Raw genomic sequence first — 53871 nt, forward strand, 5'->3', positions numbered from 1 at the left:
GTTCCTGATCTTTTTCCGAAACCTCTTTCACCGGGGCAGGGGCCGGTTTCGCGTCAGCCAGCGCCTTTGCCGTGTCCCTGGCTTGCTCTGCAGCCAGATCGAGGTGTGTGCCTCTGATCTTCGGACTATCACCACCCAAGAACTGCATGAAATACGGATCTTCGAAGTATCGGATCTTGTTTGCAATCACCGGCATCTTGCCTTCACGGATCAGCACAACCTCAGTCTCCGGCAATCGGCCAACGTGTTCGGGCCGAAGCAGGCGAATGCCTTCCTCGCGTTCCGATATGCTGCCCATTTCCATTTTGCCGAGCGCCCGAGACTTCGATTTGCTCATGACTGTTTTGTCACCGATGGACCTGGACACGTGTTCGCGTACCTCTGAATCCTCAGAGGCAGCAAACATTTGCGTCCCGGCGTTTGCCAGCATCGCCCGCACACCTTCATGCCCATAAATGTCCTGCAGGCGCGACAGCGTTTGCGAAATCACGATGATCCGGCCACCGAACGATCGCATGGTGTCATAGGCTTCCACAACGCGCTCAAGGTGGCCGAGGCGCTGAAACTCATCGAGCAGGATCAGCACTTTGAACGGCTCATCTTCACCCGGCTCAACGGTTTCGATTGTGTTCACCAGATCGAGGAAGAACAGGCGAATGAGTGTCCGGAACTCTTTGACCTTTTTCCCCGGCACAGAAAAGTAGATCGAGGTGGGGCGCCGACGCAGATCCTCAAAGTTGATGTCATTGCCCTGCGTAGCTCTTGCTACAGATGGGTTGCGCCAGAGCTGAAGGCCGGAGTTGTTCATAACCGAAATCGTTGACCGCAGGATTTTGGATTCTTCGGCTGCAAGATTCAGGAACTCATCTGCTGCCCGGGCATAGCCAACTTCTTCGGCCATTTTCTCGTAATCCTTTTGTTTGGTCGTTTTGACCAGGCGCAGGATCTCGGAAATGTATGGCCGCTTTCTTTTGATCGCCAACATCGCCATTGCGCAGAACATGCCTTCAACACCACCCATAAAGCCCTGGGCGGACGAGCTGGGCGTGTCGAACATCTGGGTTGCAACCTGAATCACTTCTTCCCATCGCCGGTCCAGATTGTCGGCACGTGCTGCGCGGCGCAGCGGGTTATAGCTGTGGCTTTTGTCGGGGTTCTCGGGATCGAACACGAAAACCTCGTCGCCCATTGCTGCCCGACGCGCGCCGGTTGTCTGGAAAATCTCACCCTTGATGTCCAGGACGACGCAAGAACCATTGAAACGCAGGACATTCGGGATCACAAAGCCGCTGGTTTTGCCCGAACCAGACGGGGCAATGAACATCGCGTGCGGTTTTTGGACACCGGGGCCGGGCTTATAGTAGATCGCGTTTTTGTCCTTTGGCTCACCAAATTTGGCAAACACGATTTCACTATCCAATTGGTCTTTGAGCTTCAGCACCGAAGCATAGCCCTCCTGGACGAGCTGAGGGGCCTTTGCAAAACTCGCATCACCGTATTTCGTTGAGGGACCACGCAGCGCAGCCGCCACAAATGCAAAGGTCAAAACACCCACTGCGACCACCGCCACCAGACCCATGATCTGCTGCGTCTCTGCAGGCTGTGCCATGAACTTCTCTGGGATCGCCCAGATGTCCAGCCCGCGAAAGCCTCTGGTGTTTATGTATTCGAGAGCCAGCCCGACCACCAACACCGCGCAAGCCGAGGTAGCGATAAAGCCCATTGTACCGGCTATCGCTACCTTCTTGCTTTTGGGTAGATCCTGAAATTCAGCCATCGGTCAGCTCGCGTTTGAAGAAGCACACGATGCCAAACTCGGCAGGTACGACGCCGACCATTTCCCAACCGTCTTGCCCGAGCTTCGCAAACTTCTCGCCTGCATTTTCCTCTACCCGCATCAAGACATTACGATACTCAAATTTTTTCATTCTATTTCTCCTTCAGATAAGTTGATCAGCGGCCATCAGGGGTGGGAAGATCACTCCGTTGACCTTCCGTTCGTCCCCGATTTTCTTCATGTGAACGATCATGTGAATGGTGGCCCGGATGTCATCGACCACTTCTGACTTTTGAACGGTCGGAGATCCGCGACGCACCATCTTGCTCATACGTCCAATGGCATCAACGGGCGAGTTGGCGTGCATGGTACAGACAGAACCATCGTGGCCGGTGTTCACCAGTTCCAGGAACATATTTGCGTCGTCGCCCCGAATTTCACCGCAGACGAGGCGGTCAGGCCGTAACCTCAGCGCCGATTCCAGCAGCTTTGTTGGTGATCGAGGGCCATCTTCTTCTGAACGGTCAGCAAGCAGATCGACAGAATTGGGTTGCTCGATGTCCAGTTCGGCCACTTCTTCAATCGTCACGATCCGTTCGCCAGGATCGACGCGCTTCAGCATTGCATTGAGAACAGTGGTTTTGCCAGACGAGGTGCCACCGGCAATGATCACGTTCCATTTGCTTAGCATCGCAAGGTCGGCCAGCTCGTCAAAGTTCATTGTTCCGGCAGCGAGAGCAGCCCGAGCCTTTTCAAGCGCGCTGTGATCGTTGCTTTCTGCCAATGCGGCCTCTTTGCTGGCAAAGCTGAACGCGCCCAGATCGACGGTTTTCACGCGGAGCAAGCGGATCGCCACGGACCCGACGCCGGTTGTTGCTGGCGGAATCACCACCTGAACCCGCGCTTTGCCCTCTTTTGTGGGGACATTTGCCGTCGCAATGGGCTTCTTTTCTCCAAACGTCACGTCGCTGAACCCAGCCACACAACGCCCGATATTTTCTACATCGTCTCTGTTCAGAGTGATGTCTGTCCTGGTCATGTGGGTTGTGCCCATTTCTTCGACCCAGACCAATCCGTCAGGATTTACAGAAATCTCACTCAGGCTTTCATCGTGCAACAGATGCTCGATCTTGCCCGTGTAGTATTCCAGAAGGCCGTTACCGTTTCGCCCGCTCATATTTTTATCCTTGTTATTCCGAAAAAAAGGCCGCTGCCGCACTCAATTGTGCGGGGAACGGCCGAAAGGGCCGACGATACGGCCGCATCAATAGTTCTGTCTCAGAAGTTGTCGAACACCACGTCACGCTGCAGGATGGCGTTGATGCGGCTTCCCTGATCCACATAGATGGTTGGCGTGATCCGCAAGTAGTCCTCCAACGCCGCTGCGGTAGCATTCTGCAAGTTTGAACCGACCTGCGTTGCCAGATCCGTTTGCACCGAGTTGCTGCTATCGTTGTCGGCCACCAGCGCGACCGGCGCGATCCCGATGATCGAGAGCAACGCGGCAGTCCCAAACCGTTCACCGAAATGCGTATCAACCCGTCCGGTTGCGCCAGACCGCCCCTGACCATCCGTCCCGGCCGACCCGATTTGCGCAGACAAACCATCCGGCGTGATAACCCGGCTCCAAACGACAGCGATCCTTGTTTGCGCTAGCTTTGTATCAGCGCGGTATTCGCCATAGAGTTTAGACCCGCGTGGCAAAAGCAGTCTCGTTCCGTCCATCGAATAGACGCCGCGCGTGATTGTCGCCACCACACTACCCGGCAGCTCCGAGCTTACTGCCCCACCAAACACGGCTGTCAAAACCGTGCCCTGTGTCAGCGTGCGCGACGGATCGTCAATGATCGAGGCCCCGACGATGGGGGGATATTCTTCGACCAAATTGTTCTGCCATGTCGTGTTCGGGTTTTCCTGATAGCCGCGCTGTTCTTCAGGCAGGCGAGTGCTTTCCGGCTGAACCTGCACGGGCTGCTGTGCCGGTTGCAAGGGCTGGAAAATGATCGGCTGCGACCCACTGTTAATGGGCTGGTAATTCTGTTCATGAGCCATTGCGCTTGAGGCCAACGTGACCAGGACGAGGGTAAGTGCTGTTCTGTTCATCGTCAGCTCCATCAGTTTCTGCCGTATGGGTTTTCATCAAACACGATGCCGTCTGACTGGTTTTGGCGTTCGCGCATCCGCTTGAGTTCTTCAAGCCTGCGCCGCTCATCATCGGTCAGACCCGTAGTCTGCAAGTGGCTCATGCTGGCAAGTGCCCGTGCCTCAGCGTCAGCAACGGCCTGGGCAAGCTCTGTCTGAAACTTTTTCTCGCGCTCGTCGTACCTGACCTGAAGGCGTTCATTGGCCAGAGTGAGCGAAGCGATTTCACTGTCCTTCTCAGAAAGCGAAACTTTTACGTCTGTCAGTTCACCTTGCAGCCCCGCAATACGATCGTTGAGCTGTTCGATAGTTTTCATGGCTTTATCAAACCCGATGAATTCAACCGGCTGTGGAGCTGAGGCGGGCGTTGCGACGGCGATTTCCTCCGGCAACGCGTCTGGTTCGGGTTCGTCTACGTCCGGCCCCCGTGCCGTAAGCAGGCCATAGCGTTCGCCACCGCTTTGCTGCAGGGCATCGACGCGGACACCTGCGCGGCTGTTCTTGGCGTCATCGCCCAGCACAAACCACGCGAAACCAACGAACACGGCACCCGCGAGGGCAACGCCCATGAGCTTCTTGGGTTCAAGCCTTTTCCGGGAACGCAGGGGCGGCTGTTCCGCCGCCGCCCGTGCCGCAATTGTTTGTTCACGGTTCATTACTTGCTGCCCCCCGGTTTAACTGTCTGTGAAGTGACGGGCCTGCCCGTTGCGCTCGCCTGCTGAAACGCGTCGCCATCGTTTCGAACGCAGATCGAAGTGTCCTCGATGCGCAGTGTCCAAAGATCGGATAGGCCCTGTACTTGGATAATGCCGCGCTCTTTGACTGTGGTGTTCACCATCAGCTCACGTCCATCAGGCAGGACACGGAAGATACCCGGCAGCTCCGCATCCTGTGGGATCTGCATATAGGTGTGAACGCCATCGTCCCAAACGGCCGTCGGCGCAAAGTCCGCTTTGCCCGAGCGCGAATAGTTTTGGTTCACAAACCGGCCAGTTGGCTTCGGCTCGCTCCGAGCAACTGTGCCACGGCGCGTTGTTGCCCCGCCGCTGTTGTTTTTGTTGTAGAACGTGACCCGGAATGGGACACGTTTGCGTTCGGCGGCGCTCTCGGCCGGAACCAGATAGAAGTTGTATGTCCCGCGATTGGTCAGGACGGTCAGGTTTGAATCCGAGTTCAGGATTTCCGGCTTGAACGCAATAACGCGACCTTCCTGCAGGCGGGTGATCTGAAAACTTTCAGTGTCGCCCGCACCAATGCTGCGGACGGTTTCACCCTGCGGAAAGTGAACATAGGTAATCAGGCGTTCACCCACAGGGATGCGGTACACTTGGTTCTCGACGTAATGAAAATGCGTGATGCGGTGATCCGCGTTCTTTCCGTCTGGCGTCGGTGTGATTTCCGCCAGAACAGGCATAGAAAGAGCCAGGACTGCGGCAGTGACGGTTGTGAGTGTCTTAATGGTTCGCTGCATCAGATGTCTCCCATGGAGTCGACGCGGTAGTTGGTGACGACAAAACCGAATGGATTTTCAAGAAGCTCATCCATCGACGTCACGATTTTTTCCTCAAACCCGTAGGTCACTGTGACCACGTAGCGGGCTGAGACCGTTGCTTGGTTTGGCACGATCAGGGACTTGCGGATCTCGACCTGCACCGTCTCATCGTTGACCGGCGAGACGCCCAGAATTTCGGTCTGCACCTTTGTCTTGGGCGTATAGATTTCGTCCGGATGGTTGTCGTTCGAGCCGTCCCACAGTTCGCGGTAGGACGTTTCGGCCAGCTCATCAGAACGTCGCAGCACCGATTTCAGGCGCTCGTTGTTGTCCTGGACATCATAGGTTTCCCGGTCCTGCACATAGTTTGCCACCTCGCGGAAGGCCATCGCCTCGGATGGTTCCAGTTCTTCGACCTTTTCAGTCAGCAGCACCGGCAGCTTTGTGTCGGGATCGATGGAGAATGGCACCGCGCGGATTTCCTTCAGGGGAAGGAGCATCGCCCAGCCAATCATAGAGGCCACGCCCATTGCCATGCCGACCATGCCGAATACCTGCCATTTGAAGGCATCACGGCGTGCGCCCAGAAAGAGTTCTTTTTCGTGATCTGTCACGTGTGACATTTGCTCTGTACCTCGGATTACGACGATTTTTGTTGTGGTTTTTCGCGAGCAGCTCGAATGCTCTGCCGATAGCGGTCAGCGGCGTAGCTCTGACGAGCCGCCCCATCCTGATTGCGGGCTCTGTGCGCTATGTCCCGACGCGCTTGCATTGCGCGAGACGCGCTGTCACGAACGCCGGTCCCGTCGCGGGCTGCAGAAGCCATCGCAGCGGCGGTTTTGCCACCGGCCACCGCGCCACGCCCGCCATTAACTGCTGTTCCCAGCGCGCCTCTGGCGGCTGCTGCAGCACCGGTTGCAACGGCAAGGCCCGATGACGCTGACACAATAGCTCCTGACATTCCCCCAGCGAGGGATGGGATCTGTGTAAGCATGACGATAGCGACGATACAGATTGCAAGAAAACGCCCGCTCGCTTCCATGTCATTAACATCAGACAAGGAACCAAGTTCCGAAGCGAAAAGCGCCTGAATAAGAGAAACGATGCCTGTCAGAACAACGATGACCATGATCAGGCCAACGGTCGTTTTCGCCCAGGCTGCGAAGATATTGGCTGTTGCCGAGCTGAGTAGCGTTGCGATGAAAACGGGCGCTAGACCCAGCAACACCGCCAGACCGCCTTTTGCGATGAGTGCCATGCCAGTGCCAAAGGCAACGATGACGGCCCCAACAACCCAGAGAATAGCCCCGGTGATGCTCAGGCCCCAAGTCGCGTTTTCAATGGCCTGCTGGCCCATCAAGAAACACTGAAGCGCAATCTCATCCAACGCTTGCCATACATTAGTGGTTCCAGTGAGTGCCCCGGCAATACTGTCCGGCAAGGTTTGGACGCCTTGATAGATTGGTTGGAAAAAGGACCAGCTCGACGCCATTCCAATGATTATCGTCGCCCGAATGATCCAGCCTACATAACCACCAAACCCAATTTCTCTGATCTGAAGTACGCCGTTGATCAGCATCGCCACAAAGATCAGCGCAGCAATTGCCCAGAGGGCGGATGCGAGATCCGCCGCAAGGCTGGTGTATGCTTGCTGAGAAAAGTTGCTGATTGCTGTTTCAATCGAGCTGACGAAATCCTGAATCACGGCCCACAAGCCTCCTCAATTACAGGGCGCAGCGCTTCCAAGCGTGCTTGCTGCGCTTCTTTGAGCGATTTGAGTTCGCTGGATGGCTTCGACCAAAAATCGTCCTGGTCCGCGCCAGCCAACTCGATTGCAGCTTCGCGGCTAAGGTTGCCGAGCGGGCATTCTGCGCTGAATGCTTCATCGGCTTTGCGCAGGCGGCATTGCTCAATGGCAAATTCATGAGCAGCTATGACTTGCTCATTCAGGATGGCATCGGTCCAGTTGCCGACGACATACTGTTGATCCGCGCCCTGACCAGCGTTAGCGAGCTGTTCAACCCCGTATTCTTTCAGGGGCTTCTTGAACGCTCGGACGCCCGAGTAGCCAAGACAGGTCCGATATTCGCCAAATGTCCATTTAACATTTGGGGGAAACGGCAGTCTGGCCTCAGCACTGGCCGACGACGCAAAAAGCGCCGCCGTGAGTGTGGTCAGGGCGAAAGCGGTACGGATGTTCATTGTGTTTCTCCTCTTGCGTAATTGCTAAGCGTCTTTAGATCCGCTGCGTTTGCTGCCAGATCCGTGCCCGTCGCTACAGCATTAGCCGAGGTTGCACGCAAGATTTCAATTTCAACTTGAAGGAGTTTCAGGAGAACCGCCGTGTTGTAGTCGATTGCATCCTTCAGATCTTCTTGCTGGCCGATTTCACCGCGCAGCTTTTCAGCATCTTCGGCGAGCTGACCGGCCATGTCATAGCCATTCTCACCCAAGGCCGACGCCATCAGGCCAGCACCACCACGTTCTGAGAGGATGCGACGAGCTGGTACGTCCGAGCCGTTAAACTCAGACAGGATGCCGTCGCCCAAACCGAGATTGATGGAGCGGCGTTCCATTGCTTGTGCAGCGACATCGGGCAGGCCGGAGATACCACCCTCTGCCGCATCAAGGGCATAACCGAAGGTGTCGGCTGCGGTTGCCAGTTTCAAAAAGCTGCGGCTGTTGAACTCGTCCAGGTCAGTCAAGCCAGTAATGGCTTTAAAGGAGTTTTCCAGCATGGCGCGCTGCTGTTCGAGCTTTTCATACTGTTGCATCAGCTGTTCGTATTGGCGGACCATTTCCGCGACTTCGCGAGCCGAGTTGGCAGCGTCCTGTGCAATGGCTGTGGCGTCGATGGTCGGAACACCCTGTGCAGCCGTCATGACGGGCAGGGCGGCCAGAACGGTGACGGTTGCAGTGGTGCGAAGGGTTTTCAGGACGTTCATTAGACAAGTTCCAAGTTTTCAGGGGGGGTCATGCGCTCAAAGTCGCAGGCGCATTTGCTGCGATAGCCCGAATAGGTGCTGGTGCAGGCCGAGACAGCGGCCAGAACTACAAGGGCGATTACAAGGCGGGTTTTCATGTGATTTCCTTCCAGAAGTTGGGGTTTTTTCGCCAATCAGGATCAGGGAACGATTTTCCGTCTGATCCGCTCAGAACACGAAGAAGCGGGCCGAGTGCGCCGACATCGACATCGAGCCAAACACTCTCATCACCTTTCTTCATGAGCATTACGCGGTCGCCAAAGTGCGCCCTCAGCGCGCCCAACTCTGCAGCGTTCAAACCGATTGCCCGGTAATCCGCTTCATTGCCGGATCGGGACGGGAACAAGAGCTGCGTGCTGGTGTTTTCCAGGATCGACTTACTGGCCGCTGACGACAGGATGTGATCGGGGATCTGCGTCATCATCATCATCATGACGTTCAGCTTCCGATACGTGGTGTAGGCGTTTTTGAGGATTTCCGCGCCGTAAGGATTGCCTGCGATCACCCAGGCTTCATCAATCACAAAGACAGTCGGCTCCTTCGCGGCACACCGGCGCTCGATCTGGCGCATGACGTAGCTGATCCAGGCAAGCCGGACCAATTCGTCATCCAGAACCTCGGAAATGTCGAACACAAGATGCCGATCGTCAGAGGCAAAAGGATCTGTGCCACCCTCGCCAAACATCCACGACAACCGCCCGTCGCCCGCCCATTCACTCGCGCGCTTGAAGAGGTCTTTGCCATCATCAAAGGCTCTGAACCGCTCCACCAGTGAATCGAAGTTCTGCAGTTGTGGCGGCAACGTCGCGTTTGCCTGACACGCCTGTTTAATCTCGTCTTTCTGTTCGGCTGTCAGTTTATCGTCGTAACTCATCAGAGCTGTGGCCCAATTTGCCAGCCAGCTTTGACCGGCCTCATCCGTTTCCGTTTGAAACGGGTTCATGCCAGTGGGTTCACCAACCCGAACGCGAGTGTATTGTGCCCCAAGCGCACGCATGGGGGCTTCCATTGCCCGGTCTTTGTCAAACGCAATGATACGCGCGCCCTGCGCAACCGTCATTGTTGCCAGCAGCATTGCAATCACGGTCTTACCTGAGCCGTTCGGTCCAAGAACGATTGTGTGGCCGGATGGCAGGTTTTCCGCATCCGAGCTTGTCTTGGGCAAGTGCAGCGAAACATCGTAGCTGTCGCCATGCGTGGTCGGGAACGTCGCCAGTGGTCCAGGCCACGGCAGTCTGTTGACAGGCAGACCCTTTGGCCGCATGTGAAACGCTACCATGTCTGCAAAGTTCTGATCTGTGATCAGTTCTTCACGGGCGCGGAACGCGAAATTGCCGGGGTGCTGGGCGAAATACACCGCCCGCGCCGACATCGCTTCGCGCTTCACCGTGCCACCCGAAATCTGGATTTCACCGATAATGTGTTTTTCTGCGGTTTTCAGATCTTCCTCTGTCCCGAACACGCAGATCGACAGGTGGTGCTTGCCGAGAGACATGGTGCCCGAAGCAATGCCATCGGCCAGGATGGACAAGTCCTCTTCCAGCGACTTCGCTTTGTCACCAGCCGAGCGCATCTGACCCGATTTGCGGCGTTCCATTTCTTGCGCCTGCGAACGGCTGATCGGCAGGAAAGTTTGCGAAATCACTACATCAACCGGCAGGTCCAGCCCGTCGAAAATACCGGGGAAAGACGCCATCGGGTAATTCTTCAGGGAATAGACGCGAATTGACCGCTCTTGGTCATCGCCAGACAGGAGCTTGGCAGTCTTGCCCTGAAACAACACGTCCTCTTGCGGCATGTTGAAGGCAATCGGCTCTGCAATGTTGGTGTGAATGATTGGCTGATAGCGCCCGTTCAGCAGCATGCCATAGTAACCCAGCCAACGCCCATCGCTGAGCTTCAGCCGGCTAACTCGGCTTTCGCCCAGCGTGCCCGCCAATGTGGTGAACACACCGTCGAGCTGTTCCATCATATCGCGGCGTTCCTCGTCGATCGTTCCTGACGACATGCCGAAAATTTGCTTGGCGCGTTCATCCTGACGCTTCTGCAGAATGGCGCTGATGATGATCTTGCGTTCTTTCAGTTCCGCAGCGATGGACGCTGAGCGCATCGCCCGCGCCGCTGCACCGGCAAAGCCGGTTGGATCTGTGATGACATGACCCGTCTCAGCCGGGACGGTCAGTCGATGAACATAGAATGCCACCTCATTGGGTGTTGTGCGCAAAACACGCTCAAACCGTTCGGCCAGGAACTCGAACTCGTTTTCGTCCAGCGTGTTTGCGTTGATTCCGGTGATTTCTGCAGCGGCGATCAGACCACCGTTGCGTGTGGAAATGACCTCATCGTCCACGACATAGCCATACGGCAACATCTGAAAGAGGCTCATTTCATCCTTGCGCCAGCTCGGCTCGATCAACGAGCGGGCGAGGGTAAAAAGATCCTTTGAAGCAGGCTTAGGCACTATAGAAGTCTCCCCCGTGGTGCTGACGGTTTTTGGTGCGTGGTGTCTTGGAGAGCGTCACGGACAGGATGCGGAAGAATGCCGGTTCCCATTCGTAAAAGAGGCGCAGCCCGGTATAGAAAACAAAGCCCGCAATGATTGCTGGCGCTACTCCGAACGAGAAGAACGCAAGCATGGGCATACTCGCGATCACCAAGAGATAGATCACGGGCAGGCCGCCCCATTCTGCGGGGCGGCTCAGGCCGCGAAAGACCGTATTGCGGCGCGGCATCGATCAGGCTCCGATGAACGTATCAGCGAGGCCGATAACGGCGCCAACAACAATTGCGACGACCGGGCCTTTCAACGAACCCCAGCCGAATACGTAGGCGAGACAGCCCCAGATAAAGCCGACAGCGGCAAGGCTCACACCAACGACCTTCGAGTCGGCCAGCGTCTCGTTGATGAAATCGCCAATGGCATCTTGCAGCCAGCCCGCGGAGGCGGGCGCTGCGGTGATGATGAACGCAGTGATCGCGAAAAACGCAATCTGTTGGTAGAAGTGGGTTCTTTTCATGAGGAGGTGCTCACTTTGCTGAGGATGGTCCGCACGTAGTCGCGGGTTTCGGTGAAGGGGGGGACGCCGCCGTATTCGACGACGCGGTGAGGCCCGGCGTTGTAGGCGGCAAGCGCCAGCTTCCAGGTTCCGAACTCGCGGTACTGCGCCGCCAAATAGCGGGCACCACCGTCGAGATTTTCTGCAGGGTTCTTTGGGTTCACGCCCAGGTCTTTCGCCGTTCCCGGCATGAGCTGTGCGAAGCCATAGGCACCCTTGGGCGACAGAGCATCAGCGCGATACCGGCTTTCCTGCCAGACCAGTGCCATGAACAACTCGGCCGGAATGTCATGGCGTTCCGCCGCTGCATGGATTTCTTTGACGATCCGCTCTTGCGACCAGCCGCCCGAGGATTTGCGAGGCCGCGGTGCCTTGCCTGCAATCTCGATCTTTTCCTGTGGCTTGGCCTTCGGCGCTTCCGGTTTTTCGTCAAGCGTGTACTCACGCATCCGGATTGGGCGAACGACGCCATTGACGATTTCTGCCCGCGCACCGTTCAGGAACACGCTGCCATCCGGCTCGTATTCGATGACCTGGGCGCTTGCGCCGGTCGCCACAAATGCCGTGGAGACGAGCAGAAGGGGCCGCATTGCTGCGATCATTCGGATTTCTCCTTTGCTTGAGTTGGCGAGGAATTGGAGGGGTTCTGTTCGTCGCCGGTCGCGGCCACGTACTCATCAGTCCAAGACGGCGGAATGCTGATAGCATCCACCAACCAGCCTGCGAGACTTGCGTATTCTTCGCCACCAAGGGCCGAAGTCTTACGAGCGATAGAGCGCGACAGAAACGAAGCCGCTACGCCGTGCTGCAGCAACAGCGAAATCAGGACGCACAGATCATGCAGATGGTATTCGAGGTCACTGCCAGAGCGAAAACCACCGCTATAGAACACTTCACGGGGTTTGATTGGCGACGCCGGATCATACCCGATGGTGACAAAGGCAGTGTGCCCTTGCGGAGTTTCAACGCGGCGTGTTTCAGCCAGCCGACGATCAGGAAGAACTTTGCGCGCAGGCTTGTTCATGACAAAGCTCCCTGCGCATCAAGTTCCGCTTGTCGGATTTGCATTGCGAAATCCACGTCAAGGCGCAGCTCATCGACCACTTCAAGCGGCATAACGATGTCCAGCCAGACACCTTCGCGGATCAGGTGAACGTGATAGGTGGCGTTTGGGTAAACGAACCACAGGGCTTCATGCCGGTTCAGAACGTCGCGCGCTGTGTCGGCGTCGATTGTGCCTGACAGGTCGCAACCGAATTTCAGGGTTGCGTATGAGCTGGCATAGTCCGCTCGGCTGCTGCTTTGGATGAGCGCAGCGGCCTTTTCCGGTGAAGCGAAGCGGAACAGCTCTTTCGGACCCAACGCCTTGTTAACGTCCGCGTGCAGCTTCAAGGCTTTGTAGAGCCGATTTGCACGGACATACCCAAGATCATTGAGGACATGGAACATTTCGAGCGCGATCCCGAAAGCCGTGGCGCGGGCATCGCTTTCCAGCCAGTATTCGCGCATTGCGCGCTTGATGGTTGACCGTTCTCCGGCAAGGTGGCGGATTACAGTGAGAATGTCCTTACGGGCTTGCTCGAAGCTCTGGGCGGCAGGCACCCAGCGCCGATCAATCTTGCTTTCGATAGTGTCGAAGGCCACTGTGACCACCTTTCCGCCTTTCAAAAAAATAGGTCAGTAGTTTTTACATAATTACTATTATGAGGTTGAGGTTCCGATCATCTGAGCAGCAGGAAATTGGATGCCGGGACACAGCACTGAGCCCTTCGCGGGCTTCGTAGAAAGCCAGCATTCAGCTTGGATCAATCAGCCGGAAGGTCTGACCAAAGTGTCGGGGATGTCCTGTTCGGCGCTGTCGCTGGTCAGTGCTGCGCCGTCGCAAGCGCAGACACGTTGTTCAGGGTCGCACCCATTGACTCTGGCGCGGTGCTGTCCGATCTAAGATCGGCATCTAGGGTTACTGTTTTTACCATAGTACAGTTCTCTCTTGATGTTTGAGGAATGCCCGGATGGATTTGGGGCGTTTCTTGTCCTGTCGGTTGTTGGCGCAATCGACAGGACCGCTCACTGCTCGGTGGTTTTGTTCTGTTGTCACTAAATCGTTGTTTGATCCTTTCCTTCAGCCGCACCAGGACCGGCGTTTGCCGCCATAGTATGGGCGCGCGAGACCCTCGGAAATCAGAATGGCCCCGACCTCCTGCCCAGCGACACGCCCAACCGCTAGGAAGCGGTCATGCACGTCCAGATCTGGTTGGATGACCAGCTCTATCTGGTCCGCCGACTGGATGAGCTCTGTCAGCCTTGCTTTCGCTTTCAATCCCAGAGTTTTTTCCGCACGGCATTGCGGCCGATAGGTCTCCGGCGCATCAAACCCAACAAGCCGATATCGGTGTTCGCCATGATCGAGCGTATCGCCGTCAACGGCAGTCACTTCGGACGCGCTAAGGGTCTTTGTTTGTTTTGATGGTTCAATCCAGACCGCAACAAAGAACAAAGACGCGAGTGTAGCGCTGAGAAACAAGAGCCGTTTCATGTGCCCTGCCCCAGTAATTTGATGAGCCAGGTTCTCGAACGTGCCAGATCAGGTTTTGGATTTCGCGTCCAGAGCCTGCGCCGCTTCCAGACCCTCTGGAGTGATCGACTCGATTGTGTAGTCCGATTTGACGCAAAGAATGCGCCCGTCGCCAAATTCCTGGTGATGCTTAAAAAGCCCCGGCCAAAGATCGAACTCTCTGGGCTCAGCGCCCGCGCGAGAGATCTTCGACTTGCACAAGGCCCCGACATAGTTCGGAGAGCTATAAATGCAGTGGTACTTTGGTCGTCCAAGGGAAGCGAGTCCGATAAATTCGTAGCGGCATGTAAAGGGAACCTGATCTTCTTTCAGGCCCCGGACCATCTCGATGGTTACCACAGTGTATTGTCTCTTGTTGTCCGCCATGACGACCCCCTATGGGCCGTCTTCTACATCCAAAAGTTGTGGACTAAAACACAATCTACGTCAATATAAGAAAGTCAGCCGATTTACGATATTGGATTGTCAGAAATATATTGGCCGGATATTGCTTAAGCGATTCGCAAGCAGGAGAGACCATCTTGAAACACTCAAAATCCAGGAATAGAACTCGCGCGAAGGTCCTTGCAGTTGCACTCGCTGCACTGCCGGCCACGCAGGCCAGTGCCTATCCAATTGACTGTGCCATATTCCTTTGCCTCGCCGGAGGTTGGCCAAGTTCGGCTGATTGCGTCGCAGCCAAGGCGGAGTTCATTCGGCGCATCACGCCCTACCCGGTCGAACCTCCGCTTCAACTCTGGCGCTGTCCGATGAATACGTCACACAGCCCCTCGGACTTGGGTCCTATGGAACGGTTGGAAGCCATCAAGCGCACCAGTGCTAGCCCAGTTCCAGAACTTCCATCGGATGACACCGCTAAGCCATTACTGGTAGACGCATCGATCTCGATAGAAGAGATCCAGTCACATCACGGCCAATACGGTGACGGTTTCCAAGCCACCCCGATCAGCGTCGATCTTTCCTCTTCCGATTTCGACGTTGTGAGGTCCATCAGGGTTTGGGATGTGCGCCACTACAGCTATCGCCGTCGGTCGCGAGAGGACGACTGCGAGCGTTCGCTTGATCTGGTCGTTGGCAGCTATGACGACAACGTAAGCTTTCAATGGTCCGATCACGCCCCCGCGCCAATCCCAGCCTGGCTGCCCCTTGGCAATCGTTGTGAACCTCCCAGCTTCTTCCGCGGCGTTGGTGTTGAGTGGACCGACATTTTCGGGTTCAGCGATTACGAGCTCATCCGATACTGACATTGTTTGTCTAGTGGGTGAATGCGTTGCCCCTGCTGATGCCAATAAGCTTGCCAGCCGGATTGGCACCGAGGTCGTCTGGGCCAGAGGAACACCCTAGTCCCAAAAACAAAAAACCCCAGCAAGGCGGGGCCTCAGCGGGGATCTTCCTAAGTCACGTTTGATCACCTGATTTATAGGAAACTCCCAATTTACTGACAAGGATAAACGCATCTGTGCGAACGGTTTTTCTGTGTCTTTTCGCTGAGGTTCAACCCGCTTTGCTTCCCCGATGAGAAGTAGAACATGAGACCGTTGAACCATTCCGAATTCCATGCCCCGCAAAGACGCGATGCCAATACTGACCTTTTCCAAGGGAAGCCAAAACAATGAGCTTTCGGCAGATCGCATCCACACATCACCACGAAAACATACCTTTTCACAACGGCCTTCCCGAGGGTTGGAACCGAGACAGGTTTCGACAGCTCTGTGTGTGCTATGCGCAAATCAGGGGCGCTTCGGCCCAGTGTATTCGCACCTTTGAGATCATCATCGACATGATCTCGCCATGCGTGTTTCGAGACCCGTCTCAGGAACCCTTTTGCTACGCGCGCCAGGAAACACTGATTGCCGGGCGTGGCGTGACAGATCGGACAATCCACAATCACGAACGAGAACTGGAATTGATTGGCCTGCTCCAACGCAGGCTTGGTGCAAATGGGGCGCGCTGTAAGCGCAAGGGGCTCGGCCTCTTTCTGACCCCTGCTCTGAACCTCATTTCAGAGATGCGCGACGCAGACGAGCAAAGCAAAGCCGAGAAGAAAGAACATGACGAGCTGCGCGGGGATCGATCACGGCTGTATCGATATGTGAAACACAGCCTGGCCGTGCTTGCCTCACTCCCCTGCCCTCCTGAAGGTTTCGACGCGAAGATGGACGCGTTTCGGTCCTGGCCGCGCGCAGACAAGCTGAAATACATGTCGCTGGAGGCGCTCAAGCTACACGTTCAAGCGGCTCATGACCTTTGGAAATGGATCGAAGATCATGTCGCAAAACCCGGTGAAATTTCGGGTGAACCCGAAGCCCGTTTCGGGTCCCATATACAAGACCAAATTGAAGAAACAATTCTGTCCTGTAACGCCGATGGCGAGAGTTCAATGTCCTCGGCAAAAGCCTCGGAACCAGATTGTTCCGGCTTCGGGCCTGACGGCCCTCCGAATTGCTTAGAAAGCAATCATCCGACAGATACGGCATCACGCAAGGCCCAAAAACTACCGCGGGTGAACAATCGCATCCTTTATGAACTGGCCTCACCCGAGTTGCGCATGCATATCGATATCGCCGGTGGTGGAGATCAGAATTCCAAGCCAAGCCTCTTTGCGATTGAGACCGGTGTTTGGTCCCGACTTTCGGAGATTGGCACCAATGTCTCCGCCTGGCACGCGGCGATTGATCGGTTGACCATCATGGGAGCGATCCTGGCTGGAGTAATCACGGATGCGAGGCTGAGTGATCCGCGGTTGCCGCCCGTGGTTAATTCGGGTGGATACCTTCGCGGCATGGTGCAAGCTGAAGAACGGGGTAAATTGAACCTGATTTCCAGTTTCATGGGGCTTTTGGCGCGTAGAGCCCGAGAGGAGGAAGACGGGCTTCCGCAAGACCACTAGAGCGGGTTTTAGCTGTGTCGGATTATGCCCGCCAGCTGCTCAAATTGACGTGTCTCATCGGCAGGATATCGCTCTGTTTCCGCCTCCAGAACAGAACCGTATTCAAATCTGTGATTGGCTACGGGAATTCCCGAGTAGTTTGTTCAGCTTTAGGTTGCTAATCGGCCCCAACGGCAACGCGGAACAGAAAGACAGCTTATGAAAATCGCGGATATTGGCAATTCTGAACTGGATTTCAGGCAAACAGGCGAAGCGCGCCTCCAGGAGATTTGCTCCAGGTTTGGACTGGAAAATGCGTCCTACGCCCATATCGACAAGTATCACAACGTTGTCCACGGCTGCACCACGTTCCCGGCCGAATGGGTCAGGCATTACGTCGACAACGATCTGGTTCTGGCCGATCCCCTCATTCGCTTTGGCGCTGCAATGATTGCACCAATTGATTGGGCTGTGTTTGATGACCAGCGTGAACATGCACCGCTATTCGAGGCTGCAAGGGAATTTGGTGTGGGTCAGAACGGCCTTTCCATTCCGGCTATCAATCCGTTTGGTGAGCGTGGTGTTTTTACGGTTACGTCCAATCTGCCGCGGTCTGAGTGGGACGCCTTGGTCGCTACAATGCTCCCTGCCCTTCGCCATGAGGCACAGGTCCTGCATCTGCTTGCGCTAGATGTCATTGAAACCGTATTCAACTTTCCCTCGGATTCCCTGTCTGGCGATGAACTGGATGTGTTGAAGATGCTCGCGTCGGGTTTGATACCGTCTGTCATTGCCAGGCAGACGGGGCATTCTTCGCGAATGGTAGAGGCACTGACTGCTTCGATCACCACCAAGCTCAAAAGCCGGACGATTGAACAGGCAGTGGCGCGGGCAGTCAGTACTGGATTTCTTAAGTGGAGCGATTTCTTTGCCGACCCTGTGGCCGAACTGGTCAATATGGAAAGTCAGCGACTATGCGGTGGGATCGTCCGTTGGGGTGGCAGGTCTCACGAGTTTATCGCTTTTGAAGACGGCAGACTGGTTCGGAACGCTGATAGCTTTCAGCCGGTCCAGATCACGGATCTCGTGAGAGAGTTTAACTTGAGTGCAAACGAGGTGGTCGAGGAACTTGCGCGTAACATTGATCAAAGATTGCGGATTAGGTATCTCTGAATTCGGCTAAAACGCACTGCTTTGTCTTTGAAAAGACCGCAGGCGCAAGTTTCACGTAATTTCGCTTACGCCGCTGTGCCACCGTAGTAGAGCCCACTCTAACTCTGGTTTCTAAATCTCCTATTCTGCTGAAAACGCGTCACGTTCAAAGCTTGGCTACAGAGCCCTTAGACGCGAGGGCAGCAGATGCTGTCACCTTCGTTCGAACAGCCAAAAATTGGAGATTGAGGCCTTATCTCTGCAATGCCCTGGTATACTGGAGGATCTTGCCCAGCGTGGTTTCACAGGAGGTGCTGACCCGTTCGCCGAAACAGCGAGTCTGGCGTTGGCCGTGAAAGCTCCAGTAATAGCTTCTGACGCCGTCAACGTAGCGCTAAGGCAAATCCGCAATCGTTGTCTATTTGGAACCTGTCCCTCTATGAATAGATTTCAATTGGCGTTCCGTCTTTGACCATAGCGTAGATCTCTTCAATCTCCTGATCTGTGACAGCGACGCACCCTGCGGTCCAGTCACGCTTGTTCGTGGGATCAATTCCAGGGCGAGGGCCGCCATGGATAAAAATATCACCGCCCGGAGAACGACCCCGAGCTCGGGCAAACGCAGAATCCGCCTCGTTCGGATAAGAGATTCCGATTGAAAGATGGAAAAGGCTTTCGGGATTGCGACGGTCAATTACATAGGAGCCTTCAGGTGTTCGCCCGTCTCCTTCGAATTGCTTGTGACCTTCGGGGGCAAATCCGAGTCCAATCGGAAAAGTCCGCAAGACACGCTCACTACCATCGAGGATAAGTAGGCGCTGCCCTTTGTATAGCCGAAGCCGAGTCACAACCGGCCCATTGTAAGTACGGAACTTGTTTGCACAGCCAGACAAAAAGGCGGCTATGAAGCCAGAGAGAAACAAACGTCTTTTCATAGGAACTGCCCGGCTCATTTTGATTTTTTCAAAAGAATATCACTAAAGGCCAGTTGAACAAAGGTGTATTGGATCTCACTAGGACAGGAACCGAAAACCAAGTGATCAGTTGTGGCCACCTCGTCAGCAGTGCAATGAGTGACACTTTGATTTCGACATTTGTTATTCTTACGCAACCTTTCAGTTTTCGCCTATTCAGTATCGAGATCGCTGCTGTAGTCAGGTTTTTTGCCGCTGGAAATCTTGACGCCGATTATTAAGCGAGCCAGATCGTCTACCGAATTGGATTCTTGTTCTAAGGGTTCGTTCACTACGCTGCACCTGTATCGATTTTCAGGTACCACGTAGTTTCGCGCCGGGCCACCCACCCTCAGATAGCGTCACTGTCTAGCTGCAACTTAGGACAATCTCTGTCTATCTGAAATTAGATCTACCAAATTTCGCAAACATATTTGAGGCTCTATTTGTTTCTACTTTGCTTCATCGGCCCGCCCAACGAACCGTTCAAACACTGCAAGAGTTTCGTCACTTACATGATGCTCAATACCTTCAGCGTCATGCTCTGCCACTTCCGGTGAAACGCCCAAGGCGATCAGGAACTCCACGACAATCCGGTGACGCCTTCTACAAGCTTCCGCCAATTGACGCCCGGCATCGGTCAACTGAAGTGAGCGGTAAGGTATTTGCTCAATGAAACCCTCTCGTTTCAAACGAGTCAAATTTTTGGAAACCGTAGGTTGGGTCACGCCCAATCGCTCGGCTATTTCGACCGGGCGCGCTGCACCATTCTGATGGATCAGCTCCGCGATAAGTTCAACGTAGTCTTCAACCATTTCGCTTTGGTGAGCCTGTCGCACAGCCTCAAACCCGCTCGCCTGGGTATCAATACTACGATCTGAATTTACCGGTTTTGTTTCGGTCATCGGCTCATGATTACGTCGCTGGTCTAGTCTCCAGTGTATGCACCTGAAAGCCGAGCTTGACAATGAGCATGCCTTCATCCTTAAATTAGACAAGGCTAACTTAAATAGACAGTGCTATGAAACATCTGATAGCGTCCACACTTCTTTGCGCACTGCCAGTGATCGCGGATGCCACGGCGATTGAAGAATCTCCTTGGGCCCCGCGCGCTGCCGCGTATCGACTGACCTTGTTCATGGGAAATCTAACCCCGGTTCCCTGGGATGAAATTGAGAGGAGTTGGACTTCGCCCGCACCTGGCAGTGACATTCAGGTCGCTCCCCTATCACGCGTCTCCGACAACGAAGCGCTTGCGATCAACCAAGCTATGCAAGCCGAAGATCGGCAGGCGCTGTTCGAAGCAAGCACAACTGCCATTGCGGAGGGAATCCTGCGCCATCTGGATGTCGCAAAGACCGCGCTGGGTCAGCCTGAGGCGGCCCGCGAGGTCGCGCAAGCGGCTGCTCTGTTCCGCGCATTCGAAGATGGTATCAAGGCTGCGGACACGTCGGCGGCTCGCGACCTGGGCCGGGCATGGCTGGTTCTGAACTCCACCCTTGGCAGCGCAGGAGTACTGGGCAACGGCGCCCAAACGGTGGATGCCGACCAATTTGCAGAAGCTCAGGCCATTGTCGCTGCCTATATTCGTGCCAACTATCTGCCATCCGAGTATGCCCAACGCGACAAGTTAACACCGCTGCCTGAAACAGTTGTGCTTTCCGGCGAACAAATCACAATGCCCGCCACGCTGCCGCCAGGGTCAAACATCGGAGATCAGGCGCAGCTGCCGCGGCTGGTTCTTCAGTTTGAGGAGGCGGGTGAGGATGAAGCTAATCTACCGCTGGTGGCCTACGGTGACATGCTGTTCGACAGCCCCGAAATCTTCGGCGGCCCGGCGCGTGAGTTGGGCATCGCCTGCTCGACCTGCCACAACCGCTCCGACGTGAACCGGGATTTCTTCATTCCGGGCCTTTCATCCCATCCGGGTGGGATGGATGTGGACGGATCGTTTTTCAATCCAATGTTCAATGACCGGACCGATGATCACTTGGACACGCCTTCTATGCGTGGCATCCGCTTTACCGCACCTTATGGCCGCGACGGGCGCGAACCCAGCCTGCGCCGGTTCATCCGAAATGTGATTGTGACCGAATTCGCGGGAAAGGAACCAACGCCGTTCCAACTGGACGCGCTGGAAGCCTATGTCAAACAGTTCGACTTTCTTCCCAACCCAAAGATCGACCGGTCCGGCAAGCTGACCGATCTGGCGTCAGATGCCGCCAAGCGCGGGGAGTTGCTGTTCAACACCAAATTTGCCGGACTTGGTGACAAATCCTGCGCTTCGTGTCACACGCCTGACCGTCAGTTCCGCGATGGTCTGACCTACGACATCGGCAGCGCTGAACCACCATTCCCCGGCGGCACGGCTTCTGCGTTCGAAACCCCGACGCTGCGCAACGTCAATTTCACTGCACCTTACATGCATGACGGATCGCTGCCGACGCTGGCCAGCGTTGTTGACTGGTTCAATGATACCAAAAATTTGGGTTTGGACGAAGCACAGCGCGCAGATCTGACGGCCTACGTCGAAGCTGTTGGAGACGGTGAAGACCCCTATCAAGTATTCGAAGGTCGCAACAGCGTATTCCGCTTGTCCTGGGAAGAGCTGACGACATTCGCCAGTACGCTCGATACCCTGCTGCCGATGCAGGATGCCGAAAACATAGCGGTTCTGATCGACACGGTAGCTCCTGATCTGGCCGCGGATGCCAGTGTCATGGTCAATCAGAACGCCAAGCCCGAAATCTACGAATTCGCCGCGATCCTGCGAGCGGTTGGCGATGCCAGCGCCGAAGGAAACTGGACCGAAGCCATCCGCCAGTGGGAACTGTTCAAGTCCATGCAGGCCGAAATTGACGAGAGGATGTTCTGATGTTGTCGCGCCGCAATTTTCTGGTCGCTGCAGCCGCATCTGCAGCCATGCCCGTAATGGCTGCAACTGACCAGGGGCTGAAGCTGGCCTTCATCCCGCAGGAGAACCCCGAAAAGCTGTTGGGTGACATCAACGTCATCACCGGCTGGCTTTCAGAGCAGATGGGCGTCCCGGTCACGGGGTTTGTCACGTTCGACCACGCTGCTGCCGTTGAGGCGCTGCGCAACGGTGATGCCGATATCTCGTTCATGGGAGCGTTGCCCTTTGTGTTGGCCGAAGACCAGATCGGCGCCGTACCGCTATTGTCCGAGGTTTATCGCGGGCAACCCAGCTATTCGGGCCGGGTCTTCGTGCGGCGTGACAGCGGAATCGAAGCGCTGGCCGATCTCCGGGGACGTGACATCGCCTTTTCCGATCCGGTCTCGGAATCCGGTTACATCTATCCGCTTGATCTGTTTGTGCGCGCCGGGCTGTTCGCGGGCACGGGCGATGCCGACAGCTTTTTCGGGCAGAAATTCTTTGCTGGCGGATATCAGCAAGCGATGCAGGCCATGGCCAACGGACTGGTCGATGCGGCAGGCGCAAGCCAGTATGCCGATCTCTATCTGACCCCGGATCAGCAGGCCGAGGTCAAGGTGCTGGCGGAATCAGAACAAATTCCCAGCCACGCAATCATTGCCCGCCCTGATCTGGACGCCGGGCTGCAGGCAAAGTTCATTGAAACCATGCTGCGCCTCAACGAGAGTGAGAACCGTCATCTGTTGGCCTACCTCTATGGCCCGGATGGCTATCTTCCTGCTGATCCATCGGTTTACGAGGGCGTGCGCGAGACTGCGCGGCGGTATGGGTTTCTGAAATGAATCCTGTAGTTTCACTCAACGCGATATCGCAACACTTTGCCAGTGCAGCGGCGCTTACAGAAGTTTCACTATCAGTGCAGCCCGGTGAAAGCGTCGCGCTACTCGGTCCTTCGGGTGCGGGCAAATCAACGATGCTGGCTTTGTTGGACGGTCGTTTGCGTGGTTGGCACGGCGAAGCCCAGGTGCTTGGCAAGCCACTTTTGGCAACTGGGGTTCCATCCCGCGAGGACCGTGCCAATACCGGCTTTATCTTTCAGGAATTCGCACTGGTTGATCGGCAGAGTGTTTATCAGAATGTAATGAACGGTCGGATGGGCCGGATGAATATCTGGTCTTCGCTTTGGGGGCGGTTCCGGGAAGAGGACCACATGTGCGTGACACGGGCGCTTCAGGATACGGGGCTGTCAGACCTGGCAAGCCGCCGTGCCGATCAGTTGTCGGGTGGGCAACGGCAGCGCGTTGCGATTGCCAGATGTCTGGCACAAGAACCCGAGTTGATCCTTGCGGATGAGCCCGTCAGCAATTTGGACCCTGCTCACGCCGAACGAATTCTGAGCCTGATCACAAGCTCTGCACGTAGCCGTGGTATCGGCGTCATTTTCAGCTCGCATCAGCCGGATCTGTCGCGCCGCTTTGCCGAGCGCATCATAGGCCTGCGAGATGGCGTGGTATTGTTCGACAAACCGTCGGCTCAATTTACCAGCGGGGACATCGACGAGCTGTATCACGGCGCCAGTGTCACATCGGGGCTGCGTGTAGTCAGTTGATGGGCCGATCTGTCATTTGGGTCATGCTGGCTCTGGCGATCCTGTGGTCGCTGACCAGCGGGGATATGGGATTGGGCAAGCTGCCAGGCGCAGGGCCCCGTCTGGCAGAGTTTATGGGGCGCATGATCCCACCTGACCTGTCCGTTTGGCGCGAGGTTCTGACAGGGCTGGCGGAGACACTGAGGATCGCCATTCTGGGAACATTGTTCGCTGTAATCCTGTCCTCGGGACTGGCCCTTCTGGCCTCTGAAACTATGGTGTCACCAACAATTTGGCGCCCCGTCCGCGCCTTGCTGGCGGTTATCCGGTCGATCCCGCTGATCCTGGTCGCCATGCTAATGGTGGGCGCTGTTGGGTTGGGACCACTTCCCGGTATTCTGGCAATCACATTTCACGCGACTGGCATGTTGGCAAAGTTCTATGCGGAAGCCATCGACAACGTTGCTACCGCTCCTGTGGCGGCGCTTGAAAGCGCGGGAGCCAACAGAATTCAACAGTTGCGTTGGGCGATCTGGCCGCAGATGGCGCCTGTGATCATGCGCGATACCGTATTTCGGTTTGAACTAAATCTGCGCGAAAGCCTGATACTGGGCATTGTCGGTGCCGGTGGCATCGGGCTGTATGTGCAAACCTATGTACGGTCGTTTCAGTATGAAAAGGCTGCGACCGTGACGTTGGCAATCATTGTTCTGGTTTTATTGTCAGAGGCGCTGAATACGGCCTTGCAAAAACGGTTCAACTAAGCCGGAATCTCCCAATTCTCCAAGGAAAAGGCTCGTGTCTTTCCTTTCTTCCATCGCGGTTGAAGGTTGGATGCTTCGCTTGAAACCGGGCCGGTGTAGTCTGCTACACACCCCCTCACGCTGGTTTGTTAAGGCCTCAAGCTTGCTAGATTGAAAGTCGCCTGCGTTGAGGAAAATTCTTGGTGCCAATCTAGCGTTCAAACGGATTCACCGCTGTTTCCATGGGAATGTGTTGCCGAAACATTTGCTACCAGCCTGCCAGTGCGTAGTGCTCTGACACGTGCGTTCATCCAATGCCTCACGACGACTCGGTACATCAGTTCACGGAAAAAGCCAAAGTTCTGCCTGTGACGGACATAGAAGGAGTCAGGGGAGTCAAAGACCCCAAAATCCTGCACGATGCCGTTTCTTTGAATGTATGTGTCACGGCCTTCCCATTCGACCTGGGGATCGCTCAGGCAATCCGTCCCCACACCATACCCACACAGGCTTTCTGTTTTGGGAAATGTCTGCTGCAACACGCGTAAGAAAAGCTCATCCAGAATAAAGCCTTCCAGCTTTAGCCACGTACCCTCTGCTTCGACTTCGACCCATGAATGCACAATCTCCATCGGCGCCATCGGATAGAAAAGCTCGGGAACCACACCCCTCTGCAATTCTTTGTGGATCGTAAAGCCATGCAAACGGCATCGGATACCGCTGCCGCGAAACAGTGCCATCAGAAGAGTGCCCTTGGTATTGCATTGCCCATAGCCATTGGCGAGTACCTCTGACGCCGGGATATCGTCTGCACGGTTGTAACCAAAGGCAATCTCGTTACGCACGAAATCATAAATAGCGCCAATTCGATCCAATACAGGCAGATCGGGCCAGCTCCGTTCCGTTATGAGCCCCAAAATTGCGGGTGTTTCAAAATCAAGCAGAGGTGTGGCGGTTAGCAACGGGTCTCGGTTCAGCATTTGGTCTCTCGTCGAATCAACTCAGAAAGACTTTTAACTGCTATAGTGACTATAGCTTCAAGAGGCTAATTCCAGTTCGCAATAACGCTGCCCGGGGTTACGCGCCGATTTCTTCGTGATCAGTAAGACATTCGGAATGATCGCGCAGAACTTCGAGAACACGACAGTCCGAGGTGTTGCCGCCACTGCATTCATGCACCATGCGCTCCAGCTCGGTCCGCAACGCTTCCAGCCGCGCCATTCTTTGCTCAATCTGTTTGAGTTGCCGGCGCGCGATACTGTCGGCTTCATGACATGGGCGATCCGGATCGTCGGACAAATCAAGCAGTTCGCGTATCGCCTCAAGCGAAAACCCCAATTGGCGGGAATGACGGATGAATGCAAGGCGATCCAGTTCGGCATGGCCGTAACGCCTCTGGCCACCTTCGGTGCGCCCCGGTTCCGGCATAAGTCCGATCTGCTCGTAGTAGCGGATCGTCTGAACCTTGGTTCCGGTCTTTTTTCCGAGCGTTCCGATCGTCAGCATCTGGGTCTCCTTGCAAAGTTACAGCTTATGTAGGTTCGCGTCGACACCGCACAATAGTACCTTCCAGCCGGTGGACCTGTGACACCCAGCCGCAGGCTCAAAAACCCCTTTGAACCTCTAGCAGGTAGAGGGTGTACATGCCGTTCTGAACCAAGAATCACAGGCGGACGGCTAACTTTGAAACTGACCGTGTTTCAGAAAATCTTATGGGTAATGGCTGGTGTCGCAACGGCGGCATTTGCCTATCTGATGCTGTGGTCAGAATATAGACCTGCGCGGATTGAGGAGGGGTCTGTCCCGTTCGAAGCCAGGTTCGAACTGACAGATCACTCTGGTGTTGTCCGTACTCAGAACGACTTTGCGGGCAAATGGATGTTGGTGTTTTTTGGGTTCACCAACTGCCCGGACGTATGCCCTACAACACTGTCTGAGGTAGCAGCAGTGCAGGAAGGGCTGGGCGACCAATCAAACCAAGTGCAACCTATCTTCATTTCAATTGACCCCGAACGCGACACTCCGGCCGTCCTGGCCGAGTATGTGCCACTTTTCGATGCGGGGATCATTGGGCTTACAGGCACGCCAGAACAGATTGCGCAAACGTCCAAGACCTTTCCGATATTCTACGAACGGATCGAACAAACCCCTGCGCCGGATGGATATACGATGGGGCATACCTCTCATCTGTTTCTGTTCAACAAGGACGCTGGATTCGTCCAGTCCTGGTCCTATGGCACGCCTGCCGAAGAAATTCTTGCGGATCTGAAACAGAGACTCTGAGCACCATGTCCCGGTTTTCTAAAGATACACTTCTCGGCCTGGCCTGGGCGATTGCCTTGGTTGCTTCTCTTTCTGTTCTGTTCATTGGAGAGATCCTGGGGCAGACGCCCTGTGTGCTGTGCTGGTTCCAGCGCGCGTTCATGTTCCCATTGGCGATCGTACTGGGGCTTGGCCTGTGGTGGCAGGACCAGAACGTGGGCCGATACGGGATAGCACTGGCATTGGGGGGCGCCGTTGTCGCCTTGTGGCACATGGGCCTGTATGCTGGTCTGATCCCGGAAAAAATCCAACCATGCTCGGCAAGTGGTCCGTCCTGCACCGACGCAAATCAATCTGTTTTGGGCATCCCGATTCCGCTGATGGCGCTCGTTTCATTCGCGCTGATCGGCGTTCTGTGCGCCCTTTCACTCAAGGAGAAACAAGTATGAACAGACGTGGCATGATCTTGTCCGTTCTCGCGCTCGGTGGGGCCGGATTCGGGGCCGCCGCCTGGTACGTGAACCGAACGACTGCTTCAGGCAACACCGAGCCTGTCGCACCCGAAATCGCCGAAACACTTATCCGTTCCTACTCGCCTGTTCTCGGCCCTAAAGACGCACCGGTTACAATTGTCGAATTTTTCGATCCGGCTTGTGAAGCCTGCCGTGCCTTTCATCCGGTCGTGAAGGACATAATGGCTCAGCATGGAGACGCCGTGCGTGTTGTGATCCGGTACACCCCTTTCCATGGCGAAGGCTCAGAGGAGGCGATCCGCGTGCTTGAAGCGGCACGCATGCAGGGGGTCTTTGAACCGGTCCTGGAAGCCGTGCTGCGAGAGCAGCCCAAATGGGCCGCGCATGGTGCGCCTGAGCCTGGTCTTATTATTCGAATTGCAGCAGCGGCGGGACTGGATGCCGAGGCAGCGCAGGCACAAATGCTTGCGCCCCAGACAGTTGGTGTTCTCAATCAGGATCGCGCTGATGTCGAAGCGGCCGGTATAAGGCAAACTCCGACATTCTTCGTCAATGGCAAATCTCTGGATCCGTTTGGTGAGGCTGAATTGAGGCGCCTGGTCGCTGCAGAAGTTGCAGCACTGCAAAGCTGAGCAGTAGCGAGAGGTACTATGAGACTCACTGCAAAAAATACTCTTCTGGCAGGTGTACTGAGTGCATTCGGTCTGACGGCCATTCTCTCGGCACCGGTTCTGGCAGGGGGCAACGATGTTGTCGTTGAAGATGCCTGGTCGCGCGCTTCTATTGGCTCCAACCGACCTGGGGTCGCTTACATGACGATCCGCAACACCGGCAATGAGGCCGTCACGCTGACGTCTATCCGCACCGATCTTGCGAGGATGCCCGAGATCCATCAGACATCGACCAATGCAGAGGGCGTCAGTTCCATGGCACCCGCTGGCGAGCTGGAAATTGCGCCGGGTGGTTTCGTAGCGCTTGAGCCGGGCGGGCTCCACGCAATGCTCATGCGGCTGCAACGCCCTATGATCGAAGGCGAGCGCTTTACGCTGACTCTTATCTTTGCTGATGGCGCAGAAAAGACCGTCAACGTGCCGATATTTGGCATCGCGGCGCGAGGCCCCGAGAGCTGATGCAGCGGCGACGCGTTCTCACATTCGGGTCTGCTGGACTTGGAGCAATCGGCCTGACGCTCTTTGCCGGATGGTGGCAAGTGGATGGGCCGGGAGCGGCTCAATCCGATCGCCTTCGCCCCCTTGCGTTGTCGGACATGAACTTTCGCATGGTTGATCACGAAGGGATCACCGTCACCCCGCAATCGCTGGTCGGACGTGCAACAATGGTGTTCTTCGGCTTTACCTACTGCCCGGATGTTTGCCCGACGACTCTTTCGGATATTTCCCTCTGGCTGGATGATCTGGGCAATGACGCGGACGAGTTGAACGTCGTGTTTATAACCGTAGACTCTGAAAGGGACACGGTCGATGCCATGGCCGATTATGTCAGCTACTTTCATCCGGCTATTCGCGGTTGGGTCGGCGTTTCGGACCAAATCGCGCAAGCCGCAGACGACTTTCGCGCCAATTATGAAAAAGTTCCACTGGAAGATGGCGACTACACAATGAACCACACCGCAAGTGTTTTTCTGTTTAACCCCACAGGCGAATTTGTCAGCACCATCGACTATCATGAGCAGAGAGAGTTCGCTGTACCCAAGATCCGCCGCGCTTTGAAAAGTGGAGCGGATACAACATCATGAACGCACGGTTTCTAGCAACCTCGGCGATCGCGATCAGCAGCGTCTCGATTGCTTCGATCATGTTCATTGCCTCGAACAGGTCTGAAATGACGGCGCCTGCGCCCACGGTCTTTCAGCTGCCCAAACTTCCTGCGGAACCGCAGATCACATCGGCTCCGTTGCTGAATGTACCATCGGCAGAACTCGCTCCAAGCCCCGTTTCGTTTCGACCTGCTCAGCCGGAACCCATTCAGGCAGAGGAACCTTTGCCACCTGTTGAACCACCTTCACGAACATGGACGCGCGAGCTTGCAGTGGGTGACACACTCGACAGTATGCTGTCTGACGCGGGGATCGACGCAACCGATCGCGCCGAAATCGCACTTGCACTTGGCGCTGAATACGACTTGCGGCGCTTGCGGCCGGGTCACTCGATAACAGTCGTTGCAACGGCAGCGGATCAACTGTGGAGTGTGGAGCTCGCCGTGGAAGATGGCGTGAGAATTGAAGTGACACTTAGCGAGACGTTGTCCACGCGCGTGGTCTCACCGGAACCCGACACTGTCATTCTGGCCCGCAAAACAGAGATCGAAACTTCGATTTCAAATGCGCTGAGTAGCGCAAAGATCCCGGTTCGTTTTGCGGTGGATCTCGCTCAGATGCTGAGCGGGACAGTGGATTTTCGGAGGGACCTGACAGGTGGTGAAGCTCTCCGTCTTCTCTGGCGCGAAAAGAGCATCGATGGCGAGAGGGTGGGCCAGTCCGAGCTCATTTTTGCGGCGCTGGAAGTTGATGATCGGCTTTACGAAATAGCATGGCCAGACGACGACAACGGTCGCGCCACGATCTATGTTGATGGTGAACTTCTTCGTGTCTTTGCCCAACCCGTCGAAGGCGCGCGCCTGAGTTCAGTCTTTGGTCGGCGAAAACACCCGGTCTACGGCAATGTGCGGATGCATACAGGTGTCGATTTTGCTGCTGCACGCGGCACGCCGGTACATGCGACAGCTCCGGGCCGGGTATCCTATGTTGGTTGGCGCGGGGGGTATGGGCGTGTGGTGGAAATCGCTCATGGATCGGATACGGTCACGCGATATACGCATCTTAGCGCAACCGCCGATGGTCTGGCCAAAGGTCAGCGCGTGGAGGCTGGCGAGATGGTTGGCCGTGTCGGGTCGAGCGGCACCGCGACCGGCCCCAATCTTCATTATGAAGTATTGGTTGACGGGCGCCCAACGGACCCGCTTTCTGACGACCGACTTGCTGCCGCTGCGAACAACGAGGTTGAAAGCGAAGCAGCGCGAAAACGCTTAAGAAATGCTCGGGCACAGCTTGAGGAACAGCTGGGCAATACCGTCGCCAAAAAAAGCGAATCTAGTTCGTGAGAGTTTCTTAAAACGGCTTCAGGTGCGCGGCTATCAGTTAGCGGGTATGCGCACCTGAAGCGAACTGCACTGCAGAAGAACCAAATCAGAGGATGTAAGATGATGGCAATCGCGGGGGCCTTGGTTGGCGCCGTTTGGGGTGGGGTCCTGGCAAAGCGCCGGAATGGCAACAGCCTTGATATTCTTCAATACGCTACAGGATATGCCATCGCTTTTGGCCTGGTGGCGTTCTTTCTTTCGATCGCAGTTGTGCGCCTGATGTAACGCGCCAGTAAGCGAGGCGAAAGCCGGACACCTTGAAGTCCGGCTTCCACTCTTATGTGGTCGCAGCGCCTGTTCCGTGCGAGCCAAGGGTATTTGCCGCAGTCTGGGCGGTGTGATCTTCCGGAGCTTTCAGAAGCCGTAAGGCATTGGCCACGACCAGCAAGGACACTCCGACATCCGCGGCGATTGCACCCCACATGGATGCCAGCCCAAAACCCGTCAGAGTCACAAACAATGCTTTGGTCGCAAGTGAGAAGCCGATGTTCTGACGGATGATCGACATGGTTCGACGTGAATGGTCGATCAGCCAGGGTACTTTACCGATGTCGTCGGTCATTAGAGCAATATCTGCGGTCTCAATAGCAGCGTCGGACCCAACTGCACCCATCGCGACCGCATAATGTGCCCGAGCCATCGCAGGTGCATCGTTGACGCCATCGCCGATCATCGCAACCATCTCGTGTTGCTCTGCCAGTTCTTCGATCGCAGCGACCTTGTCTTCCGGCAGAAGCTGGGCCCGGACTTCGTCGATGCCGACTTCGGCTGCTACCGCTCTCGCGGTTTGTTCGTTGTCACCTGTCAGCATGATGATTGACTTCACGCCCTGCGCGTGAAGCCGGGCAACGATGTTCTTGGCTTCGGGGCGAATGCGGTCCCGCAGCTCAAGCAAACCGGTGACTCCGTTCTCATCCCCGACAACCACAAGTGTGCTTCCCGCGCTCTCGATCTGGTTGCTCAATTCGGCAGGAATGGACGCGCCAAAGCCCTTCTCTACAGCGAAGCGGTCAGAGCCAAGCCAGATATTTCCGCGCTCGGTGCGGCCCTCAAGACCCCGACCGGGAACGGTTCGGATATCTTCAGCCGCAGATATCGAAATGTCGGTCTGTTCTGCCCTGGTGAGAATGGCGCGGGCCAACGGGTGTGAAGATCGAACCTCAAGGCTGGCAGCGCTTGCCAACAGTTCCCGCTCGGATGCGCCGCCCAGCGGATAGACATTGGCCACTTCAGGCTCGCCCATGGTGATCGTGCCGGTCTTGTCCATGGCCAGTGCGGTAGTGCGCCCGGGGGCTTCGATATATGCACCGCCCTTAATCAGAACCCCGGCCCGGGCCGAAGCGGTCAAAGCCGCAACGATTGAAACCGGCGTGGAAATGACGAGTGCACAGGGGCAGGCGATAACCAGAAGAACAAGTGCATTGTAAAACCAAAAGCCCCACGATGCGCCAAATGCAAGCGGTGGGATCAGGGCGATGGCCACTGCAACGACCATAACGATGGGCGTATAGATCCGCGCAAATTTTGTTACCCACTGCTCAACCGGCGCACGGCGCGCATGAGCATCACCGACCATCCGGATAATCTTGGCAAGCACGGTATCGGACGCTGTTTTCGTCGCACGTATTTTGAGGGTGCCTTCACCATTGATTGTGCCGGCGTAGACCTCATCACCCAGCTCTTTGGGGATCAGTGCGCTTTCACCTGTGATTGGAGCCTGGTCAACGGCACCGGCCCCTTCGATGACTTCCCCGTCAAGTGGAATGCGATCCCCACCCCGAACGATGAAGCTGTCGCCGACAAAGACATCCGCCGCCGGGACCGTTGCCTCTGAGCCGTCAGCACGAACCAGCCGAACCGTCGGGGGGGCCAGATCAAGCAGCGCGGATACTGCGTTGCGAGCCCGTCCGACACTCCAGCTTTCCAGATAAAGAGAGAGCGAAAAGAAAAATGCTACAGTTGCCGCTTCAAAAAACTCACCCAGACCGATGGCACCAGCGACGGCAACAACCATCAAAAGGTTCATATCCGGCGAAAGGCGCTGCGCCGAAGACCAGGCCTTGGGGGCCACCAGCCAGACGCCAAACAAGATCGCGACCGCGAACAAAGTGGCCTCGGGCAAAGGCATCGGAACCTCACCATGTCCCGAAAACAGTCCAAGCGCTCCGCCCATGCCTGTTTCGAAGATGTGCCAGCCAAAGCCTGCCGCCCAAAAACCTCCGCTGAGTGTGGTGAACCGTCGCTGACGCGCAATATGCGCCGCCTGATCCAGGGCGGCATTTCCGTCATCCCAAGGTTTGGCGTTCATACCGGTGCAGGCAACCAGCAGCATGACGTCTTCGTCAGAAAGCTTGGCAGCACTTTCAAGAAGCGTCATTCGACTGTTGATGACATCAAAAGCGAGATGCTCTTCACCACCAACTTTCGGGCCGATAACCCGGTTCAGGATCACAACCTCTTCGGCGCAATCGAGGCCAGAGACCTGAAAGCTTCTACCGCCGTCAGGAATTGGACCGGCGGGGGCGATGGCGCCACACCCGCCACTACTGCATGCGTGGTGACCATGTTTGTTTTCGTGGCCATGGTCGTGGCTATGGGTATCGGATGACATGATCGGACCTCAAGAATCTCTATGGTCCTTTGTAAGTAGTTCCTACAGTAACTAGAGCTTCAATACCTTTCTGAATTTTTTAGCATCCGGGTTCCTTGCGCGTGATACCGACACTCCATTCCTTCTTGCGGGCTGGTCGCGTGGATGCAATCTAGTCGCAGAGGACGCAAAAAATTCTGGAACAGGTCAATGCAGAAACGGATCGCAATTACCATCACGTTAGTCTCGATTACTGCCGGTTGCTCAGCCCAGTTCACTGGGGCCAAAAGCAAAGCACTTGAACCAGGCAACGTGCCAGATTCAGTCGTTGCGCTGGCAGGGCCGGGGCAGGATCTGGCCACGGCACGCCTTTTGCCAGAAGACAATTGCTTCTGGTATGAGCACAGCGGACCTGTCGAGACGACATTGGTACCATTGCGCGCGACGAATGGCGCTCCGATCTGCGCCGCGCGAGACGCCTGATAAAAAAGAGGGCGACGACGTCCACCTACGCTGCCCAAAATTTATGAGCGGGCTGTGACGCTATCTTCGGCCGAGTATAAATATGCGGTCGAGCCGATTCTTACATGTGGGTAGAGATCATTGATATGGGCCATGATCATTCTAACACATCCAGAACTTGCGCGACCACCGATGCTTCTAGGCTGAGGCGTGCCGTGAATTCTGAGATATGTATCTCGATTTCCAACGTATAGATAAAGGGCTCGAGAGCCGAGAGCATTACTTGGCCCGGGTTCCATACCATCCCGAAATTCCGCGTATTCGGGGTTGCGCTCGATCATTGAAGCCGTTGGCGTCCAATGTGGCCACTCGACCTTGCGCCGGATAGCATAGGTTCCGGGCTCGTAAAGGTTCCCTCGCGCGATCGCAACGCCATAGCGCATTGCGGTCCCGCCTTCCTCGATATGGTAAAGATAGCGCGCGACCGCATCGACATGGATGTCACCAGGAACCAAACCATCATTTGCTACGACACGTCGTGGTAAAAAACGGTCATGAACGCCCCATGGATTTGAGGTCGCTGGATCGTAATCAAATGGCGTGACCTGGCTGTCCCAATAGGTCTTTTGCGACGAGGTTGGCCATGTTTTGGCGATCAATGGACTGGCCGCAGACGCGGAAAACAGCGCAGTGGTTGATTGAATGAAATAGCGCCTTGTCAGCATAGATCTCAGCCTGGTTCACAAGTTCAATGTATTTGCATCGCATTTTCACGATCAAATTCGAGTCTTAAAGCCTCTAGCAGCTAGAGCTTCAAGAGGTTTCAGGTAACGCTTAGTTTATCCAGTCGATCAGGTGCGCGGTGGCGTGAACTCTGATTTGATCGAGTTTGCTTTGGACTGGGTCAAAAAAGCAATGGAAAGAACCGAAATGCCCATTGTAGTTGCTTCATGTTTTCGGTTTCCGACGATGCAAGCCAAAGGAACAAGACGGGAATTCGGCGCGGCTTTGCAACAGCTTATCTGTCCTTGGATACAGAGCGGCAAAAACCCGCGCGCACGCTGTACTTGCCGCTTAGACCCGCTGAATCCGCGTAGTTGTCTTCTCAGCCAGGAATGTCAATCAGGAGTCATCGCCGTCAGGCTGCACGGTCACTTTGGCCTCCACGGGCACACCCTCAACCATCAGAGGGCTGTGGCTGTTGCCATTGAGAGAAACTTTTACTTCAACATCGCCATCGGGGAGCGACGGAAGGTGTAACCAATTGGCATAAAGGCGGCCCAGCTTTTCGCCGTTGATATAAACATGCGCGTGACCTTCGCCTGGAACGTCAGCCGTGGAGGCATTTTCCGGAGCAAAGCGAAAGTTCTGCGGTGTCACACGCAGATTCCAGCCCGCCATAGGATCCTTAATCATCTGGATCGCCACACTGGGGGCGTCGCTGTCGGCAGGCAGATTAGTGGCAGCGGAGTGGTCGTGCGCTGCCATCTCCATGTTGCCGCCGTGTTGGGCCGGGTCAGTATGGTCATGGCTCTCAAAGGTGCTACCGCTGCTGGCGGCAATCACAAAGCCAGCACCGCCGCCAAAGACAAGTCCGATGGCAAAGAGAGCAAGAGAACGGGACATCTTGTCATCCTCAATAAAAAAAACCCGCCGGTGTAACCAGCGGGGTAGCAATGGAGGAGCGCGATCAGACTGCAGCGCCTGCGCGCTTGCCTTCTGTCTGCCAGAAGTGGCCGGTGAAACTGCCTAAGAGTGCCCAGGCGGCCATGCCGATGCCGAAGGCCCGGGCAGCAAAAAGCGCCCCGATCTCGGTCGGAACCGGCCCAGAGAAACTCTCAGGCTCAGGGGCCCCGATAATATGCGGTACCATTAGCAGCACGGCCGCAATCAGGTAGCTTACCAGGTTACCTCCAAAGGCAATCAGCCACATGGCTACGCCGGCTGCGGCAACGGTGACCGTCCACCAGATCTGACGCACTCCCACATCTGCTGCCGCTACGCCGGGAACTTCTGGAGCCAGTGACAAGCCAGGAGCAAAGTGGAAGGCGACAAAGCCCGCAAGACCCCAAAGCAGGCCGGTGCGGCCGTTGATCTCATGCCCCTGACGTTCGGCTACTGACATCAGCGCCGCCAGGACTAGCGCATAGCCGGTGTAGGTAAGCATGGTGAAGATAATGCTGAGACCATCGCGCATCGGCTCGGCGAACATGCCGGGCAGGTCGGGATGCGCAGTTACGGGATCAGCGCCAAAATGCACCAGGTCGCCGCCCTCATAGAGCTCGGCGTGAAGTAGCACTGGCTGCACGAAATACAACTGCAGAAGGGCGGCAATCAGCCCCGCTGCTGCACCAGCGAACAAGCCGCTGGTCAGAATACGACTGAACATTGTTTTAGTGGCAGGGGAAGCCAGTTGCGTGGCGCACATCATGAGCCGCGTCATGCAGGCCAGAAGCCTGAACATGGCCAGTCACGGTAATGATCCCTAGACCCAGAACCACGGCGAATACTGCAGGCAGAAAGGATGCGCCAGCGGCGGATGCCTTGATCGTTTTTGTCGTCATTTTAATCCTCCTCGCCGTCACACCCGACGGCATATGTTGTGTCCATCCTACGGCCGGTCTCCTGACTCGCAGGTCACAGCAGACTTCCCCCTTCCCAGCGCCATTACGCCAGTGGTATTGGAAGGCCGCTCGCCGCTCACAGTCGCGGGGGCGGTCAAGGCTTCAGTGCGGTAGTTTGGTGCACCGTCCTCATTCCCGTTTCAGTCCCAGTGCGTAGGCACCTTTGGACACCGTAGAAGCCTTTATTGTTCCATAGTGCTTTGTTCCGTCAAGTACGAAAGCGACATCATAGTATTCTGCAGCGGTCAATCTTAGGTAATGGCAGGCTTGGTTTAGATTTTAGCCGTTCAGTGCAGAAGGCTAAGTCGAAAAACACAAACTGTAAGCTGAAAACTCGACACCGGAGCTTTGGTCGGCAAGTTGCATGTTGGCTATCTTTTTTGTGCCGGTATACGTGCAATCGCCTTGAAACGTAGCTTACCTAGCTTCCTGGCGTCAGCGAAGTCGCCGTCAGTACTGTCCTCATACATCCGCATGAAGATCATTATGTCCGGAAGATCGACAACCGTAACCTCACCGAAAAGATAGGCGGTCTTGCCGCTTTGTCGCACCGCCAACGTCTGTGGTCGGTGACAACCGGACATGCAATCCACTTGCTGCAACTCGGCTTGCACCCCCGATGCCTCCAGCGTTGCGGCTAATTGATCATAAAGGGTGGAATCCGCGTCGCGGCAGGTTCTGCAAAGCGTGAGGTTAGGTAGGCACATGCGTCAGGCTGATCCTTGATCGAGAACTTCCATCTGAGATTTCATATTTGCTGGTCGGTTGTTAGCTCAGTTTCAATACGTGTTTTGACTCTAAGTCTGGAAAAGAGTCCATACTCAGGCAGGAAGGACACATGAGCCCTAGCCCTCGAAAACTTTGCAAATACACCGAGTGCGAGACGGGGATTTGGCAGGGCGAAGAAGCAACCATCAGACGAAAAAATTTTTAAGTTTCTACGTGAGACTGAGCTGAAGCAGGTGGTAGGCGATGAAGTGGAAACAGCTCACGCGAAACATCTTTGTTCTTCAATAATCTGAAACAGCATTGCCTCCGGGATCGGCTCGCCATGACACGCCTATTTTCAGGTCCGCGCGCACCGCGCCTCCCAAGGCGAATTCCGAGACGCGACAGGTTCTTGTTGCGCGTAACTAGGTTCGTTCTATCGTCAATTACAGTCTAGATCCGGGACATATAGCGGGGTTCGTGCTTGATGGTTACCTTTCGGTTACCACGACCGATCATGGGACTGAATGCGTAGCGACAACCGACGACATTCAAAAGGAAGTACGCTGATGCGAAACGCCTCGGCATTAACAACTTTTCTGTCTGCGTCACTACAACCGAGGATCGCCCATGCCGCCATCGGTTCTCGCCGCAACCCGGTGTGATGGGTGTTGTGATAACGGCATATCTCCGGGTGCAGCCAGTCTTCGAACTCCTCCAATGTCATCGACGCAGTGCCGGAGCCGTCGCATTTCCCCTTATCCTTGGGGGATAATTGCGTTCTTCCCTAAAGTAGATGAACGGCCTCCATGGTCGTCCTAATCAGGCGTTCGATATCTTCGCCGTAACGCGCTCGACCCGGTGGCCTTTACTTGACGGAGATACTCCAATCTGAGCGGGTCAAATGGAAGGTTTCGCTGCGGAAACGCGCCCATTGTCTACGTGTATGGCTTGCGGAATCCCAACAGTAGGCCAATACGACACCTCCGAGATATCTGGCGCGCGGATCGAATTCGTTCACACGCAATGGTGCAAACACAAGCAGATGGACGAGTCGGACTGAGCATCGAAACTCAACTATGCGCCCAGAACAATGCAGGTCGTGACATCAATTGCGAGAGGCAACCAATGTCTACCCAATGGTTTAGCCGCTAGAAACCTGTACCCAACGATCAGGGTGAATCGGGTCCTGTATTCGTAGGAAAAGATACCTTGTTTCCTTCCACGTTTTGATCCTGTTGGTAACATTGTCCAGAACCAAATCGCCTTCACTCGAGCGATAGACTAGAACAGCATGGCCATTGCGATTGGTGTCCAAGACGGTCGCGATTAGTAGCTTCGTAGGATCCACACCGTTCTGCACAAGTTCAAACTTCTTTTGCAAAGCGAAGTCTTCGCAATCTCCTGACCCTTGCGTCGGCAGTGTCCAGTATTCCTTTGTCCCGTATTGGCTTTGATCCGAAACGGCACGGATTCTCCGATTGACGCGCGTGTTGATCGTTTTAACGATCTGATTTTCTTGTGCCACGGACAGACCAGAACTACGAGCGCTCGCGCACGCCCAAGAGTAATCTTTGCATAGTGTTTTGGCACCGGATGGCGCTTCAATCTTTCTGTCAAGACCGATCGAGGGAAGCTCAGAGGCTTGTAATGTAGCGGCAGACACAAAAAAGCTGCATATAAAACAGATCATTGGGAGATAACCCAGCAGGTTTTTCGATAACATTCTCTGAACTAACGTGGGATTTGTCATATCTGCCTTCTCCATGCTCGTTCCTCGAAGGTATCCAAACTTCCGGGGCCAATGTATTTTATTCCAAGCCTTCATGTGCCTTGAGGCATTGCAACTGCTTCTTAGCCTCTAGGGGTAAAGCGGCAAAAATTTGCAGATTCTTTGGTATTTCTTCCTTAGTTGACAGCATCAGAGCATCCACGCCATCACCAGTCCGGCATAGCTAACAGCGCGAACTAGAGGGTAAGCTGATCGCAATTCTCTCATTCAACAAAAATACAACACAGATCGGCCGTCATCGCTTAAGGTTACGAAATACTGGGACAATGAAGCCGCTCCTCCCCAAACTGAGACAGGCAGTTTCGGTTTTTCCGGGCGCTGCAATTAGTGACCGCTAATGACATCTTTGACGACAGGCTCGTTGAGCAACGCCGTTAGCAGGGGGCATGCTGCTCCTTCAGTACAGGTCTGCACAAGTTCTACCAATGCTTGCTCCAGCCGTTGGAGAGCGGCGATCTTTGACCTGACCTTGTCGAGATGTTTTGTTGCGACGTCTTCGGCGTCACGACAGGCTTGCTCCGGCGCTTTGGACAATTCGCGAAGTGCGCATGCATCCTGAATAGTGAAGCCAAGATCGCGGCAGCGTTTGATGAATCTGAGCTCGGATATTTCCCGTTCCGTGTAAGCGCGGCGCCCCGAGGCGGTTCGACCGGTTTTCTCGACTATGCCTTCCCGTTCGTAGTAGCGGATCGTCTCGACCGACAGGCCGGTCAATCTCGCCACTTCGCCAATCGCAATCATGTGATGACCTTTCCCTTGAACCTGTAGCCACTACAGGATGCATATTGTCGGTCATGATGTCGAATTTCGCAAACCGCACGAAGCAAAAATCGAGGAAGCCGAACCGGCTTCCGCTCAGGATCGTCAAAGTCGGAGAAAGCAGACTATGAGCAAGTTTGTAGGGGCGAGTTTTCTTGGATCGTTTACCGCATTTGGCGTTGCGACCTGCTGCATCTTGCCGATGGCCTTGATTTTACTTGGCTTGGGAGGGGGCTGGCTGGCCGTATTTGGCAAGATTGCCGCCGCGAGTTATTACGTGCTCGGCGGTTCGACGGCCCTGCTGTTTCTCTCTGGCATCGTCGCGTACCGCCATGGTTCACTCGACCGCCTCAAATGGTGGCTGACAGGCAGTTTTGCGTTAACGACCATCGCTTGGGTTATCGTACTCAACGAAATCCGAATAAATGATTTCCTGATAACCTTAATGTGACGCCATGAGTGAAGAACGCCCGAACCTTGTCAGCACGATCATCTGCCCGGAATGTGGACATTCAAGACCTGAAACGATGCCAACAGATGCGTGCCAGTGGTTCTACGAATGCACATCTTGCGGAAAAGTCCTGAAGCCACTTCCCGGCGATTGCTGCGTCTACTGTTCCTACGGATCGGCCCCATGCCCGCCAATTCAGGCGGGCGACAAATGCTGCGGTTGATACGGCGACCGGGATGTCGGTTTTGTCCGCAAAGCCGGTCATCAGGCTTGGCGGACGCAGGTATTTTTTCACCGTAGGCTGGAACTTGCCCGGTAGGACAAGGCAGGCGTGAAGTCACGGATCAACTGGTTTGCCGTGAAGAATGTCACGTAAACCGGGCAGAACAAGCGAGCGCCGTGTTTTTCAGGATCTTGCCAGCGCCGTCGGGACTTCATACGGCCGGGTAGCTGGCAAACACCTCTGTGGTTCCATCCTTGCGGATCAGGAAGACGTCAAAGGCTTCGCGTTCGCTTTCCGGCCCCATGCCTGGCGAGCCGAACGGCATTCCGGGAACCGACAGTCCGACAGCATCCGGGTGTTCGCCCAGCAGGCGCCGGATGTCAGCGGGCGGGACGTGTCCTTCGATCATGTAGCCCTCCGCGCGGCCCGTGTGGCATGACATCATGCCCTCTGGAATACCGTTGGCGGTTTTGTAAGCGTTCAAGGCCTCCCAGGCACTGTTTTCCACGCTTAATTCAAAGCCTTCCGCCCGCATGATTTTGATCCACGAGCCGCAGCATCCGCAATTCGGATCCTTCAGGACATGGATGAAACGGTCGGTTTTCGCGAAGGCGGGAAGCGCCGCGCTTCCCGCAAGGGCCGCGGCTCCTTGCATCACGCGGCGGCGGCTCAGGTTATTCGTCGTCATGTTCCCTCCGGGGAAAACTTGTCTTGAACCGATGTGAAAGCGCACCGGCAGGGTTGAATGCGGATCGCAGATACGAGACTGCCATATTCGTTACCCTCGGATACTCATCAGATATGGCTTTCTGGGCGACGGAGGGATTTCTCACAATGATCTGGCGCAAACTCTGCTCGGAGACGGAACCCTCGCTCTCCTTTTTTCGCTGCACCAGCCACTCTGGGTCTTGCTTGGCAATAACCCGGTTCGCAAGCAACTCCGCTACCCTCCGATCAAGGCCGGAATTGCGCCTATTTCTCACTGCTGCGTTCTATGGCACCCACGATCGAACAGTTCTGAATTCCACCACGCCCCGGACACGCCGCTATCAGCTCGTCCAGATTGTTCCTCAACCGTACAAGCCCGTCGATCCGTTCCTGAATTTCGTCCCGCTTTTTGCGCGCTCTGGCCTGCATCGCGACGCACTCGGTATTTGGTACCGTGCGCAACTCCAGAATTTCCGCGATTTCTGCCAGCGAAAATCCGAGCTTCTTAGCGCCGGATATGAATTTCAGCCGCCAAAGCGTGTCACCACCATAGTCCCGCGCGCCGCCGTCAATTGGGCGCGGCGGCTGAGTGACAAGGCCCTTCCTTTCATAAAATCGGATCGTCTCGACGCCTATCCCGGTCTCGCGCGCGGCCTGGCCGATCTTAAGTGGTTGCATCGCGGTCTCCCTCCTTCACCGGCATCTTGACACCGTATCATGATACGGAGGTTAAAACATTGGGGTCTTGGTGCTTGCGAGGATGTCATATGCGGATCTTCCTGAAACGGTGGCTGCTGCCGATATTCGGCTCCGCCCTGGCGCTCTATCTGGTGTTTGCGCTCTACGGCAGCCTCGATTTTGCGCTGTTTCTGCAGGGCCTGCGCGGAGCCAACATGTTCTGGATCGCGATTCTTGCCGCCACCATCCTGCTGGAGCAGCTGATGAGCGGCTGGAAGTGGCGGCAGATCCTGTTCGACGTGAAACCGGTCGGCACCCTGCGGCTGACGGGGGCGCTACTGGCAGGTTATGGCGCAAATGTCCTTGTCCCGCTCGGCATCAGCCCGCTGGTCCGGGCCTGGCTGGTTGCTCGGCTCGACCGCTTGAAGATGGCGACCGTGCTTGCAACCGCGATCATCGCCCGGTTCCTCGACGGCGTCGTTTTCGCCCTTTTTGCCGGAGCGGTGGCCGCCGCCGGCCAGATTCCACAGATCGAGGGTGACCTGCGGCTGGGATTGAGCGTTGCGGGCCTGTTGAACCTGATGCTTTTCGGCAGCCTGCTTTGGGTTCTGTTCCGGTTCCGCGCGTCACTTCTGAGCGAAGACCCTCTGGTCTGCCGACTCTTCGACTGGGCTGCCGCCCGCATCGGGGCCGATGGCGCGTATCTGCGCACCGCGCTCGGTGAAGGGATTGTCTGGCCACAGGCACGGGCCCGCCGCATCGCCGCCATTGCCGCAGCCATTGCGGGTAAGCTGGTGGCGACAACCCATTTCCTGTGGGCCGGGCTGGCGGTTGGCGTGGTGCTGAGCGCGTGGGATTACCTGTTCCTGATGGTGTTTGCCGGGTTCGCCATGGTTCTGGGTCGTTTCGTGCGCATCCCGGCGAGCTTTGTCTTTGGGGCGGGGTTCGCGCTCAAGGTGCTTGGCGTTCCGGACGAAACCGCCCTTCTGATGATCCTGTTCAACTATGTGCTGACGATCCTTCTGGTGGTCGGGATCGGCCTGACGGTGTTGTGGCAGAGCGGCATCGACATCCGCCGCGCCCGGGCGGAGGCAGAGGCGGCGAATGGCAAGGCGTAATCCCGAAGACACGAGATTTTGGCGGATCGCCGGTGCTGGTGCGGTGTTTCAGGGCGGGTCGGCGGCGGTGGACAGCGCGACGGTAGTGGCCAGTCTGGTGCATATGCTGACCGGTAGCGCGCTGGCCGTGGGCTATGCCAGCACGGTCCTGCGTCTTGGCTGGCTGCTGCCCCAGTTCGCGGTGGGCTACCTCGCCGAGCGCACCGATCGGCGGATGCCGTTCTACGCCCTTGGTGCCTATGGGCGGGCGATCACGGTCGCGATGATTGGTATTCTTCTGTGGTGGGGGGCCGACTGGCCTCAGGTCGATTGGCCTCCGGTTCCGCTGGCGCTCGGGATGCTGGGATTGTGGACGGTCTATGCCTTTGCCAGCGGCGTGGTCGCGGTGCCCTACAACGACATCGTCGGCCGGGCGATCCCGTCCGAGCGCCGCAGCCGGATGTTGGCCTGGCGCTTTTTCGGCGGCGGTGTTCTGGCGGTTCTGGTGGCGGGCGTTCTGCGACTCGCGCTCGACGTGATGCCGCCGCTCAGGGCCTATGCGCTGATATTCTGGCTCGGCGCGGTGCTGATGATCGTCTCTGCGACGCTTTTTGTCTCCGCGGGTGAGGCCGCTACCGCTGCAAGGGCGCCACGGGACCGTCCTGCCAATCTGCCTGGATTTCTGCGCGAAGGTTTCTCGACGCTGCGGCAGGACCGCCGGTTCCGGCTGTTCCTGATCTTCCAATGGCTTGGTGCAGCGACGCTGATGGCGTTGCCGTTCTATGTCGTTGCCGCCAGCCGCAGCGGCCTCGGGGCGGCGGATGTCGGAACGCTGTTGGCGGCGCAGACTGTCGGCGCGCTGGCCTCGAATCCGCTCTGGGGCCACATCGGAGACCAGGCGGGCAAATTGCGCCTGCTGGGGATAGTGGCACTGGTGCGTCTCGGACCTCCGGTGCTGGTTTTGCTGCTTGTGGTCACGGGTTCGGGGCTGACCAGTTTCGCGGTGCTGTTCTTCCTGATCGGCGCGATGATGAACGGCGTGACCATCGGCTATCTCGGCTACTTGCTGGAGATCTCGCCCGACGACCGCCGCCCGGCCTATTCCGCGTGGTTCAACAGCTTTGCGGCCCCGGCGGCGCTGGCGCCGCTTGTGGGCGGTGTGGTGGTCAGCATGATCGCCATCGAAGCCGTGTTCATCGCTGCGATCCTGGCCGCGCTGGGACAGGTCGCGATCGCCGCGCGGCTTACACGGGGTTGAAATAGCACCTTGTTCAGGACCAAAGCGTTTCCTCTCAACCCGCAATTCAGATGCGATCCTGTCAAAAGGCAAGATGGCATGTCTAAACATGGGCGAAGCAGAAACCTTGAGCGCAGCGATTAGAATTGTTCCGTTCAGAACATGACGGCGAGGTCTCTTCTCGAAAACTCCAGAAAGCGGGGTACATGTCGAATTCCGCCACATAGCATCGCGGCGCTGATCGAGGGATATTCGAGGACTGACAAACGAACCTGGTGAGGCACGCGCCTCTGAACAAAGTTCACCGCGCCGTCACCCAATTTTGACCCGTGTGTCGGTGACGAACTCGTAAGGGGGCAGATCGAGGTTGCGGGGCGCGGGGCCTTTCCGAATTCTACCAGACGTGTCGTAATGTGAACCGTGACACGGACAGAACCAACCGTCCCAGTCTCCGGTGGGTTCGCTGCCGCCCTGCCCGAGTGGTATGCATCCCAGATGGGTGCAAACGCCAATAACTACCAGCCATTCCGGTCGCTGTACGCGCTCGGCGTCAGGTTGCGGGTCGATCATTGGTGCATCGTCTTCTGCTATCGCCAGCGCGATCCGCTCTTTAGTCCGGTGGTCTATAAAGATCGGCTTGCCTTTCCATTTAACAGTGATCCTCGTTCCTGGTCCGACACCTTCAAGATCTATGTCGACAACGGCTTGGGCGGAGATGTCTGCACTGGGGTTCATGCTGTTAACAAGTGGCCAGACCGCCGTGCCCGTGGCCACGATGGCGGCACCGCCGGTGACGAAGTATAAGAAATCGCGCCGAGTTTCAGGCTCTGAAGGTGCCTGTCTTTCAGAAAATTCAGACATATTGTTCCTCCTGTGCGTCAGGACGGGTTCATCGAATGATAGGACTCGGACGAGGTGGATCAGTCGCCTTGGTCCTCTTCTTCACCGCGATGCCCCATTCCCTATTCATCAGAGTGATCTTCGTCGGTGTCACCGTGCAATGCCTTTACAGGCAGTGCACCGGCCGTCAGGTGCAGTTCAATTGCTGCTCTCCGAATTGGATTTGCTAACATGGCAATTTCCCTTCCTTATTGGGTTACAAATTTGTTCTGATCAGTTGGCCGTTGCTGCTCCTTGTTGCGCAGTGTTCTTGCCGCAAAGCCTCCAGCCATACAGGGCGCCGTTCTCAGTGTTTGCCGTGGCCGCGATGCATTAAGAAATGCATGCCCACGCAGACCAGCAAGAACAGCAACGGAGAACTGAGCAAAGGATAGAGTGTCTCGCGGTATTCCCAGCCCAGAACAGCGGCGCCCAACGCGATCGCAATGACAACCGGGAGCCAATTACGCTTGGCACCGTTGGCCGTCTGATCTTCGGTTTTGGGCGCTTCGGCCGTTACGTCATAGCTGACCCTTTCGGTCGTCTCCTGTGTGGCGCGGGTTTCGTCGAAATTTGATTGGGTCATAGCTGATTTGCCTCCTTTTCGATGATCCATTGTTTGAGAAAGATGCGCTCATAGACGAAGACCAAGCCGATGCCAGCAACGGCATATACTACGATCATCGGGTCGGAGCGCAGCTTGAGTATTGTGAACGCGGTCAGGACTACGCAGTCCAGCGCCAGGGCGGTTAACAAGACCCATCCACGGGCTTTGATCTGACCGCGCAAGCGTCGCCAGACACCCCAATGCACCGCCATGTCCATCACCAGGTAAAAGAACGCCCCCAACGAGGCGATGCGAGACAGGTCGAACAACACCGCAAGCAGGCCCGCAATCACGACCGTGTAGATCAGCGTGTGAGACTGGATGCTGCCCGTCATGCCGAAATGGCTGTGCGGGATCATTTTCATGTCGGTCAGCATCGCCAGCATCCGGGACACAGCAAAAACGCTGGCGATCAGCCCCGAGGCCGTCGCCACCATCGCCAGCGCCACGGTCAGGTAGAACCCGCCCTGCCCCAGCACCGGCCTGGCAGCCTCGGCCAGGGCATAGTCCTGCGCCGCGCGGATTTGCTCGGGCGGCAGGCTGACACCGACGGCAAGGGCGACCAGCAGGTAGACCACCGCGCAGATCGCGATCGAGATCATGATGGTGCGCCCGACATTGCGGTGCGGGTCGAGGATCTCGGCCCCGCTGTTGGTGATGGTGGTAAAGCCCTTGAAGGCGAGGATCGACAGGGCTACCGAGGCGACGAACCCCAGCGGCGCGGCCGGTTCCGAGCCCTGAACCTGCCAGGTTCCGCCCGCAGCCCAAAGTGCGGCGATGCCGAATATTGCGATCCCGCCGATCTTGAGCGCCGACATGATGATCGACCACAACCCCACGGACCGGTTGCCCGACCGGTTCACCGCATAGGCAAAGACGATCAGCGCAACCGCGACCAAAGGCACCAGCGGTCCGCTCTCGATGTTGAACGGGCGGAGCGCATAGCTCGCGAATGTACGCGCGACGAGGCTTTCGTTGATCACCATCGACAGCGCCATCAGCAGCGAGGCCGCCGCCGCAACCGCCCCGGGCCCGTAGGCCTTGGTCAGGATCATGGCGATGCCGCCCGATGAGGGCCAGGCGTTGGACATGGCGATATAGGTATAAGCGCTGAAACCCGTCACCACGGCCCCGACCACGAAGGACAGCGGAAACCACGGCCCCGCCAGCCCGGCGATCTGTCCGGTCAGTGCAAATATCCCCGCGCCGATCATAACGCCGGTACCCATGGCGACGGCCCCGGTCAGCGAGATTGATCCGGGCTTCAGCGCGCCACTGGCGCCGTGCGTACTATGCTCGTGCGTGCTCAAATCTTCGCCCCCCGCAATCGCAGCGCATTTAACACCACTGAAATCGACGAAGCGCTCATGGCGAAGGCGGCGAACATCGGGCTGATCAGGATGCCGAAAAGCGGGAACAGAAGACCCGCCGCCACCGGAACGCCCGAGGCGTTGTAGATCAGGGCAAAGAATAGATTCTGCCGGATATTGCGCATGGTAGCGCGGGCCAGCCTTCGGGCGCGCACGATGCCATCGAGGCTACCGTTGACCAGCGTGAAGCCTGCACTTTCGATCGCCACGTCGGCGCCGGTGCCCATGGCGATGCCCACATCGGACTGCGCTAACGCGGGTGCGTCGTTCACTCCGTCACCCGCCATGGCGACCTTTGCGCCTTTCTCCTGCAGTTCGCGAATTATGCGGGCCTTGTCCTCAGGTAGAACGTCGGCTCGAATCTCATCGATACCCAGACGTTCGGCCACCGCCTTTGCAGTGCGTTCGTTGTCGCCAGTCGCCATGATAATTCGGAAACCCAACTCGTGCAGTGCTTTCAGTGCTGCAGGCGTGGTTTCCTTGACCGGGTCTGCGACGCTGACCAACCCTGCCACTGAACCATCAAGCATCACGAACATTACCGTTTCGCCGTCATCCCGGCGCGCATCGGCCTTGGCCGTCAGATCGGTCGCCTCGAGTCCGAGATCGGTGACCAGTTTCAGGTTGCCGAGCGCGACGGGGCGGCCATCCACCGTGCCTTTCACGCCTTTACCAGTCACCGCCTCGAAGTCACTGGCGTCGGACAGGGCCACGCCACGTTCCTCGGCACCTGTGACGATTGCCTCAGCTAACGGGTGCTCCGAGCCCTTCTCCAGCGTCGCAGCCAGCCGCAGCACCTCGGCCTCGTCATGGCCGGGTTCAGGTAACACAGCCACCAGCTGCGGCTTGCCCATGGTCAGAGTGCCAGTTTTGTCGACGATCAAGGTATCGACCTTCTCGAACCGTTCCAGAGCTTCGGCGTTTTTGATCAAAACTCCGGCTTGTGCACCTCTCCCCGTGGCCGTCATGATCGACATCGGAGTGGCCAAGCCAAGCGCGCACGGGCAAGCTATGATCAGTACCGACACCGCTGCGATCAAGGCGTAGGAGAGTGCCGGAGCCGGTCCCCAAACCGCCCATGCAATGAAGGCCAATACAGCGATGCCAATGACCGCTGGCACGAACCATCCGGCAACTTTGTCGGCGTATTTCTGGATCGGTGCGCGCGAGCGTTGCGCGTTGGCCACCATTTCGACAATCTGGGACAGCATTGTGTCAGAGCCCACTCGGGTTGCTTCGATTACAAGACTACCGGTGCCGTTGATTGTGGCCCCTGTGACCGGCTCGCCTTGTACCTTTTCGACCGGAACCGGTTCGCCAGAGATCATGCTTTCGTCAACAGATGAGCGCCCTTCGAGTACAATGCCGTCTACTGGCACCTTGTCGCCGGGGCGTACGCGAAGGCGGTCACCTACCTGTACTTCTTCAAGCGGAATTTCCTCTTCACTGCTGTCAGGGCGGATAATGCGGGCGGTCTTTGCGGCCATGTCCAGCAAAGCGCGGATTGCCTTTCCTGTGCCTTCGCGTGCCCGCAGTTCCATCACCTGCCCGAGCAGAACAAGTGTAACGATAACTGCGGCAGCCTCGAAATAGACCCCAACATGGCCTTCTGAATCTCGAAAACCGTCCGGAAATATGTGGGGCATCAATACGGCGACAACGCTGAACAGCCACGCGGCCGAAACCCCCATGGCAATCAACGAGAACATGTTCAGGTTCATGGTGCGAAACGAATTCCACCCTCGTTCCAGAAATGGCCAACCGCACCAAAGAACGACCGGAGTGCCAAGTATCAGTTCAATCCATAGGGTTGTTCGCTCACCAAAAATCTCTCGCACACCAGACAGCCCAACGTAGGGGCCCATCGTGAAAACCAAAAGTGGAAGCGTCAGAATCGCACCTACCCATAGGCGCCGGGTGAAATCCACCAGTTCCGGGTTCGGCCCCTCGTCCACCATCGCCGCGCTTTCCAGCTCCAACCCCATGCCGCAGAGTGGACAGGACCCGGGATGGGTTTGCCGCACCTGCGGATGCATCGGGCAGGTATATACGGGTCCGTCATAGCCTGTCGGAACGATGTCATATTCACCGTTCTCGTCCGTCGCGCCATGATGCGCGGAATGGTGGTGATGCGCATGCGCATCCACCTCGCCCTCGGGCACAAGGTGCATCCCGCATTTGGGACAGTCGCCGGGCCCAGATTGACGCACGTCAGAATGCATGGGGCAGACGTAAGCGACCTCGGTCGGGCCGTTCGCGTGGATTCTGATGTCGTGGTCTTCTGTCATGTTCTGCTCCCTGGTTTAAGCTTTGGTCGTAGAGCCGTTTAATTACGCAATGCCGGGCACAGTCCTTCAGGGCAGAACAACCATCTGGTGGCCCTCACCCAGTATCGGCATTTCGGTAATAGCCGTCAGGCTGACTTGATCGACGATCCAGACCTTCGGTTCGGTTCGGCTTGATACCATCACTTTGCCTGAGTTCGGTATGGTCGTCAGGTGATAAGGTGCCGGTGACAGGTTGGTCGAGCGCTGTTTGCCCGTAGCAAGATCAATCGACAACAACCGGTCGGTGCCTTTGGCGGCCACGAACAGTACGCCCTCGCGGTCGGACAGGCCGATCCCGTGCAACTCGCCTCCAATGTCATAGGTTTCGGTGACAGAACCGCTGGCAAGATCTACGCGGAAGGCCTTGCCACCATCACTGTCGGCTACGAAGGCGGCGCTGCCGGTGGCGTTAAGTACAAGATGCTCAGGGCCTTCGCCGACGGGCATGTTGCGTACGACGAAGCCTTTGACGACATCCACTTCGCTAAGTGTACCATTGCCGGTATTGGTGACATAGACCCTGTCGCCGTCAGGCGCGAATACCGCATAGTTGGGCATTGGCCCGGTTGCTACGAAACCAAGGAAGCTGAGCTTATCGAGATCGACGATCGAAATACCGTCACCGCCCGGATGGGTCGCCACCGCGAACCGCCCGTCGGGCGACACCGCAGTGTGATGCACCGCACCTGGAACCTCGATCTGGCGGACGACCTCGCGTGTTTCCGCATCAAGGATCGTCAGCAGGCTCCGCCCCTTGTCTTTGGGCAACGCAGTGACATCGCGCTTGGCGTGGTGCGCAGCGTGTTCATCCTTGGACATACCTTCGGGTTTTGGTGGCGTTGTGGCCTCGGTTTCTGCGTAGCTGCCCGCGACCAGGTACTTAAAGCCGGGCGCGCCGGCCAGCCCATGGACCGCCACGAGCCTCGGCAGCCGCTCGACGGTCTTGCCGGTTTCGGAGTCGATCACCAGAACCGAGTCCGCGCTGCCTTCGGGAATGAACACGGTTGCCGCCAGCGTGAGCGAAGGCGCAGTCAAAGCTGCGACGGACAGGCCTGCGGCCAGATTGAACAGGGTCATTTAGGTTTCCTTTCGTCAACTGAAACGCGCGCATTGGCGGGCACGTGCAGAAAAATCCGGTAGATGACGGCCATCAGGAAGGGCGTCAAAAGCAGGGTCAGAGCGATGGCCTTCATGGCTTTGTCCTTTCAATCAGTTGAGTTTTGTGCGAGCCGCAAAGACATTGAACAGTCCGCCGAACAGCAACGCGGCGTACCAGCCGTAGAGAAACGCCCATAACAGTCCCAACAGGAATGAGGGCAGGCTGAGCCAAGTCATTCCGGGCATCAGGCCGATCCAAGCCCGGTACATGGCAAAACTTGGAAAGATCAGGTCAAAGGCCACGCACAGCAGGTAGGTTGCGGCCAGAAACAGGCTGAGCGCCCAGCCAAGGGTTGTCACCGGAACACCGGGATGATGTTCTTGTGTCCCCATCACACAGGGGCCACAGGTCAGGCGCAACAGTGCGAATAGCACCACGCCCGTGACGAAAAAGTACAGAATGGTAAGCATGGTAAGTGTCCTGAACTGAGTTGGGCCGCAATCAACGGCTTGGGCAAGACCCCGGAGCGATTCCGGAGCCATTGCCGGTCACGTTCAGGACAGGTTTGGCGGATGTGGTAGTGGTGCGACCGGCAGGCTTGCGCGTGGCCGGAACCGTTCTGGCGCCACGGGCGTAGCAATACGCATCGAGAGCAATTCAGGTGCCGCCATAACTGCCATCGCATAGCAGCCCGGGTGCACTGAGCAGTCTAATTCTTCTGATGGATGAGACGCGGGATACCCACCGCTGTCATCGATCACAAGCTCGGCCTGGGTGGCGGCCTTCGCGATGTCATGCCCGGCATGGGACGGCACAACAGAGATCAGCATCGAAACCACCAACGCACAGATCAACAGGACCTGCAGCCGGCCCATGGCTCGGGCCGTCCGTGTCGCAGTTGATATCCATTGTGCGCGGATCACTTAGGGTTTCCTCCATTCTCCAACAGTTTAGGGCCGCTTGGACCGGTCGCATTGATCTGGCTCAATTCGTGGTCTGAAGAGCCAACAGGCATCTTGCGTTTCCAAGCCAACCAGATAAGTGGCGCCCCCGTCAACAGCCCAAGCCCGATAACCGCAAGGCTGGTGCCGCCTGTCGCGGTTTCGGTAATCTGGCTGCCCAGATGGGCCAGAACGAAACTGGCCGGCAGGAGTCCAGCCAAGGTGGCCAGTGCGAACCGCCAAAATTGAAGTCGGGTCAGACCGGCGGCATAGCTGACCATGTCGAAAGAAACGAAAGGCATCAGGCGGCTGGTGAACACGGTCAACATCAGGGCATTCTGCGATCCAAGCAACCCCAAGTCCAGCTTGTCGCCGAACCACTGGCGCAGCGCGTCGCGCCCCAACCAACGGGCTATCAGGAACGCCAGCAGCGCCCCCAACTCCGCTCCGATAGCAACCAATGCGGTTCCCAGCCCATGCCCATATGCCACCCCGGCAGCGACAGCGATCGGAGCGCTGGGGATTGGGCTGGCAACCACTGCGGCTGTCATGAAGCCGATGATGACAACGGGTCCGAACGGGCCGGCCCAATCCACCCACGCAGTAATGACTTCGCGCGATAGTCCTGCGTCCAACGCGCCAGACAGCCACAACCAGATGGTGGCGATCAGCAACGCGATCAAAACCGCGATGAAAACCAAACGGCTATTGCTGTGCAGGCCCTCCAGCTTTCGTTCCTCCTATGACATAGCCCTCCACCCCTAAACGGGAGTGACGGATTCCGAGGTCACTTAGCGATGTATTTGATCAGCGCTACGATCGCCAGAACGATCAACACTGCGATCAGCAACATCCAGATCATTCCAAACCCCATTCCAGCGCCATAGCCCATCATCGCTTTGTTCCTCAGTGGTTTGTGCCGAGTGCGATGACCCGGCTACACGGTTGCGTTTCAGTTGTTGGTTTCAGAAGCCTTTGTCACAGGTTTCGAGGCCTTCATGCCGTGTTTCGGCGACATCGTCTTTGCGCCTTTCTCGATTTCCCCTGTGGTCACAACGCCATCGCCATTGGCATCAAGATGCTGAAATCGGTCCACCATGGTTTCGCGGATCATCCCGGAATGCAGCGCTTCGAACTCATCAATCGACAGGTTGCCATCTCCATTGACGTCATGCGCCTGCATCCGGGCCTTCAGACCTTCGGCGATCTCAGATTCGCTCGGGCGACCGTCCTCGTCCATGTCCAGAACCGCCAGCCAGTTGCCGCCCATCATCTGGCCATGCATTTTCACCATCATTTGCATCATGCCTGCGTGATCGCCCATCATGCCGCCGGGCGCACCCTGCATCATGCCGCCCTCATGGCCCTGCATCTGCGCGCTGCTGCCATGCTGACCGGCGGCAAGCGCGGGCAGCGCCATCAAAGTCGCGGCAATGGCTCCAGCGGCCAGCGTGAAGGTACGTTTCATGACTTTCACCTCTCGGGTTTTTGTTTCTACACAAAGCATATGGCCGCCCTCGGTCGCGCCACCACCCCCCTGCTCAACCCGGTTTGTATCGTTGTGTCGCAGCCCGCCCAACTGATACAAAGGGATACAAAAAAGCCGGGATTTGTACCGCGCCGGGGCTTATGATTGCGCCATGACTGAAGCACCACATATCTTGATTGTCGACGACCACCGCGAAATCCGTGATGCTGTCAGCCGCTATCTGGAAAAGAATGGGTTGCGCGCCAGTACCGCGCGCGACGCAACCGAGATGGACGCACGACTGGCGGCCGGTCGGATTGATCTTATCGTACTCGACATCATGATGCCGGGCGAAAACGGATTGTCGGTCTGTCGCCGCCTGTCCGCGGCCGGTGGCCCGCCGATCCTGATGCTGACAGCCCTCAGCGATGACACCGACCGTATCGTGGGTTTAGAGATCGGCGCCGATGACTACCTGCCCAAACCATTCAACCCACGTGAATTGCTGGCCCGGATCAAGGCGATCCTGCGGCGTTCCGAAACCACCGTCCCCCCGGCTGGCGATCTGAGCGGCAAACGGATCGCCTTTGGAAGCTGGGTTCTGGATGCCGACAGTCGCACCTTGATATCCGCCGAAGGGGCCGAAGAAAGTCTGACCACCGCCGATGTCCGGCTGCTGGCCGTATTCCTGCAGCGGCCCCGCAAACTCCTGTCGCGAGACGAACTGCTGGATTTGACCGCCGGCCGCAGCCCGCACTTGTTCGACCGTACGATCGACAACCAGGTCAGCCGCTTGCGTCGCAAGATCGAAGCTGACCCAACGCGGCCGAAGCTCATCACCACGATAAGAGGTGGCGGTTATTGCCTGTCGACCGACGTGAGCGAGCTTACGGGATGAAAGCCTTTGCCCAAAGTCTGCGCGGTCAGCTTATCCTTTTGATCATCGCCGCGCTGGCTGCCGCGCAACTGGTCAGCCTGTGGCTGTTCGTCGACGAACGCTCAATGGCAGTGCACATGGCCCTTGGCCTGGAAACCGCCGGACGCGCCGCAAACATCGCGCGGCTGATTGAAGAAGCTCCACCCGAGATGCACGACGCGATCCTGCGGGCGGCAAGTTCTCCACTGGTGCGTTTCAGCCTTACAGATACGCCCGCAGTCGATCACACCGGACATAGCGCTGGTGGGACGGTCGAAAACACAATCCGCAGAATTCTGCCAGGCTATGAAAACCGTCCCATCCGGGTAGAGTTGCATGAGTTCTCTCCCGATATGCTGCCGGTTGAAGGTGTTCCGTCTACAATGGCTGAAATGCACATGGCAATGATGCGTGATCACGTTTCCGCAATTGAAATGCAGCTGTCGATCGCTCTGACGACCGATCAATGGCTCAACGTGGATACCCGGTTCCATAACCCTCCTCTGCAATGGCCTTTGCAGTCCTTCGTCAGCTTCGGTTTCACTGCAACTTTAATTCTTGGAGCAGCCATTTGGTTTCTACTGACACGGCTGACCGGCCCGTTGCGCCGCCTGTCACTGGCTGCAGACCAGTTTGGTCGCGGTGAAGACGTCCAGGAACTGACGGTTTCTGGTCCGACCGAGGTGCGAGATTTGACGCAGGCGTTCAACCATATGCGTGATAGGCTGACTCGCTATGTTGCCGATCGGACCAGACTATTGGGGGCGCTGGGTCACGATTTGCGGTCGCCACTGACGGGATTGCGGGTTCGCGCCGA

Annotated in this window: 63 protein-coding genes and 1 riboswitch (1 of these 64 only partly in view); of the genes, 21 read left to right on the plus strand and 42 right to left on the minus strand. The window is 56.6% G+C overall.

Annotated features, from left to right (window positions below; all coding sequences use genetic code 11):
- From AC2FLZ_RS10890 to AC2FLZ_RS10980, 19 genes are all read right to left on the minus strand, one after another.
- A partial coding sequence (locus tag AC2FLZ_RS10890) for a type IV secretory system conjugative DNA transfer family protein (RefSeq protein ID WP_496882178.1) occupies positions 1-1777 on the minus strand: 1777 nt, incomplete at its 3' end.
- Positions 1770-1928, minus strand: a complete 159-nt coding sequence (locus AC2FLZ_RS10895; RefSeq protein WP_152460674.1) for a DUF4177 domain-containing protein — start codon at positions 1926-1928, stop codon at positions 1770-1772. The genes AC2FLZ_RS10890 and AC2FLZ_RS10895, both read right to left, overlap by 8 nt.
- A 12-nt stretch (positions 1929-1940) precedes the next feature.
- Positions 1941-2954 carry an ATPase, T2SS/T4P/T4SS family gene (locus AC2FLZ_RS10900; RefSeq protein ID WP_496816601.1) on the minus strand — a complete coding sequence of 338 codons (1014 nt, stop codon included), beginning with the start codon at positions 2952-2954 and terminating at the stop codon, positions 1941-1943.
- Positions 2955-3055: 101 nt separating this feature from the next.
- Positions 3056-3880, minus strand: a complete 825-nt coding sequence (locus tag AC2FLZ_RS10905) for a TraB/TrbI/VirB10 family type IV secretion system protein (protein WP_496816600.1) — start codon at positions 3878-3880, stop codon at positions 3056-3058.
- 11 nt (positions 3881-3891) lie between these two features.
- Positions 3892-4575 (minus strand): hypothetical protein, encoded by a 684-nt coding sequence (locus tag AC2FLZ_RS10910; RefSeq protein WP_475220442.1) that lies wholly within the window; start codon positions 4573-4575, stop codon positions 3892-3894.
- The gene (locus AC2FLZ_RS10915; RefSeq protein WP_475220441.1) at positions 4575-5390 is read right to left on the minus strand and encodes a TrbG/VirB9 family P-type conjugative transfer protein; all 816 of its coding nucleotides are present in this window, start codon (positions 5388-5390) and stop codon (positions 4575-4577) included. The genes AC2FLZ_RS10910 and AC2FLZ_RS10915 overlap by 1 nt, the downstream gene beginning before the upstream one ends.
- Positions 5390-6025, minus strand: coding sequence for a VirB8 family type IV secretion system protein (locus AC2FLZ_RS10920; RefSeq protein WP_480814655.1), 636 nt, complete (start codon positions 6023-6025; stop codon positions 5390-5392). Before AC2FLZ_RS10920 ends, AC2FLZ_RS10915 begins: the two co-directional genes overlap by 1 nt.
- 26 nt (positions 6026-6051) lie before the next feature.
- Entirely contained in the window at positions 6052-7116 is a 1065-nt protein-coding gene (locus AC2FLZ_RS10925) for a TrbL/VirB6 family protein (RefSeq protein ID WP_496816598.1), read from the minus strand.
- Positions 7113-7613: a hypothetical protein gene (locus tag AC2FLZ_RS10930; protein WP_170634630.1), complete on the minus strand. Its 501-nt coding sequence runs from the start codon at positions 7611-7613 to the stop codon at positions 7113-7115. Before AC2FLZ_RS10930 ends, AC2FLZ_RS10925 begins: the two co-directional genes overlap by 4 nt.
- On the minus strand, positions 7610-8356 hold the full coding sequence (locus AC2FLZ_RS10935) for a type IV secretion system protein (protein ID WP_170634632.1): 747 nt from the start codon (positions 8354-8356) through the stop codon (positions 7610-7612). Before AC2FLZ_RS10935 ends, AC2FLZ_RS10930 begins: the two co-directional genes overlap by 4 nt.
- Positions 8356-8493, minus strand: coding sequence for a hypothetical protein (locus AC2FLZ_RS10940; protein ID WP_170417970.1), 138 nt, complete (start codon positions 8491-8493; stop codon positions 8356-8358). The genes AC2FLZ_RS10935 and AC2FLZ_RS10940 overlap by 1 nt, the downstream gene beginning before the upstream one ends.
- Complete coding sequence (locus AC2FLZ_RS10945; protein ID WP_496860297.1) at positions 8490-10856, minus strand: VirB4 family type IV secretion/conjugal transfer ATPase; 2367 nt, start codon at positions 10854-10856, stop codon at positions 8490-8492. The genes AC2FLZ_RS10940 and AC2FLZ_RS10945 overlap by 4 nt, the downstream gene beginning before the upstream one ends.
- Entirely contained in the window at positions 10849-11127 is a 279-nt protein-coding gene (locus AC2FLZ_RS10950; protein ID WP_496816596.1) for a VirB3 family type IV secretion system protein, read from the minus strand. The genes AC2FLZ_RS10945 and AC2FLZ_RS10950 overlap by 8 nt, the downstream gene beginning before the upstream one ends.
- Before the next feature lie 3 nt (positions 11128-11130).
- Complete coding sequence (locus tag AC2FLZ_RS10955; protein ID WP_496816595.1) at positions 11131-11412, minus strand: hypothetical protein; 282 nt, start codon at positions 11410-11412, stop codon at positions 11131-11133.
- Positions 11409-12053: a lytic transglycosylase domain-containing protein gene (locus AC2FLZ_RS10960; protein WP_496816593.1), complete on the minus strand. Its 645-nt coding sequence runs from the start codon at positions 12051-12053 to the stop codon at positions 11409-11411. The genes AC2FLZ_RS10955 and AC2FLZ_RS10960 overlap by 4 nt, the downstream gene beginning before the upstream one ends.
- Positions 12050-12475 carry a TSCPD domain-containing protein gene (locus AC2FLZ_RS10965; protein ID WP_496816592.1) on the minus strand — a complete coding sequence of 142 codons (426 nt, stop codon included), beginning with the start codon at positions 12473-12475 and terminating at the stop codon, positions 12050-12052. Before AC2FLZ_RS10965 ends, AC2FLZ_RS10960 begins: the two co-directional genes overlap by 4 nt.
- Positions 12472-13104 carry a hypothetical protein gene (locus AC2FLZ_RS10970; RefSeq protein WP_496874200.1) on the minus strand — a complete coding sequence of 211 codons (633 nt, stop codon included), beginning with the start codon at positions 13102-13104 and terminating at the stop codon, positions 12472-12474. The genes AC2FLZ_RS10965 and AC2FLZ_RS10970 overlap by 4 nt, the downstream gene beginning before the upstream one ends.
- Positions 13105-13573: 469 nt before the next feature.
- A complete protein-coding gene (locus tag AC2FLZ_RS10975) occupies positions 13574-13987 on the minus strand; it encodes a thermonuclease family protein (RefSeq protein WP_170634636.1) in 414 nt (137 codons plus the stop codon).
- A gap of 48 nt (positions 13988-14035) precedes the next feature.
- Positions 14036-14392, minus strand: a complete 357-nt coding sequence (locus tag AC2FLZ_RS10980) for a hypothetical protein (protein ID WP_142638830.1) — start codon at positions 14390-14392, stop codon at positions 14036-14038.
- Between the two features lie 383 nt (positions 14393-14775).
- Between AC2FLZ_RS10980 and AC2FLZ_RS10985 the strand changes: the two genes are divergently transcribed.
- The 3 genes from AC2FLZ_RS10985 to AC2FLZ_RS10995 all read left to right on the plus strand — a co-directional run bounded on the left by AC2FLZ_RS10985 (position 14776) and on the right by AC2FLZ_RS10995 (position 18068).
- Positions 14776-15270 carry a hypothetical protein gene (locus AC2FLZ_RS10985; protein ID WP_209251506.1) on the plus strand — a complete coding sequence of 165 codons (495 nt, stop codon included), beginning with the start codon at positions 14776-14778 and terminating at the stop codon, positions 15268-15270.
- Between the two features lie 368 nt (positions 15271-15638).
- Positions 15639-16916: a helix-turn-helix domain-containing protein gene (locus AC2FLZ_RS10990; protein WP_170634640.1), complete on the plus strand. Its 1278-nt coding sequence runs from the start codon at positions 15639-15641 to the stop codon at positions 16914-16916.
- 198 nt (positions 16917-17114) lie between these two features.
- On the plus strand, positions 17115-18068 hold the full coding sequence (locus tag AC2FLZ_RS10995; protein WP_170634642.1) for a helix-turn-helix transcriptional regulator: 954 nt from the start codon (positions 17115-17117) through the stop codon (positions 18066-18068).
- Positions 18069-18484: 416 nt separating this feature from the next.
- On the opposite strand, the gene AC2FLZ_RS11000 is transcribed toward AC2FLZ_RS10995, so the two are convergent.
- Both AC2FLZ_RS11000 and mntR read right to left on the minus strand, forming a co-directional pair.
- Positions 18485-18982, minus strand: coding sequence for a L,D-transpeptidase family protein (locus AC2FLZ_RS11000; RefSeq protein WP_170634645.1), 498 nt, complete (start codon positions 18980-18982; stop codon positions 18485-18487).
- Between the two features lie 470 nt (positions 18983-19452).
- A complete protein-coding gene (gene mntR, locus AC2FLZ_RS11005; RefSeq protein WP_170634647.1) occupies positions 19453-19905 on the minus strand; it encodes a manganese-binding transcriptional regulator MntR in 453 nt (150 codons plus the stop codon).
- Positions 19906-20021: 116 nt separating this feature from the next.
- Here mntR and AC2FLZ_RS11010 point away from each other — a divergent pair, with 116 nt between their 5' ends.
- Genes AC2FLZ_RS11010 through phnE form a run of 4 tightly spaced genes read left to right on the plus strand, consistent with a single transcriptional unit; the run spans position 20022 to position 24245 of the window.
- The gene (locus tag AC2FLZ_RS11010; RefSeq protein WP_170634649.1) at positions 20022-21875 is read left to right on the plus strand and encodes a cytochrome c peroxidase; all 1854 of its coding nucleotides are present in this window, start codon (positions 20022-20024) and stop codon (positions 21873-21875) included.
- Positions 21875-22735: a phosphate/phosphite/phosphonate ABC transporter substrate-binding protein gene (locus AC2FLZ_RS11015; RefSeq protein ID WP_170634651.1), complete on the plus strand. Its 861-nt coding sequence runs from the start codon at positions 21875-21877 to the stop codon at positions 22733-22735. The genes AC2FLZ_RS11010 and AC2FLZ_RS11015 overlap by 1 nt, the downstream gene beginning before the upstream one ends.
- Positions 22732-23502 (plus strand): phosphonate ABC transporter ATP-binding protein, encoded by a 771-nt coding sequence (locus AC2FLZ_RS11020; RefSeq protein WP_209251504.1) that lies wholly within the window; start codon positions 22732-22734, stop codon positions 23500-23502. The genes AC2FLZ_RS11015 and AC2FLZ_RS11020 overlap by 4 nt, the downstream gene beginning before the upstream one ends.
- Entirely contained in the window at positions 23502-24245 is a 744-nt protein-coding gene (gene phnE, locus AC2FLZ_RS11025) for a phosphonate ABC transporter, permease protein PhnE (RefSeq protein ID WP_209251502.1), read from the plus strand. Before AC2FLZ_RS11020 ends, phnE begins: the two co-directional genes overlap by 1 nt.
- A gap of 197 nt (positions 24246-24442) precedes the next feature.
- On the opposite strand, the gene AC2FLZ_RS11030 is transcribed toward phnE, so the two are convergent.
- Entirely contained in the window at positions 24443-25204 is a 762-nt protein-coding gene (locus AC2FLZ_RS11030) for a transglutaminase-like domain-containing protein (RefSeq protein ID WP_170634657.1), read from the minus strand.
- A gap of 97 nt (positions 25205-25301) precedes the next feature.
- A complete protein-coding gene (locus AC2FLZ_RS11035; RefSeq protein WP_170634659.1) occupies positions 25302-25730 on the minus strand; it encodes a MerR family transcriptional regulator in 429 nt (142 codons plus the stop codon).
- A gap of 213 nt (positions 25731-25943) precedes the next feature.
- On the opposite strand from AC2FLZ_RS11035, the gene AC2FLZ_RS11040 reads away from it, so the two are divergent.
- The 7 genes from AC2FLZ_RS11040 to AC2FLZ_RS11070 all read left to right on the plus strand — a co-directional run bounded on the left by AC2FLZ_RS11040 (position 25944) and on the right by AC2FLZ_RS11070 (position 30343).
- Positions 25944-26507 carry an SCO family protein gene (locus tag AC2FLZ_RS11040; RefSeq protein ID WP_209251500.1) on the plus strand — a complete coding sequence of 188 codons (564 nt, stop codon included), beginning with the start codon at positions 25944-25946 and terminating at the stop codon, positions 26505-26507.
- Between the two features lie 5 nt (positions 26508-26512).
- Positions 26513-26935 carry a disulfide bond formation protein B gene (locus AC2FLZ_RS11045; RefSeq protein ID WP_209251498.1) on the plus strand — a complete coding sequence of 141 codons (423 nt, stop codon included), beginning with the start codon at positions 26513-26515 and terminating at the stop codon, positions 26933-26935.
- A complete protein-coding gene (locus AC2FLZ_RS11050; protein WP_209251496.1) occupies positions 26932-27591 on the plus strand; it encodes a DsbA family protein in 660 nt (219 codons plus the stop codon). The genes AC2FLZ_RS11045 and AC2FLZ_RS11050 overlap by 4 nt, the downstream gene beginning before the upstream one ends.
- A gap of 18 nt (positions 27592-27609) precedes the next feature.
- Complete coding sequence (locus AC2FLZ_RS11055; RefSeq protein ID WP_209251495.1) at positions 27610-28089, plus strand: copper chaperone PCu(A)C; 480 nt, start codon at positions 27610-27612, stop codon at positions 28087-28089.
- Entirely contained in the window at positions 28089-28715 is a 627-nt protein-coding gene (locus AC2FLZ_RS11060; protein WP_209251494.1) for an SCO family protein, read from the plus strand. Before AC2FLZ_RS11055 ends, AC2FLZ_RS11060 begins: the two co-directional genes overlap by 1 nt.
- Positions 28712-30079: a M23 family metallopeptidase gene (locus AC2FLZ_RS11065; RefSeq protein ID WP_209251493.1), complete on the plus strand. Its 1368-nt coding sequence runs from the start codon at positions 28712-28714 to the stop codon at positions 30077-30079. The genes AC2FLZ_RS11060 and AC2FLZ_RS11065 overlap by 4 nt, the downstream gene beginning before the upstream one ends.
- Before the next feature lie 99 nt (positions 30080-30178).
- Positions 30179-30343 (plus strand): hypothetical protein, encoded by a 165-nt coding sequence (locus tag AC2FLZ_RS11070; protein WP_170481525.1) that lies wholly within the window; start codon positions 30179-30181, stop codon positions 30341-30343.
- A gap of 52 nt (positions 30344-30395) precedes the next feature.
- On the opposite strand, the gene AC2FLZ_RS11075 is transcribed toward AC2FLZ_RS11070, so the two are convergent.
- The gene (locus AC2FLZ_RS11075; RefSeq protein WP_209251492.1) at positions 30396-32729 is read right to left on the minus strand and encodes a heavy metal translocating P-type ATPase; all 2334 of its coding nucleotides are present in this window, start codon (positions 32727-32729) and stop codon (positions 30396-30398) included.
- A 189-nt stretch (positions 32730-32918) separates the two neighbouring features.
- Between AC2FLZ_RS11075 and AC2FLZ_RS11080 the strand changes: the two genes are divergently transcribed.
- Positions 32919-33191, plus strand: coding sequence for a hypothetical protein (locus AC2FLZ_RS11080; protein ID WP_209251491.1), 273 nt, complete (start codon positions 32919-32921; stop codon positions 33189-33191).
- Between the two features lie 41 nt (positions 33192-33232).
- Here AC2FLZ_RS11080 and AC2FLZ_RS11085 read toward each other — a convergent pair whose 3' ends face one another.
- The 7 genes from AC2FLZ_RS11085 to AC2FLZ_RS11115 form a co-directional block, all read right to left on the minus strand.
- Positions 33233-33895, minus strand: a complete 663-nt coding sequence (locus AC2FLZ_RS11085; protein WP_170634676.1) for a L,D-transpeptidase — start codon at positions 33893-33895, stop codon at positions 33233-33235.
- Between the two features lie 397 nt (positions 33896-34292).
- Positions 34293-34796, minus strand: a complete 504-nt coding sequence (locus AC2FLZ_RS11090; protein WP_170634678.1) for a hypothetical protein — start codon at positions 34794-34796, stop codon at positions 34293-34295.
- Between the two features lie 64 nt (positions 34797-34860).
- Positions 34861-35559 carry a CbtA family protein gene (locus tag AC2FLZ_RS11095; RefSeq protein ID WP_170634742.1) on the minus strand — a complete coding sequence of 233 codons (699 nt, stop codon included), beginning with the start codon at positions 35557-35559 and terminating at the stop codon, positions 34861-34863.
- A 4-nt stretch (positions 35560-35563) separates the two neighbouring features.
- A complete protein-coding gene (locus AC2FLZ_RS11100) occupies positions 35564-35734 on the minus strand; it encodes a CbtB domain-containing protein (protein WP_170481539.1) in 171 nt (56 codons plus the stop codon).
- Positions 35735-35768: 34 nt separating this feature from the next.
- Positions 35769-35984, minus strand: a riboswitch (cobalamin riboswitch).
- A gap of 181 nt (positions 35985-36165) precedes the next feature.
- Complete coding sequence (locus AC2FLZ_RS11105) at positions 36166-36501, minus strand: DUF1636 family protein (protein ID WP_170634680.1); 336 nt, start codon at positions 36499-36501, stop codon at positions 36166-36168.
- A 1145-nt stretch (positions 36502-37646) separates the two neighbouring features.
- Positions 37647-38270, minus strand: coding sequence for a transglutaminase-like cysteine peptidase (locus tag AC2FLZ_RS11110; protein WP_247748073.1), 624 nt, complete (start codon positions 38268-38270; stop codon positions 37647-37649).
- 348 nt (positions 38271-38618) lie between these two features.
- Entirely contained in the window at positions 38619-39035 is a 417-nt protein-coding gene (locus tag AC2FLZ_RS11115; protein WP_170634682.1) for a MerR family transcriptional regulator, read from the minus strand.
- Positions 39036-39072: 37 nt separating this feature from the next.
- Here AC2FLZ_RS11115 and AC2FLZ_RS11120 point away from each other — a divergent pair, with 37 nt between their 5' ends.
- Positions 39073-39504 (plus strand): hypothetical protein, encoded by a 432-nt coding sequence (locus AC2FLZ_RS11120; protein ID WP_475220189.1) that lies wholly within the window; start codon positions 39073-39075, stop codon positions 39502-39504.
- A 4-nt stretch (positions 39505-39508) separates the two neighbouring features.
- Entirely contained in the window at positions 39509-39727 is a 219-nt protein-coding gene (locus AC2FLZ_RS11125) for a GDCCVxC domain-containing (seleno)protein (protein WP_247748072.1), read from the plus strand.
- 211 nt (positions 39728-39938) lie between these two features.
- Here AC2FLZ_RS11125 and AC2FLZ_RS11130 read toward each other — a convergent pair whose 3' ends face one another.
- Together AC2FLZ_RS11130 and AC2FLZ_RS11135 are read right to left on the minus strand one after the other, a co-directional pair.
- Positions 39939-40415, minus strand: a complete 477-nt coding sequence (locus AC2FLZ_RS11130; protein WP_170634686.1) for a DUF411 domain-containing protein — start codon at positions 40413-40415, stop codon at positions 39939-39941.
- A 284-nt stretch (positions 40416-40699) separates the two neighbouring features.
- Positions 40700-41113 (minus strand): heavy metal-responsive transcriptional regulator, encoded by a 414-nt coding sequence (locus AC2FLZ_RS11135; protein WP_170634687.1) that lies wholly within the window; start codon positions 41111-41113, stop codon positions 40700-40702.
- Between the two features lie 89 nt (positions 41114-41202).
- On the opposite strand from AC2FLZ_RS11135, the gene AC2FLZ_RS11140 reads away from it, so the two are divergent.
- Positions 41203-42231 (plus strand): lysylphosphatidylglycerol synthase domain-containing protein, encoded by a 1029-nt coding sequence (locus AC2FLZ_RS11140; RefSeq protein ID WP_170634689.1) that lies wholly within the window; start codon positions 41203-41205, stop codon positions 42229-42231.
- Positions 42218-43468 (plus strand): MFS transporter, encoded by a 1251-nt coding sequence (locus AC2FLZ_RS11145; protein ID WP_170634691.1) that lies wholly within the window; start codon positions 42218-42220, stop codon positions 43466-43468. The genes AC2FLZ_RS11140 and AC2FLZ_RS11145 overlap by 14 nt, the downstream gene beginning before the upstream one ends.
- A 291-nt stretch (positions 43469-43759) precedes the next feature.
- On the opposite strand, the gene petA is transcribed toward AC2FLZ_RS11145, so the two are convergent.
- The 9 genes from petA to AC2FLZ_RS11190 all read right to left on the minus strand — a co-directional run bounded on the left by petA (position 43760) and on the right by AC2FLZ_RS11190 (position 52138).
- Entirely contained in the window at positions 43760-44308 is a 549-nt protein-coding gene (gene petA / locus AC2FLZ_RS11150) for a ubiquinol-cytochrome c reductase iron-sulfur subunit (protein ID WP_170634693.1), read from the minus strand.
- Positions 44309-44633: 325 nt separating this feature from the next.
- A complete protein-coding gene (locus AC2FLZ_RS11155) occupies positions 44634-44912 on the minus strand; it encodes a DUF2933 domain-containing protein (RefSeq protein ID WP_170634695.1) in 279 nt (92 codons plus the stop codon).
- Positions 44909-46243, minus strand: a complete 1335-nt coding sequence (locus AC2FLZ_RS11160; RefSeq protein ID WP_475198682.1) for an APC family permease — start codon at positions 46241-46243, stop codon at positions 44909-44911. Before AC2FLZ_RS11160 ends, AC2FLZ_RS11155 begins: the two co-directional genes overlap by 4 nt.
- Complete coding sequence (locus tag AC2FLZ_RS11165) at positions 46240-48525, minus strand: copper-transporting P-type ATPase (protein WP_480609837.1); 2286 nt, start codon at positions 48523-48525, stop codon at positions 46240-46242. The genes AC2FLZ_RS11160 and AC2FLZ_RS11165 overlap by 4 nt, the downstream gene beginning before the upstream one ends.
- Before the next feature lie 132 nt (positions 48526-48657).
- Positions 48658-49707 carry a YncE family protein gene (locus AC2FLZ_RS11170; protein WP_170417931.1) on the minus strand — a complete coding sequence of 350 codons (1050 nt, stop codon included), beginning with the start codon at positions 49705-49707 and terminating at the stop codon, positions 48658-48660.
- Between the two features lie 132 nt (positions 49708-49839).
- Complete coding sequence (locus tag AC2FLZ_RS11175) at positions 49840-50199, minus strand: hypothetical protein (protein ID WP_152460765.1); 360 nt, start codon at positions 50197-50199, stop codon at positions 49840-49842.
- A gap of 84 nt (positions 50200-50283) precedes the next feature.
- Positions 50284-50652, minus strand: a complete 369-nt coding sequence (locus tag AC2FLZ_RS11180; RefSeq protein ID WP_157054266.1) for a hypothetical protein — start codon at positions 50650-50652, stop codon at positions 50284-50286.
- On the minus strand, positions 50649-51371 hold the full coding sequence (locus AC2FLZ_RS11185; protein WP_331252139.1) for a TVP38/TMEM64 family protein: 723 nt from the start codon (positions 51369-51371) through the stop codon (positions 50649-50651). The genes AC2FLZ_RS11180 and AC2FLZ_RS11185 overlap by 4 nt, the downstream gene beginning before the upstream one ends.
- A gap of 251 nt (positions 51372-51622) precedes the next feature.
- Entirely contained in the window at positions 51623-52138 is a 516-nt protein-coding gene (locus tag AC2FLZ_RS11190; protein WP_170417928.1) for an EF-hand domain-containing protein, read from the minus strand.
- A 172-nt stretch (positions 52139-52310) separates the two neighbouring features.
- Here AC2FLZ_RS11190 and AC2FLZ_RS11195 point away from each other — a divergent pair, with 172 nt between their 5' ends.
- Together AC2FLZ_RS11195 and AC2FLZ_RS11200 are read left to right on the plus strand one after the other, a co-directional pair.
- The gene (locus tag AC2FLZ_RS11195) at positions 52311-53036 is read left to right on the plus strand and encodes a response regulator (RefSeq protein WP_170417925.1); all 726 of its coding nucleotides are present in this window, start codon (positions 52311-52313) and stop codon (positions 53034-53036) included.
- Positions 53000-53871: the 5' portion of an ATP-binding protein gene (locus tag AC2FLZ_RS11200; protein WP_237217564.1), read on the plus strand. Its footprint extends 559 nt past the window's final position; the window shows 872 of its 1431 coding nt (coding positions 1-872); its start codon is at positions 53000-53002; the stop codon falls past the right edge of the window. Before AC2FLZ_RS11195 ends, AC2FLZ_RS11200 begins: the two co-directional genes overlap by 37 nt.

This window comes from Ruegeria sp. YKSF131 (assembly GCF_059612645.1).

What these genes read in the sequence shown, in the direction of transcription:
- AC2FLZ_RS11080 (WP_209251491.1), top strand. Translation starts at nt 32,919, where the DNA reads ATGCAGAAACGGATCGCAATTACCATCACGTTAGTCTCGATTACTGCC.
- AC2FLZ_RS11115 (WP_170634682.1), bottom strand. Translation starts at nt 39,035, where the DNA reads ATGATTGCGATTGGCGAAGTGGCGAGATTGACCGGCCTGTCGGTCGAG.
- mntR (WP_170634647.1), bottom strand. Translation starts at nt 19,905, where the DNA reads ATGACCGAAACAAAACCGGTAAATTCAGATCGTAGTATTGATACCCAG.
- AC2FLZ_RS11100 (WP_170481539.1), bottom strand. Translation starts at nt 35,734, where the DNA reads ATGACGACAAAAACGATCAAGGCATCCGCCGCTGGCGCATCCTTTCTG.
- AC2FLZ_RS11110 (WP_247748073.1), bottom strand. Translation starts at nt 38,270, where the DNA reads ATGGAGAAGGCAGATATGACAAATCCCACGTTAGTTCAGAGAATGTTA.
- AC2FLZ_RS10950 (WP_496816596.1), bottom strand. Translation starts at nt 11,127, where the DNA reads ATGCCGCGCCGCAATACGGTCTTTCGCGGCCTGAGCCGCCCCGCAGAA.
- AC2FLZ_RS11030 (WP_170634657.1), bottom strand. Translation starts at nt 25,204, where the DNA reads ATGCTGAACCGAGACCCGTTGCTAACCGCCACACCTCTGCTTGATTTT.
- AC2FLZ_RS11015 (WP_170634651.1), top strand. Translation starts at nt 21,875, where the DNA reads ATGTTGTCGCGCCGCAATTTTCTGGTCGCTGCAGCCGCATCTGCAGCC.
- AC2FLZ_RS10985 (WP_209251506.1), top strand. Translation starts at nt 14,776, where the DNA reads ATGAATACGTCACACAGCCCCTCGGACTTGGGTCCTATGGAACGGTTG.
- AC2FLZ_RS11120 (WP_475220189.1), top strand. Translation starts at nt 39,073, where the DNA reads ATGCATATTGTCGGTCATGATGTCGAATTTCGCAAACCGCACGAAGCA.
- AC2FLZ_RS11060 (WP_209251494.1), top strand. Translation starts at nt 28,089, where the DNA reads ATGCAGCGGCGACGCGTTCTCACATTCGGGTCTGCTGGACTTGGAGCA.
- AC2FLZ_RS10980 (WP_142638830.1), bottom strand. Translation starts at nt 14,392, where the DNA reads ATGGCGGACAACAAGAGACAATACACTGTGGTAACCATCGAGATGGTC.
- AC2FLZ_RS11170 (WP_170417931.1), bottom strand. Translation starts at nt 49,707, where the DNA reads ATGACCCTGTTCAATCTGGCCGCAGGCCTGTCCGTCGCAGCTTTGACT.
- AC2FLZ_RS11045 (WP_209251498.1), top strand. Translation starts at nt 26,513, where the DNA reads ATGTCCCGGTTTTCTAAAGATACACTTCTCGGCCTGGCCTGGGCGATT.
- AC2FLZ_RS11085 (WP_170634676.1), bottom strand. Translation starts at nt 33,895, where the DNA reads ATGCTGACAAGGCGCTATTTCATTCAATCAACCACTGCGCTGTTTTCC.
- AC2FLZ_RS11055 (WP_209251495.1), top strand. Translation starts at nt 27,610, where the DNA reads ATGAGACTCACTGCAAAAAATACTCTTCTGGCAGGTGTACTGAGTGCA.
- phnE (WP_209251502.1), top strand. Translation starts at nt 23,502, where the DNA reads ATGGGCCGATCTGTCATTTGGGTCATGCTGGCTCTGGCGATCCTGTGG.
- AC2FLZ_RS10935 (WP_170634632.1), bottom strand. Translation starts at nt 8,356, where the DNA reads ATGAACGTCCTGAAAACCCTTCGCACCACTGCAACCGTCACCGTTCTG.
- AC2FLZ_RS10905 (WP_496816600.1), bottom strand. Translation starts at nt 3,880, where the DNA reads ATGAACAGAACAGCACTTACCCTCGTCCTGGTCACGTTGGCCTCAAGC.
- AC2FLZ_RS11105 (WP_170634680.1), bottom strand. Translation starts at nt 36,501, where the DNA reads ATGTGCCTACCTAACCTCACGCTTTGCAGAACCTGCCGCGACGCGGAT.
- AC2FLZ_RS11135 (WP_170634687.1), bottom strand. Translation starts at nt 41,113, where the DNA reads ATGCAACCACTTAAGATCGGCCAGGCCGCGCGCGAGACCGGGATAGGC.
- AC2FLZ_RS10990 (WP_170634640.1), top strand. Translation starts at nt 15,639, where the DNA reads ATGAGCTTTCGGCAGATCGCATCCACACATCACCACGAAAACATACCT.
- AC2FLZ_RS11145 (WP_170634691.1), top strand. Translation starts at nt 42,218, where the DNA reads ATGGCAAGGCGTAATCCCGAAGACACGAGATTTTGGCGGATCGCCGGT.
- AC2FLZ_RS11155 (WP_170634695.1), bottom strand. Translation starts at nt 44,912, where the DNA reads ATGACCCAATCAAATTTCGACGAAACCCGCGCCACACAGGAGACGACC.
- AC2FLZ_RS11070 (WP_170481525.1), top strand. Translation starts at nt 30,179, where the DNA reads ATGATGGCAATCGCGGGGGCCTTGGTTGGCGCCGTTTGGGGTGGGGTC.
- AC2FLZ_RS11035 (WP_170634659.1), bottom strand. Translation starts at nt 25,730, where the DNA reads ATGCTGACGATCGGAACGCTCGGAAAAAAGACCGGAACCAAGGTTCAG.
- AC2FLZ_RS11075 (WP_209251492.1), bottom strand. Translation starts at nt 32,729, where the DNA reads ATGTCATCCGATACCCATAGCCACGACCATGGCCACGAAAACAAACAT.
- AC2FLZ_RS11020 (WP_209251504.1), top strand. Translation starts at nt 22,732, where the DNA reads ATGAATCCTGTAGTTTCACTCAACGCGATATCGCAACACTTTGCCAGT.
- AC2FLZ_RS11130 (WP_170634686.1), bottom strand. Translation starts at nt 40,415, where the DNA reads ATGACGACGAATAACCTGAGCCGCCGCCGCGTGATGCAAGGAGCCGCG.
- AC2FLZ_RS10915 (WP_475220441.1), bottom strand. Translation starts at nt 5,390, where the DNA reads ATGCAGCGAACCATTAAGACACTCACAACCGTCACTGCCGCAGTCCTG.
- AC2FLZ_RS11050 (WP_209251496.1), top strand. Translation starts at nt 26,932, where the DNA reads ATGAACAGACGTGGCATGATCTTGTCCGTTCTCGCGCTCGGTGGGGCC.
- AC2FLZ_RS10955 (WP_496816595.1), bottom strand. Translation starts at nt 11,412, where the DNA reads ATGAAAAGAACCCACTTCTACCAACAGATTGCGTTTTTCGCGATCACT.
- AC2FLZ_RS10960 (WP_496816593.1), bottom strand. Translation starts at nt 12,053, where the DNA reads ATGATCGCAGCAATGCGGCCCCTTCTGCTCGTCTCCACGGCATTTGTG.
- AC2FLZ_RS11140 (WP_170634689.1), top strand. Translation starts at nt 41,203, where the DNA reads ATGCGGATCTTCCTGAAACGGTGGCTGCTGCCGATATTCGGCTCCGCC.
- AC2FLZ_RS10900 (WP_496816601.1), bottom strand. Translation starts at nt 2,954, where the DNA reads ATGAGCGGGCGAAACGGTAACGGCCTTCTGGAATACTACACGGGCAAG.
- AC2FLZ_RS11040 (WP_209251500.1), top strand. Translation starts at nt 25,944, where the DNA reads ATGGCTGGTGTCGCAACGGCGGCATTTGCCTATCTGATGCTGTGGTCA.
- AC2FLZ_RS11090 (WP_170634678.1), bottom strand. Translation starts at nt 34,796, where the DNA reads ATGTCCCGTTCTCTTGCTCTCTTTGCCATCGGACTTGTCTTTGGCGGC.
- AC2FLZ_RS11195 (WP_170417925.1), top strand. Translation starts at nt 52,311, where the DNA reads ATGACTGAAGCACCACATATCTTGATTGTCGACGACCACCGCGAAATC.
- AC2FLZ_RS11125 (WP_247748072.1), top strand. Translation starts at nt 39,509, where the DNA reads ATGAGTGAAGAACGCCCGAACCTTGTCAGCACGATCATCTGCCCGGAA.
- AC2FLZ_RS10965 (WP_496816592.1), bottom strand. Translation starts at nt 12,475, where the DNA reads ATGAACAAGCCTGCGCGCAAAGTTCTTCCTGATCGTCGGCTGGCTGAA.
- AC2FLZ_RS11010 (WP_170634649.1), top strand. Translation starts at nt 20,022, where the DNA reads ATGAAACATCTGATAGCGTCCACACTTCTTTGCGCACTGCCAGTGATC.
- AC2FLZ_RS10910 (WP_475220442.1), bottom strand. Translation starts at nt 4,575, where the DNA reads ATGAACCGTGAACAAACAATTGCGGCACGGGCGGCGGCGGAACAGCCG.
- AC2FLZ_RS11190 (WP_170417928.1), bottom strand. Translation starts at nt 52,138, where the DNA reads ATGAAACGTACCTTCACGCTGGCCGCTGGAGCCATTGCCGCGACTTTG.
- AC2FLZ_RS11000 (WP_170634645.1), bottom strand. Translation starts at nt 18,982, where the DNA reads ATGAAAAGACGTTTGTTTCTCTCTGGCTTCATAGCCGCCTTTTTGTCT.
- AC2FLZ_RS10895 (WP_152460674.1), bottom strand. Translation starts at nt 1,928, where the DNA reads ATGAAAAAATTTGAGTATCGTAATGTCTTGATGCGGGTAGAGGAAAAT.
- AC2FLZ_RS10940 (WP_170417970.1), bottom strand. Translation starts at nt 8,493, where the DNA reads ATGAAAACCCGCCTTGTAATCGCCCTTGTAGTTCTGGCCGCTGTCTCG.
- AC2FLZ_RS11095 (WP_170634742.1), bottom strand. Translation starts at nt 35,559, where the DNA reads ATGTTCAGTCGTATTCTGACCAGCGGCTTGTTCGCTGGTGCAGCAGCG.
- AC2FLZ_RS10995 (WP_170634642.1), top strand. Translation starts at nt 17,115, where the DNA reads ATGAAAATCGCGGATATTGGCAATTCTGAACTGGATTTCAGGCAAACA.
- AC2FLZ_RS10930 (WP_170634630.1), bottom strand. Translation starts at nt 7,613, where the DNA reads ATGAACATCCGTACCGCTTTCGCCCTGACCACACTCACGGCGGCGCTT.
- AC2FLZ_RS11165 (WP_480609837.1), bottom strand. Translation starts at nt 48,525, where the DNA reads ATGCATTCTGACGTGCGTCAATCTGGGCCCGGCGACTGTCCCAAATGC.
- AC2FLZ_RS11175 (WP_152460765.1), bottom strand. Translation starts at nt 50,199, where the DNA reads ATGCTTACCATTCTGTACTTTTTCGTCACGGGCGTGGTGCTATTCGCA.
- petA (WP_170634693.1), bottom strand. Translation starts at nt 44,308, where the DNA reads ATGTCTGAATTTTCTGAAAGACAGGCACCTTCAGAGCCTGAAACTCGG.
- AC2FLZ_RS10975 (WP_170634636.1), bottom strand. Translation starts at nt 13,987, where the DNA reads ATGAAACGGCTCTTGTTTCTCAGCGCTACACTCGCGTCTTTGTTCTTT.
- AC2FLZ_RS11065 (WP_209251493.1), top strand. Translation starts at nt 28,712, where the DNA reads ATGAACGCACGGTTTCTAGCAACCTCGGCGATCGCGATCAGCAGCGTC.